The 51,809-nt window shown below is 69.6% G+C and carries 50 protein-coding genes and 1 pseudogene (1 of these 51 running past the window's edge); 26 read left to right on the forward strand and 25 right to left on the reverse strand.

Features of this window, described 5'->3' with window-relative positions; all coding sequences use genetic code 11:
- Positions 1 to 844 carry the 3' portion of a hypothetical protein gene (locus ABZV40_RS07140; RefSeq protein ID WP_355437038.1) on the forward strand. The gene continues 281 nt to the left of window position 1, outside the view, so 844 of the gene's 1,125 nt are visible here — the last part of the coding sequence; the start codon falls outside the window, past its left edge; its stop codon occupies positions 842 to 844.
- Between the two features lie 92 nt (positions 845 to 936).
- On the opposite strand, the gene ABZV40_RS07145 is transcribed toward ABZV40_RS07140, so the two are convergent.
- Entirely contained in the window at positions 937 to 3,054 is a 2,118-nt protein-coding gene (locus tag ABZV40_RS07145; protein ID WP_355437039.1) for an NB-ARC domain-containing protein, read from the reverse strand.
- An 84-nt stretch (positions 3,055 to 3,138) separates the two neighbouring features.
- On the opposite strand from ABZV40_RS07145, the gene ABZV40_RS07150 reads away from it, so the two are divergent.
- Together ABZV40_RS07150 and ABZV40_RS07155 are read left to right on the forward strand one after the other, a co-directional pair.
- A complete protein-coding gene (locus ABZV40_RS07150) occupies positions 3,139 to 3,618 on the forward strand; it encodes a MarR family transcriptional regulator (RefSeq protein WP_355437041.1) in 480 nt (159 codons plus the stop codon).
- Between the two features lie 49 nt (positions 3,619 to 3,667).
- Positions 3,668 to 4,267, forward strand: coding sequence for a DsbA family protein (locus ABZV40_RS07155; RefSeq protein WP_355437043.1), 600 nt, complete (start codon positions 3,668 to 3,670; stop codon positions 4,265 to 4,267).
- Position 4,268: 1 nt separating this feature from the next.
- Here ABZV40_RS07155 and ABZV40_RS07160 read toward each other — a convergent pair whose 3' ends face one another.
- A complete protein-coding gene (locus ABZV40_RS07160) occupies positions 4,269 to 5,171 on the reverse strand; it encodes a diguanylate cyclase (RefSeq protein ID WP_355437045.1) in 903 nt (300 codons plus the stop codon).
- A gap of 240 nt (positions 5,172 to 5,411) precedes the next feature.
- On the opposite strand from ABZV40_RS07160, the gene ABZV40_RS07165 reads away from it, so the two are divergent.
- The 4 genes from ABZV40_RS07165 to ABZV40_RS07180 all read left to right on the forward strand — a co-directional run bounded on the left by ABZV40_RS07165 (position 5,412) and on the right by ABZV40_RS07180 (position 9,319).
- Complete coding sequence (locus ABZV40_RS07165; RefSeq protein ID WP_355437047.1) at positions 5,412 to 6,119, forward strand: hypothetical protein; 708 nt, start codon at positions 5,412 to 5,414, stop codon at positions 6,117 to 6,119.
- A 64-nt stretch (positions 6,120 to 6,183) separates the two neighbouring features.
- Entirely contained in the window at positions 6,184 to 6,741 is a 558-nt protein-coding gene (locus ABZV40_RS07170; protein WP_355437049.1) for a hypothetical protein, read from the forward strand.
- Positions 6,728 to 7,945, forward strand: coding sequence for an MAB_1171c family putative transporter (locus tag ABZV40_RS07175; RefSeq protein ID WP_355437051.1), 1,218 nt, complete (start codon positions 6,728 to 6,730; stop codon positions 7,943 to 7,945). Before ABZV40_RS07170 ends, ABZV40_RS07175 begins: the two co-directional genes overlap by 14 nt.
- Positions 7,946 to 9,319, forward strand: a complete 1,374-nt coding sequence (locus ABZV40_RS07180) for an FAD-dependent monooxygenase (RefSeq protein WP_355437053.1) — start codon at positions 7,946 to 7,948, stop codon at positions 9,317 to 9,319.
- On the opposite strand, the gene ABZV40_RS07185 is transcribed toward ABZV40_RS07180, so the two are convergent.
- Positions 9,303 to 9,770, reverse strand: a complete 468-nt coding sequence (locus ABZV40_RS07185) for a VOC family protein (protein WP_355437055.1) — start codon at positions 9,768 to 9,770, stop codon at positions 9,303 to 9,305. The genes ABZV40_RS07180 and ABZV40_RS07185 overlap by 17 nt on opposite strands.
- Positions 9,771 to 9,872: 102 nt before the next feature.
- On the opposite strand from ABZV40_RS07185, the gene ABZV40_RS07190 reads away from it, so the two are divergent.
- A complete protein-coding gene (locus ABZV40_RS07190; protein ID WP_355437057.1) occupies positions 9,873 to 10,832 on the forward strand; it encodes a YafY family protein in 960 nt (319 codons plus the stop codon).
- On the opposite strand, the gene ABZV40_RS07195 is transcribed toward ABZV40_RS07190, so the two are convergent.
- Complete coding sequence (locus ABZV40_RS07195) at positions 10,807 to 11,286, reverse strand: DUF4262 domain-containing protein (protein ID WP_355437059.1); 480 nt, start codon at positions 11,284 to 11,286, stop codon at positions 10,807 to 10,809. The genes ABZV40_RS07190 and ABZV40_RS07195 overlap by 26 nt on opposite strands.
- A 194-nt stretch (positions 11,287 to 11,480) precedes the next feature.
- Between ABZV40_RS07195 and ABZV40_RS07200 the strand changes: the two genes are divergently transcribed.
- A complete protein-coding gene (locus tag ABZV40_RS07200; protein ID WP_355437061.1) occupies positions 11,481 to 14,435 on the forward strand; it encodes a TIR domain-containing protein in 2,955 nt (984 codons plus the stop codon).
- Between the two features lie 51 nt (positions 14,436 to 14,486).
- On the opposite strand, the gene ABZV40_RS07205 is transcribed toward ABZV40_RS07200, so the two are convergent.
- Positions 14,487 to 19,649, reverse strand: coding sequence for an SdrD B-like domain-containing protein (locus tag ABZV40_RS07205; RefSeq protein ID WP_355437063.1), 5,163 nt, complete (start codon positions 19,647 to 19,649; stop codon positions 14,487 to 14,489).
- Between the two features lie 439 nt (positions 19,650 to 20,088).
- On the opposite strand from ABZV40_RS07205, the gene ABZV40_RS07210 reads away from it, so the two are divergent.
- Genes ABZV40_RS07210 through ABZV40_RS07220 form a run of 3 tightly spaced genes read left to right on the forward strand, consistent with a single transcriptional unit; the run spans position 20,089 to position 22,463 of the window.
- Positions 20,089 to 20,574: a sigma-70 family RNA polymerase sigma factor gene (locus ABZV40_RS07210; RefSeq protein WP_355437065.1), complete on the forward strand. Its 486-nt coding sequence runs from the start codon at positions 20,089 to 20,091 to the stop codon at positions 20,572 to 20,574.
- Positions 20,567 to 21,601: a hypothetical protein gene (locus ABZV40_RS07215; RefSeq protein ID WP_355437068.1), complete on the forward strand. Its 1,035-nt coding sequence runs from the start codon at positions 20,567 to 20,569 to the stop codon at positions 21,599 to 21,601. Before ABZV40_RS07210 ends, ABZV40_RS07215 begins: the two co-directional genes overlap by 8 nt.
- Positions 21,602 to 21,659: 58 nt before the next feature.
- Entirely contained in the window at positions 21,660 to 22,463 is an 804-nt protein-coding gene (locus tag ABZV40_RS07220; RefSeq protein ID WP_355437071.1) for an SAM-dependent methyltransferase, read from the forward strand.
- Between the two features lie 5 nt (positions 22,464 to 22,468).
- On the opposite strand, the gene ABZV40_RS07225 is transcribed toward ABZV40_RS07220, so the two are convergent.
- Positions 22,469 to 23,308: an RICIN domain-containing protein gene (locus ABZV40_RS07225; protein ID WP_355437074.1), complete on the reverse strand. Its 840-nt coding sequence runs from the start codon at positions 23,306 to 23,308 to the stop codon at positions 22,469 to 22,471.
- Between the two features lie 293 nt (positions 23,309 to 23,601).
- Between ABZV40_RS07225 and ABZV40_RS07230 the strand changes: the two genes are divergently transcribed.
- From ABZV40_RS07230 to ABZV40_RS07250, 5 genes are all read left to right on the forward strand, one after another.
- Positions 23,602 to 24,108, forward strand: a complete 507-nt coding sequence (locus tag ABZV40_RS07230) for a SigE family RNA polymerase sigma factor (protein ID WP_355437076.1) — start codon at positions 23,602 to 23,604, stop codon at positions 24,106 to 24,108.
- Positions 24,105 to 25,034, forward strand: a complete 930-nt coding sequence (locus ABZV40_RS07235; RefSeq protein WP_355437078.1) for an LCP family protein — start codon at positions 24,105 to 24,107, stop codon at positions 25,032 to 25,034. Before ABZV40_RS07230 ends, ABZV40_RS07235 begins: the two co-directional genes overlap by 4 nt.
- A gap of 181 nt (positions 25,035 to 25,215) precedes the next feature.
- Positions 25,216 to 25,737 (forward strand): TetR family transcriptional regulator, encoded by a 522-nt coding sequence (locus ABZV40_RS07240; RefSeq protein WP_355437080.1) that lies wholly within the window; start codon positions 25,216 to 25,218, stop codon positions 25,735 to 25,737.
- Between the two features lie 9 nt (positions 25,738 to 25,746).
- Entirely contained in the window at positions 25,747 to 26,826 is a 1,080-nt protein-coding gene (locus ABZV40_RS07245; protein WP_355437081.1) for a nucleotide disphospho-sugar-binding domain-containing protein, read from the forward strand.
- 21 nt (positions 26,827 to 26,847) lie between these two features.
- The gene (locus ABZV40_RS07250; protein WP_355437082.1) at positions 26,848 to 27,993 is read left to right on the forward strand and encodes a glycosyltransferase; all 1,146 of its coding nucleotides are present in this window, start codon (positions 26,848 to 26,850) and stop codon (positions 27,991 to 27,993) included.
- An 18-nt stretch (positions 27,994 to 28,011) separates the two neighbouring features.
- Here ABZV40_RS07250 and ABZV40_RS07255 read toward each other — a convergent pair whose 3' ends face one another.
- From ABZV40_RS07255 to ABZV40_RS07280, 6 genes are all read right to left on the reverse strand, one after another.
- A complete protein-coding gene (locus ABZV40_RS07255) occupies positions 28,012 to 28,395 on the reverse strand; it encodes an STAS domain-containing protein (protein ID WP_355437084.1) in 384 nt (127 codons plus the stop codon).
- Between the two features lie 94 nt (positions 28,396 to 28,489).
- Complete coding sequence (locus ABZV40_RS07260; protein WP_355437086.1) at positions 28,490 to 28,858, reverse strand: response regulator transcription factor; 369 nt, start codon at positions 28,856 to 28,858, stop codon at positions 28,490 to 28,492.
- Positions 28,855 to 29,871 carry a PAS domain-containing sensor histidine kinase gene (locus ABZV40_RS07265; RefSeq protein WP_355437088.1) on the reverse strand — a complete coding sequence of 339 codons (1,017 nt, stop codon included), beginning with the start codon at positions 29,869 to 29,871 and terminating at the stop codon, positions 28,855 to 28,857. Before ABZV40_RS07265 ends, ABZV40_RS07260 begins: the two co-directional genes overlap by 4 nt.
- 16 nt (positions 29,872 to 29,887) lie before the next feature.
- On the reverse strand, positions 29,888 to 30,259 hold the full coding sequence (locus tag ABZV40_RS07270; protein WP_355437090.1) for an ATP-binding protein: 372 nt from the start codon (positions 30,257 to 30,259) through the stop codon (positions 29,888 to 29,890).
- 70 nt (positions 30,260 to 30,329) lie between these two features.
- Positions 30,330 to 30,950 carry a response regulator transcription factor gene (locus ABZV40_RS07275; protein WP_355437092.1) on the reverse strand — a complete coding sequence of 207 codons (621 nt, stop codon included), beginning with the start codon at positions 30,948 to 30,950 and terminating at the stop codon, positions 30,330 to 30,332.
- 5 nt (positions 30,951 to 30,955) lie between these two features.
- Positions 30,956 to 31,993 (reverse strand): FAD-dependent oxidoreductase, encoded by a 1,038-nt coding sequence (locus ABZV40_RS07280; RefSeq protein ID WP_355437094.1) that lies wholly within the window; start codon positions 31,991 to 31,993, stop codon positions 30,956 to 30,958.
- Between the two features lie 70 nt (positions 31,994 to 32,063).
- Between ABZV40_RS07280 and ABZV40_RS07285 the strand changes: the two genes are divergently transcribed.
- Positions 32,064 to 32,936: a LysR substrate-binding domain-containing protein gene (locus tag ABZV40_RS07285; protein ID WP_355437095.1), complete on the forward strand. Its 873-nt coding sequence runs from the start codon at positions 32,064 to 32,066 to the stop codon at positions 32,934 to 32,936.
- Positions 32,937 to 33,137: 201 nt separating this feature from the next.
- Complete coding sequence (gene tuf, locus ABZV40_RS07290; protein ID WP_355437097.1) at positions 33,138 to 34,322, forward strand: elongation factor Tu; 1,185 nt, start codon at positions 33,138 to 33,140, stop codon at positions 34,320 to 34,322.
- Between the two features lie 99 nt (positions 34,323 to 34,421).
- On the opposite strand, the pseudogene ABZV40_RS07295 reads toward tuf, so the two are convergent.
- From ABZV40_RS07295 to ABZV40_RS07320, 6 genes and pseudogenes are all read right to left on the reverse strand, one after another.
- Positions 34,422 to 35,087 (reverse strand): annotated as a pseudogene (locus tag ABZV40_RS07295) (DUF6766 family protein).
- A 28-nt stretch (positions 35,088 to 35,115) separates the two neighbouring features.
- Positions 35,116 to 36,066 (reverse strand): TIGR03557 family F420-dependent LLM class oxidoreductase, encoded by a 951-nt coding sequence (locus ABZV40_RS07300; protein WP_355437099.1) that lies wholly within the window; start codon positions 36,064 to 36,066, stop codon positions 35,116 to 35,118.
- Positions 36,063 to 37,820 (reverse strand): thiamine pyrophosphate-requiring protein, encoded by a 1,758-nt coding sequence (locus ABZV40_RS07305; RefSeq protein ID WP_355437101.1) that lies wholly within the window; start codon positions 37,818 to 37,820, stop codon positions 36,063 to 36,065. The genes ABZV40_RS07300 and ABZV40_RS07305 overlap by 4 nt, the downstream gene beginning before the upstream one ends.
- Positions 37,817 to 38,539 (reverse strand): metallophosphoesterase, encoded by a 723-nt coding sequence (locus tag ABZV40_RS07310; protein ID WP_355437102.1) that lies wholly within the window; start codon positions 38,537 to 38,539, stop codon positions 37,817 to 37,819. The genes ABZV40_RS07305 and ABZV40_RS07310 overlap by 4 nt, the downstream gene beginning before the upstream one ends.
- A complete protein-coding gene (locus ABZV40_RS07315; protein ID WP_355437104.1) occupies positions 38,536 to 38,784 on the reverse strand; it encodes a BON domain-containing protein in 249 nt (82 codons plus the stop codon). The genes ABZV40_RS07310 and ABZV40_RS07315 overlap by 4 nt, the downstream gene beginning before the upstream one ends.
- Positions 38,747 to 39,337 carry a hypothetical protein gene (locus ABZV40_RS07320; protein WP_355437106.1) on the reverse strand — a complete coding sequence of 197 codons (591 nt, stop codon included), beginning with the start codon at positions 39,335 to 39,337 and terminating at the stop codon, positions 38,747 to 38,749. Before ABZV40_RS07320 ends, ABZV40_RS07315 begins: the two co-directional genes overlap by 38 nt.
- Before the next feature lie 78 nt (positions 39,338 to 39,415).
- Between ABZV40_RS07320 and ABZV40_RS07325 the strand changes: the two genes are divergently transcribed.
- The 3 genes from ABZV40_RS07325 (at position 39,416) to ABZV40_RS07335 (ending at position 41,372) form a co-directional block, all read left to right on the forward strand.
- A complete protein-coding gene (locus tag ABZV40_RS07325) occupies positions 39,416 to 39,652 on the forward strand; it encodes a zinc-ribbon domain-containing protein (protein ID WP_355437108.1) in 237 nt (78 codons plus the stop codon).
- A 215-nt stretch (positions 39,653 to 39,867) separates the two neighbouring features.
- Positions 39,868 to 40,551, forward strand: coding sequence for an SRPBCC domain-containing protein (locus ABZV40_RS07330; RefSeq protein ID WP_355437110.1), 684 nt, complete (start codon positions 39,868 to 39,870; stop codon positions 40,549 to 40,551).
- On the forward strand, positions 40,548 to 41,372 hold the full coding sequence (locus ABZV40_RS07335) for an alpha/beta hydrolase (RefSeq protein ID WP_355437112.1): 825 nt from the start codon (positions 40,548 to 40,550) through the stop codon (positions 41,370 to 41,372). Before ABZV40_RS07330 ends, ABZV40_RS07335 begins: the two co-directional genes overlap by 4 nt.
- A gap of 61 nt (positions 41,373 to 41,433) precedes the next feature.
- On the opposite strand, the gene ABZV40_RS07340 is transcribed toward ABZV40_RS07335, so the two are convergent.
- The 4 genes from ABZV40_RS07340 to ABZV40_RS07355 all read right to left on the reverse strand — a co-directional run bounded on the left by ABZV40_RS07340 (position 41,434) and on the right by ABZV40_RS07355 (position 44,554).
- Positions 41,434 to 42,012 (reverse strand): Pr6Pr family membrane protein, encoded by a 579-nt coding sequence (locus ABZV40_RS07340; RefSeq protein WP_355437114.1) that lies wholly within the window; start codon positions 42,010 to 42,012, stop codon positions 41,434 to 41,436.
- A gap of 8 nt (positions 42,013 to 42,020) precedes the next feature.
- Positions 42,021 to 43,139 carry an FAD-dependent oxidoreductase gene (locus tag ABZV40_RS07345; RefSeq protein ID WP_355437116.1) on the reverse strand — a complete coding sequence of 373 codons (1,119 nt, stop codon included), beginning with the start codon at positions 43,137 to 43,139 and terminating at the stop codon, positions 42,021 to 42,023.
- A gap of 82 nt (positions 43,140 to 43,221) precedes the next feature.
- Positions 43,222 to 44,142 (reverse strand): RNA polymerase sigma-70 factor, encoded by a 921-nt coding sequence (locus ABZV40_RS07350; RefSeq protein ID WP_355437118.1) that lies wholly within the window; start codon positions 44,140 to 44,142, stop codon positions 43,222 to 43,224.
- A gap of 13 nt (positions 44,143 to 44,155) precedes the next feature.
- The gene (locus ABZV40_RS07355) at positions 44,156 to 44,554 is read right to left on the reverse strand and encodes a DUF2000 domain-containing protein (protein WP_355437120.1); all 399 of its coding nucleotides are present in this window, start codon (positions 44,552 to 44,554) and stop codon (positions 44,156 to 44,158) included.
- A gap of 50 nt (positions 44,555 to 44,604) precedes the next feature.
- Between ABZV40_RS07355 and ABZV40_RS07360 the strand changes: the two genes are divergently transcribed.
- Both ABZV40_RS07360 and ABZV40_RS07365 read left to right on the forward strand, forming a co-directional pair.
- Positions 44,605 to 45,366: an AraC family transcriptional regulator gene (locus tag ABZV40_RS07360; RefSeq protein WP_355437122.1), complete on the forward strand. Its 762-nt coding sequence runs from the start codon at positions 44,605 to 44,607 to the stop codon at positions 45,364 to 45,366.
- A 4-nt stretch (positions 45,367 to 45,370) separates the two neighbouring features.
- Positions 45,371 to 47,968, forward strand: coding sequence for a BTAD domain-containing putative transcriptional regulator (locus tag ABZV40_RS07365; RefSeq protein WP_355437124.1), 2,598 nt, complete (start codon positions 45,371 to 45,373; stop codon positions 47,966 to 47,968).
- On the opposite strand, the gene ABZV40_RS07370 is transcribed toward ABZV40_RS07365, so the two are convergent.
- Genes ABZV40_RS07370 through ABZV40_RS07380 form a run of 3 tightly spaced genes read right to left on the reverse strand, consistent with a single transcriptional unit; the run spans position 47,937 to position 50,313 of the window.
- Complete coding sequence (locus ABZV40_RS07370) at positions 47,937 to 48,959, reverse strand: FAD-dependent monooxygenase (protein ID WP_355437126.1); 1,023 nt, start codon at positions 48,957 to 48,959, stop codon at positions 47,937 to 47,939. The genes ABZV40_RS07365 and ABZV40_RS07370 overlap by 32 nt on opposite strands.
- Before the next feature lie 36 nt (positions 48,960 to 48,995).
- Entirely contained in the window at positions 48,996 to 49,592 is a 597-nt protein-coding gene (locus ABZV40_RS07375) for a DUF305 domain-containing protein (protein ID WP_355437128.1), read from the reverse strand.
- A 4-nt stretch (positions 49,593 to 49,596) separates the two neighbouring features.
- Positions 49,597 to 50,313: a lytic polysaccharide monooxygenase gene (locus tag ABZV40_RS07380; RefSeq protein WP_355437130.1), complete on the reverse strand. Its 717-nt coding sequence runs from the start codon at positions 50,311 to 50,313 to the stop codon at positions 49,597 to 49,599.
- 248 nt (positions 50,314 to 50,561) lie between these two features.
- Between ABZV40_RS07380 and ABZV40_RS07385 the strand changes: the two genes are divergently transcribed.
- Positions 50,562 to 51,047 (forward strand): hypothetical protein, encoded by a 486-nt coding sequence (locus ABZV40_RS07385; protein ID WP_355437131.1) that lies wholly within the window; start codon positions 50,562 to 50,564, stop codon positions 51,045 to 51,047.
- 75 nt (positions 51,048 to 51,122) lie between these two features.
- The gene (locus ABZV40_RS07390; RefSeq protein ID WP_355437133.1) at positions 51,123 to 51,665 is read left to right on the forward strand and encodes a DUF305 domain-containing protein; all 543 of its coding nucleotides are present in this window, start codon (positions 51,123 to 51,125) and stop codon (positions 51,663 to 51,665) included.
- Positions 51,666 to 51,809: the final 144 nt, after the last annotated feature.

Below are 51,809 nucleotides of genomic sequence, written 5' to 3' on the forward strand. Positions count from 1 at the left end.
GTACGTCGACCGGGCGCCGGGGCCCGTGCTGGTGTTGCCGCACGGGGCCAGTGCCATGAAGTCGCGCGAACGGGCTCGGGCGGCGGGGAAGGACGCGCGGCCGGTGCACGGGCTCGACCGGCAGCAGCTCATGCGCGGTGGGAAGGTGCCGGCGTCGGCGATCGTGCTGTCGCACGACCAGGAGCTCGACGCGCTGGCCGAGTCGTGTCCCGAGGCGTTGCCGGTGGCCGTCGTCGCGGGTGACATCTGCCTGGACCGGATGCGGGCGAGTCTGCCGTTCCGCGAGCACTACCGGCGGGCGCTCGGGGTGCGGCCCGGCGAGACGCTGGTGACCATCAGCTCGACGTGGACCGGGGAGTCGACCTTCTGGCAACGCCCCGAGCTCTACCGGGAGCTTCCGCGCACCGCCAAGGTGGCCGCGGTGCTGCACCCGAACATCTGGGCCACGCACAGCGCCTGGCAGGTGCGGTCGTGGCTCGCGGGTTGCGACGTGACCGTCATTCCGCCCGAAGAGGGTTGGCGCGCAACGATGATCGCGAGCGACGTCGTCATCGGGGACTTCGGGTCGACCACCCAGTACGCCGCCGCGGTCGGTGCGCGCATGCTGCTCGCCACCTGTCCCGAGGTGCGCGACGGCAGCCTCGCCGACGTCCTGCGCCGGGCCGTGCCGGCGTACGACGGCGATCTCGCGGCGGCGGTGCCGGTGCCGGGGTTCGCGGAGCTGGTCAGCTCGCGGCTCGACCGGTCGGGCGCGATCCTGCGGGCCGCCATGTACCGCCTGCTCGGCATCCCGGAGCCGGTCCACGCCGTGTCGGTGTCGCCGTGTTCGTTGCCGAGGGTGTGATCAGGGAGGACGGCGTGCTGCTCGTCCGGGCTGACCGCGCGGCACCGAGGTGGCGGGCGCTGGCGGACGTGCTGCTGGTGGCGCCCGAGCCGTCAACCGAGGTGGCGCTCGCGGTCGCCCGGCTGTTGTTGCGGCGGTACGTCGGGTGTTCGCTCGTCGTCGTTCCGGTCCAGCGCGACGAGCCGGGCCCGGACGCGGTCGGCGCTGGGGTCGAAGGATTCGCCGTAGCAGGCCAGCGCGGAGCGGTGGTGGTCGCGAGCCTGCGCGAGATCGCCCTGCCGTTCGGCGATCTCGCCCATCAGCTCGAACGCATCGGCGACGTGCAGGGGCGAGCCGGCGTCACGGACGTCCGCGAGCACACTGCGGGCGAGACGTGCGGCCTCGTCGAACCGTGAGGCGTTGAGTAGCGCACGGGACAAGAACATCCGTGCGCGCGCCTTGTCCACAACGTTGTCCAGCAACGCCTCGGACTCCTGAAGTTCAGCGATCGCCTCGTCCGTCCGCCCCATCTCGATGAGCAACTCGCCGATATGACGTCGGGTGAGGCCAATGCCGCGCACGCGCTCATGGCGGGTCTCCGCGTCGAGTCCCTCGCGGAAGTACCGGAGGGCGACGTCGAACTCACCCTTCAACCGGTGGATGTGGCCGAGCCGTTTCAGGGCGGTCGCACGGCTGCCGAGGTCGTGCTCGCCCGCGAGGTCGAGCACGAGGCGGGTCTGGGCGGTCGCCTCGTCCAGCCGGTCGAGGTTGCGGAACGCGACGGCGAGCTGGTTGCGCAGGCGGGCTTCAGCGGTTCGTTCACCGCACAGCTGCGCGGCACGCACGCCCAGTTCGTGGGTGTACAGCCAGTCCGAGTAGTGGTGTCGCCGTTGGAACAACGCGAACATGGCCTCGGCGAGCTGCCAGACCAGTTCCGGCCAGCCGTGGAAGTCCGCCGCGCGCAACGCCTGCACGAGGTTGTCGCGCTCGTGGTCGAGCCAGTCCAGCGCTTCGGCCCGCGAACCGAACGCCTCGGGATCCGCCGACTTGAAGCGCGGACCCACCCGCGGACGGCCGGGGATCGCAGCCGCGTCCGCAACGACTGCCTTGTCCAGGTAGAACTCCACGGCCCGATGGACCGCATCGACGTGTTCGGTGTCGTCCTGCCCACGGGCGTGAAGTCGGAGGAGGTCGTGGAACCGGAACCGGTCGTCGTCAACCTCGACGAGGAGGTTCTTCTCCACCAGGTCGTCGAGATCGTCCTCGACCTCACCGACGTCGTCCGCGACCATGGCCGCCGCGGCCGCCACCCCGAAGCTGATGCCCGGATGCCACGAGGCCAACCGGTAGAGCCGGGCCTGGCGCGGCGGAAGGTCCACATAGGACAGATCGAGGACCGCGCTCACCGAGATCGACCCGCCGAGGTCGAGGCCCGCCAGCCGCCGGTTCTCGGTTCTCAGCTCGTCGACCTCCCTCGCCAACGTGCGCCGCGGCCGCCGGGACAACCGTGCGCCGATCACCCCGAGCGCGATCGGCAGCCCGCCGCACAACCGCGCGAGCTCACGTGCCGCGTCGGCCTCGTCGGCGAGCCGGGGCTCCCCGACGACCTGTTCGAGCAGCTCCACGGACGCCCGCAGGTCCATCGGATCGACTTCGATGAACCGGGCGCCGTCCAGGCCGAGCGGACTGAGCCTCCACCGGCTCGTCACCACCACCACGCAGCCCGGTGACGCGGGTAGCAGCGGCCTGACCTGCGCGGCACTGGCGGCGTTGTCCAGCAGGACCGAGAACGACCGGTCGGCCGTGAGCGACCGGAAGAGCGCCTGCCGTTGCGGCAGGGTCGGCGGCACGGCCTCGACGCCGAGCGCGCCGAGGAACCACTCGAGCACCTCGCCGGGCTGCGCGGGATCCGCGTGGGCGCCGAGATCGACGTAGAGCTGGCCGTCGGGGAACCGGTCACGGGTGTCGTGCAACCACCGCAGCGCCAACGAGGTCTTGCCGACCCCGGCCGGCCCGCTGACCACGACGAGCAGCTGGTGATCTTCGTGCTCGTGCCACCGGTCGAGCTCGGTCAGCTCGTCGGCCCGGCTGACGAACACCCGCGGTGCGGGCGGCAGCTGGTGCGGCACGAGGTTTCCAGGTGGTCCGGAATGGATGTGCACCGAACCGATCGACCCCGCCTGCACCACGTTCCCGGCGGACCCGGACACGGTGTTCTCGACTCCGGCCACCCGGCATCACCCCCGCCATCCACGCTAGGACTTGGAGGAACGCCAAGGCAGCCGCCAAATCGGCGGAGGCCTACCCTGACGAAGGTGATCGAGACTCCGCAGGACGCCGCGGCCAACCCGCTGGTGCTCGCGTTCGGACGGTTGCAGGGCGCCGCGAACCGCCTGGAGTACCTCCTGGGGCGCGCGCTGGAACGCGAGTGCGGGATCACGCACCTGGAGTTCGAGGTGCTGCTGATCCTGGGACGGGCCGGCACGCCGGGGATGTCGATGCGGGCGATCAGCCAGGAGCAGGTGCTCACGACGGGCGGCGCGACGCGGGTGATCGACCGGTTGGAGCGCGAAGGGCTCGTGGCCCGCGCCGCGCATCCGACCGACCGGCGCGGCCGTCTCGTCACGCTCACCCCGGCCGGCGAGGAGAAGCTGGTCCAGGCGGCGAAGCTGCACGTGGAGAACATCAAGCGGCACTTCCTGGAGCCGTTGCCGCAGGACCACCGGGAGCGGTTCGCCGAGGACCTGCGGCTGCTCAGCCACGCGGCACGGGACGCACTGCCACCGCTGAAGTGAGTCAGCCCACAGCCGGAATACCTGATGAGTCAGGAAGTTTGTACCGGTCGTGAAGCTCGTCTACGTCTTCGACGCCTACTGCGGCTGGTCGCACGCGTTCTCCGGCACCTTGGAGGAGGTCGTCGCACGCCACCGGGACCTGCCCGTCGAGGTGGTCTCCGGCGGACTGTTCACCGGGCAGCGGCGGGTGCCGATCCGCGAGTTCGGGTTCATCAAGGGCGCCAACGCCCAGATCACCGAGCGGACCGGCGCCCGGTTCGGCGGCGCCTTCGACGCGCTGCTCGCGGACGGGTCGTTCGTCATGGACTCCGAGGCCGCCGCACGCGGGTTGATCGCGTTGCGCCAGGCCGCGCCGGAACGGGCCGCCGAGCTCGCCGTCGCGATGCAGCAGGCCTTCTTCCACGACGGGTTGAGCCTGTCCGACGCCAAGACCTACCGGACGATCGCCGACGCGTTCGGACTCGACTCCGATGCGGTCGTGGGCGCGTTCAAGACCTCCGCGGCCGACGCAGACTTCGCGCTGGCGGCACGGCTGGGCGTCAGCAGCTTCCCGACGTTGATCGCCATGCGCGGCAACGACGCGTTCGTGCTCGCACGTGGGCACGCCACTGCCGAGCAGATCGAGCAGCGGCTGGCCGCGCTGGGCTGACTCAGTGCGCGTGCCCCAGGTGGCGGTTCGCCCACGCCGCCACCACGGGCAGCACGTCGGCGAGCCACTCGCGCGCGGCGGCGGTGAGTTCGTAGCGTGACGCCCGGCGGTGCACGAAACCGTTGTGCTGCAAGCGCTCCAGGGTGGAGTGCACTTCGGGCCCCAGCATCGGGGCGAGCTCCTCCAGCGCTTTGGCCCCATCGGACAGCGCAACCAGGACGTGCGGGAGCTGGTCGCTGCTCATCAGGTCCTGCAGGACCAGGAGGTGGTGCAGCGCCGAGGTGTCGGGGTTGCGTTCGGACGCGGACGCGCTCGGGTCGTGCACCTGCACGCGGGCGCGACCCTGGCGCTTCGCCCGCTGCAACGCCGCGTCGGTGTCGCGGACGAGGTCGATGAGCGCGTCCTCGGCGCCCGGCACGTGCGACGCGACGCCGATGGACGCGGTCTGCCCGTACAACGTCATGCCGTAGCCGTCGTTGGTGGTGATCTCGGTCTGCAGCGCACGGATTCCGCGCAGCATCCGTTCGGCCACGACGGCCGCTTCACCGGCCGTGGTGCGCGGCAGCAGCACGAGGAACTCATCGCCGCCGTATCGGCACACGAGATCCGACGAGCGCGTGTGTGTCTTCAGCACGTCCGCGACATCGCTCAGCACGACATCACCCGCGGGGTGGCCGTACTCGTCGTTGATCTTCTTGAACCGGTCGAGGTCGATCATGAGCAGCGCGACCTGCTCCCACCGGCGCTGGGCGCGGCGGTACAGCGCGGGCGCCTGGTCGTCCCAGCCCCACCGTCCCAGCAGGCCGGTCAGTCGGTCGGTGGCCCACGCGCCCACCGGCTGCGCACAGGAACCACAACGCGAGGGAGCGCTCTCCTCGTGCAGGCGCAGAGAACCGTAGTTCACAGGTGACCCCATCCGCGCAGTCGTCATGAGTCCCCCCAGACATCAGATCTGACTGGCTTTAGCTGCCTCCTTCAACTGAAGTGACGTCGTTCGGATCAAACGCGACACATCAGTGCAAGCGGCGGAGTGTGATCATAGGGCTACGGACGGCTGGATTCAACCCCTGTGATGCCATATGCTCTTCGGGTTCCACAACAGTGGAATGATCGCTGGCCAGGGGTCGCTCAGCGGAGGTGTGGCGTGAGGCCGTTCGCCGAGGTGCTCAACGAGCTGTGCACCAACCCGCCCAACGGCGAAGGCAAGGTGACCAACGTAGCGCTCGCCGCCGCGGTGAAGTCACGGGGTGGGGACATCGGGCACGGCTACATCTCGCAGCTGCGGCTCGGGGTGAAGGACAACCCGACCTGCCAGGCCATCGTCGACCTCGCCGGCGCGCTCGGCGTGCACCCGGCGGTGTTCCTCGGCGGCCGCAAGGAGCTGCACCCGGGTGAACGGCCTGGCTGGCGGCCCACCGCGTTGAGCACGCTCTTCGAGGCCGTGCACCCGCCGGACCGCGGACCGTGGTCGCCGGAGGAGGTCGCGGCGGCGATCAGCTCGTCCGGCCAGTTCGGCAGCATCTCGGCGAGCTACATCCGCGAACTGCTCAGCAACACGAGCGACAACCCGCGGCTCAAGCACATCCTCGGCCTGGCCGACCACTTCGGCGCCGACCCCGCGTACTTCTTCGACGACGACCTCGCGGCGCGGGTCGACACGGAGCTGACCGACTTCCTGGCCCTGCGCGAGCTCGGCGTCGTCGAGTTCGTCACCCGTCTGGCCGAACGTACGGGTGAACTGTCCCCGCAGGCCAGGGCCGCTGCGGTAGAAGGGTTCCGGCAGGCGCTCGAAGTCGGCGAGGGCTGGTCGTTCCCGCTGAACAGCCGCCGTACATCTCCGGACCGGACTTGATGACGACAACGGCGTGAAGATCTCCGCTTGGACCGCTGCAGACGACATCGAGAGGAGGCGACGGGTGAACCGCAGGAAACTGCGCAAGCTGGTCGACGAGGTCGCCCGCGACCTCGACCTGCCGCCCGACGCCACGCACAGGGACGCGAGCCGCCGGGTCTGCGAGCTGATGAGCGAGCGGCTGGGACGCCCGGTCGACGTCCGCTTCGCCGCCATCACGAACGCGGTCTGCCTGAGCGGCGCGACCGCGTTGCTCGAGAACGGCACCTACCTCGTGATCTGCGCCGACTCGCAGTCCTGGTACCACCGCCTGCACGTGCTGCTGCACGAGTTCGCGCACGTGCTGCTGGAGCACCAGCCGGTGGCGCTGAGCCGCAGCGAGGGCATGCGCAAGCTGGCACCGCACCTGCTGCCGCGGATGGCGCAGATCATCGCGGGCCGCACGACCATGACCGAGGACGAGGAGCGCGAGGCCGAGAACCTCGCGGACCACCTGCTGGAACGCCTCACGGAACACCGGGTGTGGGCCGACACGGCCGCGACCGAGGAACCACCGCACGTGCGGCGGGTGGCCGAGTCCCTCGAAGGAAGATCTCGCTGGGTGCGTCGTGGCGATCTTTAACCTGATCTACCTCTCGTGCGGCGTCGTCGGACTGCTCCTGCTCGCGTACAAGATCCGCGCGCTGCGGTCGAGCTGGGGCAGTCCCCGTGTCGTGGCACTGATCACCACCTGCTTCTTCTCCGCGTTCGCCGTGCTCTTCGCGGCGCCCGCGAACATCACCTGGATCAACTGGGTGAGCGGCGTGCCGAACTTCGCCGCGTTGCTCGTCTACAGCCTGGTGGTGTGCTTCGCGGGGTCGGCGTTCGCGCTGGTGCTGTACTGGCGCTACCCGGCGGTCCAGGCGTGGCAACGGGTCCGGCTGATCGTCGTCAGCTACAGCACGGTCGTCGCGGCGATGATCGTGCTGTTCTTCAAGTCCGAGGTCGGCGAAGAGCGCCAGGTCGACTTCGACACGTTCTACGCCACGCAACCGACCATCGCGGTCTTCCTGTTCATCTACTTCGTGGCCACCGGAATCGGCTGCGGCGGCCAGGCCTACCACTGCTGGCAGGGCTCGCGGGACGAGGCGATCGCCGCCCGGCTCTGGCTCGCTCGCGGCCTGCGCTGGTACTGCGCGGCGGCGCTGTTCCCGATGGCGTTCGCGGTGATCAAGCTGTTCGTGCTGCTGATGGACTGGGCGGGCGAGCGCAGCTTCGACGTGCTGAGCCTGACCGCGCCGTTGATGGCGTCGCTGTCGATGATCCCGCTGGTGATCGCGATGGCGCTGCCGGTGTTCGGCCCGCGCCGCCCGTCGCCGTCGCTGTGGTTGCGGCGCTGGCGGACCTACTTCGCGTTGCGGCCGCTGCACCGGGCGCTGGTGCACGTGAACCCCGGCATCGTGCTGGTGGCGCCGGGCAAGTTCCTCAACCCGCACCACCGGGTGCGGCGGCAGATCATCGAGCTGAACGACTGGCGCTGGGCGCTCACGCCGTACTTCGACCTGACCGTCGGTGAAACGGCCACTTCTCTCGCGCGCCAGGCCGCGCTGCCCTCCGACGAGGTCGTCGCCGTCGTGGAGGCCGCGCAGCTGCGGGCAGCCGGTTCGTCCGGACGTTCTTCCAAGCCCGCGAAACGCCGTCCCGCCGCGGAGATCGTCGACGGCACCGACCTGGCCGCCGAGCACGACAGGTGGGTGCGCATCTCGCGCGCGTTCCAGCACTCGCCGATAGTCGACGCCGCGGTCGCCGACGCCACGCGCGTGCAAGCAGCAGGGGGAAAAGAGTAAATGGCACCCACACACGCCGTTGTCCTCGGCGGAGGGCTCGCGGGCATGCTCGCGGCGTCCGTCCTCGTCAGGCACTTCGACGAGGTCACCGTGGTGGAGCGGGACAAACTGCCGGACGGTCCAGGCACCCGCTCCGGCGTGCCGCAGGCCCGGCACGCGCATCTGCTGATGTCCGGTGGCGCGCGGGCGATCGAGTCGCTGCTGCCCGGCACGTTGGACGCGTTGTCAGCGGCCGGCGCCCACCGGATCGGCGTGCCGAACGACCTGGTGTCGTTGAGCGCGCAGGGATGGGTGCCGCGGTTCCCCGAGATGCAGTTCATCGTCTCGTGCAGCCGCGGCCTGCTGGACTGGGTCGTCCGCACGCAGGCGTTGCGGGACACCAAGATCTCGGTCCTGACCGGCACCGAACCGGTGTCGTTGCTCGGTGACCGGCACGCGGTGTCCGGGGTGCTGGTCGAGGACCGCGTCTCGCGCGAGCAGATCTCGCTGGAGGCCAACCTGGTCGTGGACGCCACCGGGCGGGGCTCGCGGCTGCCCGCGTGGCTGGAGTCGTTCGGGCTGCCGGCCGTGCACTCCGAGAGCGTGGACTCCGGCCTCGCCTACGCCACCCGGATCTTCCAGGCTCCGCCGTCGGCGACCTCCGGGTTCCCGATCGTCAACGTCCAGGCCAACCCCCGCGACCCGCATCCGGGCTGCACGGCGACGTTGCTGCCCATCGAGGACGGCCGCTGGCTCGTGACGCTGTCCGGAACGCGCGGCGGGGAACCCTCGACCGACGAGTCGGAGTTCGTGGCGTTCGCGCGTTCCGTGCGCAACCCCGTGGTGGGCGAACTGATCGCCGACGCCACCCCGTTGTCGCCGGTCTACGGCTCGCACAGCACGGCCAACCGCCGGATGTTCTACGAGCGCATGAAGTCCTGGCCGGTCGGGTTGCTGGCGCTGGGCGACGCCGTCGCCACCTACAACCCCGTCTACGGGCACGGCATGTCCGTCGCGGCGCAGAGCGCTCAGGCCCTGGACGCGGGCCTGAGCGCAGGACACTCGTCGCAACGCATCCAGCGCGGCATCGGCAAGGTGGTCGACGGCGCCTGGGCCATGGCCACCAACCAGGACATCCTCTACCCCGGCGCGGTCGGCAAACCGCTGCCGCTGGCCGGACGCGTGCTGCAGCGGTACGTCGACCGGCTGGTGCGCACCGCGACCACCGAGATGGCGGTGACGCGGGCGTTCCTGGAGGCGTTCACGCTGTCCGGGCCGATGGCGAAGCTGGTCAGCCCCAAGGTGGTCTGGGCGACCCTGCGCGGCCCCCGCTCAGCGCCCCCGGAGCCGACGCTGACGGCGGTCGAACGCTCGCGAGTCACGTCAGCGGACTGAAGCCCTGCACGTAGGCCATGGCCCTGATGAACGCCGGGTCCTGCATCCTGGCGTTCAACTCCTCCGGGGTCGGCTCCGCAACGCGCTGGTGCACCCACCACAGGTTGCCGAACGGGTCGGTGAACCTGCTGACCCGGTCGCCCCAGAACAGCTCGGTCGGCTCGGTGACCACCGTCGCCCCGCGCTCGGTCGCCCGCTTCAGCACCTCGGCGTCGTCCGCGACGTAGAGGCGCAGGAACGCCGGGGTGAGCGGCCAGTCCGGGCGGTCGAACAGCATCACCACCGAGTCGCCGATGCGGACCTCGGCGTGACCGATGTCCGGCGCCTCGCCCACGCGGCCGAGCTCGACGGCGTCGAACACCTCCGTGATGAAGTCGATCAGCTCGGCGGTGTGGCCTGCGGTGATCATCCACGGGGTGACGGTGTGGTAGCCCTCGGGCACGACGTTCATCGGGTCCTGTCCCTTCGTTGTTGTCGGGGACGACCGTATGACCGATATAGGACGGTATCTGTCCTATTTGGGCCGGGCGCTACACCGCCTAGGTTGAGCGGCGTGAGTGATGCGGCTCGGTTGTTGCGTCTGCTGTCGCTGCTGCAGACCCCGCGCGAATGGCCCGGCAGCGAGCTGGCCGAGCGGTTGGGGGTCACGTCGCGGACGGTGCGGCGGGACGTCGACCGGTTGCGCGACCTCGGGTATCCCGTCGAGGCCACGATGGGAGCGCTGGGCGGGTACCGGTTGGGCGCGGGCAAGGCGATGCCACCGTTGTTGCTCGACGACGAGGAGGCCGTGGCCATCGCGGTCGGGTTGCGGACGGCGGCGAGGCAGCCCGTGGCGGGCATCGCCGAGGCGTCGCTGCGGGCGTTGGCGAAGCTGCAGCAGGTTCTGCCGCCTCGGCTGGCGCGGCGGGTGTCGTCGCTGACGGCCGCCACCGCGGCTTCCGCGTCGCCGTTCGCCTCGCTGGTCGACCCGGCTCAGCTCACGATCATCGCCGGAGCGGTGCAGGCGAGGGAGCGGGTGCGGTTCGCTTACGCGGCGCAGGAAGGTGTGGCGTCGAAGCGGCACGTCGAACCTGTTCAGTTGGTAGCGCTGGGGCGGCGCTGGTACCTCCTCGCCTTCGACGTGGAACGGGACGACTGGCGCATCTTCCGGCTGGACCGCGTCTCCACCGCCGTCGCCACCGGGGCCCGGTTCGCGGCACGGGTGGCGCCGGGCGGGGACGCGACCGAGTACGTCACGCGGAAGATGTACGAGACGGCGCCGACCTACCGGGCGCGTGCGACGCTGCGGTTGCCCGTGGAGCTGGCGCGGGCACGGCTGGCGGACTTCGCCGGCGACCTCTCAGCTCTCGACGACGACTCGTGCACGTGGCACAGCGTCGAGGACACGGTCGACTACCTCGCGTTCCGCCTGACCTCGCTCGGGTGCGACTTCACCGTGCAGGGACCGCCGGAACTGGTCGAGCACCTGCGGGTGATGGGTGAGCGGATCACCCGCTCGGTGGACTCGCTCTGACGCCCAGCACCGGCTGACCGCCCAGCACGCCGGCGTACGACGGGTCCCACGGCCAGCGGCCCGACTCGTCGGCGTGCACGAGCTGCAGCGCGGCGATGCCCTCGCCGTACAGACGCGCGGACACCAGCAGGTGCGCCCACGGGCGGGCCACGCGGACAACCTCCAGCAGCGGGCCGCCCTCGAGCGCGAACCGTTGGCCCGGCGAGGGAACGCAGCTGTGCGACAGGTGTTCGGCGGTGTCGTCGAGCAGGCGCCCGGCCTCCAGGACGGGCATGCCCGTGACGACGAGCTCGGGCAGGCCGCGCACGGTCAGCCCGACGGTGTACGCCCACGGCGGGTGGGCCCGGTCTCGTTCCACCGCCTGGACGGCCCAGCCGCGGGCGTCGATGCAGCGGCGCAGGGTGGCCAGGTGTTCGTCCATGCGGCTGGCGGGGTGGTCGCAGTCCCAGCACATCGGGGTCTCCTCGGGCGAGTGGGCAACGGGTCTCGTCCAGTGTGCCGAGGAGCACCGACAAGATCGTTTGGGCAGTTCGTGGACAGAAGATGGACAAACGATCTGTCGGCTGTCTGGATCGTTAGTCTGCGACGCACGGAGGATCGTCCATGCGTCAACGACCGCTTCTCATCGCGCAGGCCTGCGGGGACTGAATGGAACTCGAACCCCTCGCCAACGCGATCAGAGCCGCCCAGGCCGCCGCCCGCCGCGGCGACGTGCACGGGGTCGACCACGCCTACGGGGAAGCGGCCAGGATCAGCCGCGTCATCGCCCACGACCACTGCGCCACCCTGCTGGGCCTCGGTGCGATCAGACGGGCGGCCCGGCGCTGCGACGAGTACCTCACCGAGGACGACACCGAACTGAGAGTGCTCAAAGCCCAGATCCGCAGTGCCACAACGGATCACGCCAGTGCCGAACGGGACGTGCGGGAGCTGCGCAGGCGGTACCTCAACGAGCTGCAGCAGGCGAGACTCGCGCGCGTCGCGGCACTGGCCGCCGTCCACCGGTTCGACCACCCCACCGCGGAAAGCGAGCTCGACGCCGCGGAACGCCACTTCCGCCGGGCGGGCCACATCGAGCAGCTGGAAGCCATCGGCAACGACCGGCTGCTCCTCGACGTGCGCCGCAACGCGCACGTGCCGAAGATCGACGACCAGACCCCGCGCACCCCGGCCGAGTTCCTCAGACGGGAAGCGGTGCTCCGGCGCGAGGTCAGGTACGAGGAAGCCCTGGCATTGATGATGAGGTGCGCCACCAGCTACGGGATCGAACCGGCGCTGCAGTTCGCCGTGCACCACGAGTTGACCGTGCTGCTCGTCCTGACCAGACAACCAGGTGCCGCACGCAGGCTCTTCCCGCTGCTGGTGGCCGCGGCCGGACCGGAGGTGCTCTCGACGCTCCCCGACGCCACGCAGACGCTCGCCCCGGAACGCCACCTCGACCACGTCCGACGTCTGATCGCGGCGGGCGAACCGGCGACGGCGGAAGGCCTGCTGGGCGAAGGGAACTCCGCGCTCTGGCACCTCACCAAGGCCGAGCTCGCCCACGCCGGGCAACGCCTCGACGAGGCCGCCAGGCACTTCCGCCAGGCAGCGGCACGAACACCGCACACCGAGCTGAAAGCGTTGGCACTGCGCAAACTCGGTGACACGCTCGCTGACGCCGGAGACGAGGAGCAGGCGGCCAGGTGCTGGACCGAATCCAGCCACACCGAAGAGGAAGCCACCCAGGACTCCCCCCGCCTCCAGCTGTTGCGAGCGGTCAGGGACGAACACGACAGCCGCGTCCTGGCCGCGGCCCGCCGAGTCCGGCGCGAGGGCAGGAAGGCGTTGCCAGGGCTGGTGGTGGCGCTCGAAGCCGCCAGGAGCACCACGATCCTGGCCGAGCCTCGCGCCCTGCCGGGGTTCACCGACCTCAGATCGGCCCAGCGCTGGCTGCGCGGCATCACCAGGCACCTGTCCCACGACCAGGCCGTGTGGATGATGCACGCGACGCCCGACCAGCTGCACCACGTGATCATCGGTCGCAGGATCACCCACCTCACCGCCGACGTGCACGTCAGCGAGCTCGCCGAGACGATTCACCGGATCAGGGCGTGGAAACCCCGCCACGCCCCGGCGGTTCTCGGCACCCTGCTCGCCGAGCTGGCAAACCTGATCGCGCTGAAGGACGTGCTCAACGCCCTGCCCGCCAACAGAATCGTCGTGGTGGCGGGAGATGTCCTCGCCGACATCCCGCTCGCGGGTCTCCCCGTCGACGGCCGCCACCTCGGCCTCACGCACGCCCTGTCCACCCTGCCGTGTCTCTCGGCCCTGCCGTCGCTGCACCAGCGCGCCCTCGACCAAAGAGGCGACGAGGCAACGACTTTCCACGACCCGGCGGAGCTCGAACGCACTCTGAAGGAACACCGCTTCCGCCGGGTCCGCATCGATTCCTCGGGCAGCGAAAGGGTTTCCGTGGAAACGTTGGGACGAATGGACTTCAGCGCGTGCGGCACGGTCGTGCTCGGCGCGGGCCACGACAGGGCCGGTTACGCGCGTTCGGTGATCACGGCGGGCGCGGGAGCCGTCGTGACGGCACGGTGGAAGCCCGAGGACGACGCTGCGCGGAAGGTGCTCGACGCGTTCGACCGCAACCTGGCCAAGCTGCCCCGCGACCGGGCGCTGCAGCACGCGTTGCGCGAGGTCGCCGACCGGCACCCGGCCGACTGGGCGTGCTGGTCGCTGCACGGTGACGCGGGCGTGCAGACCACGGCGGGTCCGCTGCGCAGAAGACTCAGGAAGAACGGAGAACCCGTGCCGCTCGAAACCCGCCCCAAGGTGTTCCTGTCGTTCGCCGGCAAGGACCGTCCGCACGCCGAGCAGCTGCGTGCCGAGCTGGAGGAACGCAACGTCAGCGCCTTCCTCGACGAGCAGGACGCGGTCGCGGTCGACGACGGGCTGGGCACGTCCGACTACCACGTCCTGCTGTGGTCGTCGAACACCCCGCGACGCGACCGGGCCACCGACGAGTGGGCGGCGGCGTTCAGCTTCGAGGTGACGCGCCGCCGCGCCTTCCTGTTCATCGTGCGGCTCGACGAGGAACCGCTGCCGCCGCTGCTCGCGCCCCGCAAGCACGTCGACCTGGTGGAGGCCGCCGACCGCCTGGTGGCGACCTGGCGCTCCGACCGCAAGTCCGAGCTTCCCGTGTTCCCGCAACCCGTACCGCCGGCGCCGGACGGCCCGACCGTCGCGATCTCGGTGCGCAGTCACGACCTCGGTGTCACGCACGTCGTCATGACACCGCTGCACCTGACCGGGGCCGAGCTGTACCGGACGGTGTCCCACGCCCTGCGGTTGCCGGCCGAGCAGGCGACGTTCGACGGCACGATCGGGATGCGGTTCTCCTACGAGCTCTTCCAGCACAACGAGCCGATCCCCGCCGACGAGTCCACTGTGGACCTGACGACGGATCTCGTCGACATCGCGGTCCGCGTCGAGTCGTTCGGCAAGCACGGCACCCGTGACAACCGGGAGTACCGCCCGGACGACGAGCTCGACGAGGGCCTGGACGTCGACCAGCAACGCATGCTGCTCGTCGCCGCCTTCCGGCATCTCCTGCCGTGACAACGGTCCTGCCCCCGGAGGCGAAGTCCGGGGGCAGGACCGTTGTTCAACTCAGACCCTGCGACGGCGGCCCTGCAGCAGCAGGAACGCACCTCCGGCGATCAGGGTCAGCGCCGCCAGGAGCAGGCTCCACACCGACGCGCCGGTCCACGCCAGCGGCGGTGCGGGCGGTGTGGGCAGCAGACCGGCGTCGAGGGTGAGGTCGACGCGTTTGTCCTTGCCCAGCTTGACGACGTGGGTGCATCCGGTCGCCGGGTCGACGTCGGAGTCCTTGCCGTCGTCGCCGACGTTGGGCGTGGTCAGCTTGCGACCGGCGACCAGGCCCGTCATCGGGTCGGCGTTGAAGCAGACCTTGTACTCACCGTCGGGCAGGTCGGTGAACAGGTACTTGCCGCCGGAGTCGGTCTTGGTCTGGGCCACCGGCTTGCCGGCGCCGTCCTGCAGGAAGACCGGGAGTCCCGGCACACCGGGTTCGCCGGCGTCCTGCACGCCGTTGGCGTTGTCGTCGGACCAGACGAAGTCACCGACGCGGTTGGTCGGCGGGACGAGACCGAGGTCGAGGGTCAGGTTCTCCCTCTTGCCCACGCCGACCGTCACCGGCGGCGTGCACCCGGTCGCCGGGTCGACGTCGGAGTCCTTCGCGTCGTCGCCGACGTTCGGCTTCGTCGCGACGTACCCGGCGTAGGCACCGGGCAGAGCACCCATGTCGAAGCACACCTTGTAGGTGCCGTCCGGGATGCCTGGGAACTCGTAGCGGCCGTCCGTGCCGGTCTTGACCGTGCCGACGACGGTGCCCTTGTCGTCGACCAGCTTGACCACGACGCCCGGCACACCCGGCTCACCCGGCTGCTGCACACCGTCGCGGTTGGTGTCGGACCACACCAGGTCACCGATGCGGTTGGGCGGTGCCACGAGACCGGCGTCCAGCGTCAGGTTCTCGCGCTTGCCCGGTCCGACCACGACGGGCAGCGTGCACCCGGTCGCCGGGTCGGCGTCGGAGTCCATCGCGTCGTCGCCCGCGTCGGTCTTGGTGAGGGTGTAGTCCGCCACCGCGGCCGGCAGGTTCTTGACGTCGAAGCACACCGTGTAGCTGCCGTCCGGCATGTCGCTGAACAGGTACTTGCCCTGCGCGTCGGTGGTCGTGGTCGCGCCGGTGGACAGCTTCACCGTCACACCGGCCACGGGCTGCTCACCCGCGTCCTGCAGACCGTTGCGGTTGGCGTCGACCCACACGTAGTCACCGATCCTGTTGACCGGCGCGTGGATGCCGGCGTCCAGGGTCAGGTCCTCGCGCTTGCCCAGGCCCAGCGTCACCTCAGGCGTGCAGCCGGTCGCGACGTCGGCGTCGGAGTCCTTCGCGTCGTCGGAACCCGCGTTCGGCGTGGTGAACTGGAAGTCCGCCATACCCGTGGGCATCGGGCCGAAGCACACCGTGTACTTGCCGTCCGGCAGGTTGTCGAAGACGTACTTGCCGTTCGCGTCCGTCTTCGTGGTCTGACCGGTCGACAACTTCACCGGCACGTCAGGCACACCGGGTTCGCCGTCGTCCTGGATGCCGTTCTTGTTGTCGTCACGCCACACCGTGTCACCGAGCTTGTTCGGCGGGGAGACCAGACCCATGTCCAGGGTCAGGTCCTCCCGCTTCCCGGTGCCCAGCGTGGTTTCCGCCGTGCAGCCGTCCGCGCCCGCGTCGGAGTCCTTCGCGTCGTCGGTGCCCGCGTTCTGCGTGGTGACCTTGTAGTCCTTCACCGAGGCGGGCAGGTTGGCGACGTCGAAGCACACCTTGTAGGTGCCGTCGGGCAGGTTGTCGAACAGGTACTTGCCCTGCGCGTCCGTGGTCGTCGTCGCGCCGTTGGACAGCGTGACCTTCACGCCCTGCACCGGAACGTCCGTGGCGTCCTGCAGACCGTCCTTGTTGACGTCGATCCACACGTAGTCACCGAGGCGGTTCACCGGCGAGATCAGACCCATGTCGAGAGTCAGGTCCTCCGGCTTGTCCACACCCAGCGTCGTGGTCGGCGTGCAACCCGTGGCCACGTCGGCGTCCGAGTCCTTCGCGTCGTCGCCACCCTGGTCCGGCTTCGTCACCTGGTAGTCCGCCACCGCGGCGGGCAGGTTCTTGATGTCGAAGCAGACGGTGTAGGTGCCGTCCGGCAGGTTCGGGAACTCGTACTTGCCGTTCTGGTCGGTGGTCGTCGTCTTGTCACCCACCTTGACCGTCACACCCGGCACACCGGGCTCGTTCGGGTCCTGGACGCCGTTCTTGTTGTCGTCACGCCACACCGTGTCACCGAGCTTGTTCGGCGGCCGGATGCCGAGGTCCAGCGTGAGGTCCTCGCGCTTGGCAGACCCCAACGACGTCGGCGGCGTGCAGCCGGTGGCGTCCGCGTCGGAGTCCTTCGTGTCGTCGCCACCCGCGTCCGGCCTCGTCACCAGGTAGTTCTGGTACGGGGCAGGCATGTTGGCGATGTCGAAGCACACCTTGTAGGTGCCGTCGGCCAGGTTGTCGAACAGGTACTTGCCGTCGGCACCGGTCGTCTTCGGCGTGCCCACGGGGTTTCCGGCACCGTCCTTCAGCGTCACGGTCACACCGGGAACGCCCGGCTCACCCGCGTCCTGCACGCCGTTGCGGTTGGTGTCCACCCACACGAAGTCGCCGACCTTGTTGTTCGGCGGCACCAGACCCGCGTCCAGCGTCAGGTCCTCGCGCTTGCCCACACCCAGCGTCGTCGTCGCGGTGCAGTCGTCGGCCGGATCCGCGTCCGAGTCCAACGCGTCGTCACCCGCGTCCTTGGTGGTGAACAGGTATCCGGCGTACTGGGCGGGCAACGTCGACAGGTCGAAGCACACCTTGTACGTGCCGTCGGGCAGGTTCTGGATCAGGTACTTGCCCTGCGCGTCGGTCTGCACCGGCGTGCCGACGATGGTGCCGTCGGCCTTCTTCGCCACCACCGTCACACCGGGAACACCCGGCTCACCCGCGTCCTGCAGACCATTGCGGTTGGTGTCGACCCACACGAAGTCGCCGAGGGAGTTGTTGACCTTCGCGTTGATACCCGCGTCGATCGAGTGGTCGGCGGTACCGGCCTTGCCCGTGGTCACCTGAGTCTTGCCCGCACTGTCCACGTTGGAGTCGATCAGCCGGTCCGCACCGGCCGCCTGAACCGTCCACTTGAGATCACTCGCCGCGGGCGCGCCCGGCAACGCCGCCGCGTTCACCCCGCTGTAGTCGAACGTCAGGTTGTAACAGGTCTCCGGCTTCAGACCGTCCGCCGCACCGAAGTAGTACTCACCCTTGGCGTTCGTCGTCTTCACCGGCAACGCCGCACCACCGGCACACGGCGTCGCCGTCACCTTCACCCCCGCCACCGCGGGCTCGTCACCGTCCTGCACACCGTCCGCATCCATGTCGAACCACACGCGGTTGCCCAGCTGCACCGGCGCCAGATCGCACAACGCCTCCAGATCACCGAGACCGTTCGCCTTGCCCCAGCCCTCGCTGAACTCGTCGATGATCTTGTAGGCGTTGGAGTACGTGGCGTCGGTCATCAAACCCGTGGTGCGGTCGAACCAGCCGACACCACCGGTGCGCACACCGGTCGGGTCCATCACGGTCGCCGGCATGCGGGTCTCGCCGTAGACCAGGCCCACCGCACCCTGCGCGGTCTCCTGGTGCGGCGCGTAGCCGCCACCGAACGCGAAGTACTCACCGGGGTAGTACTCCACGACGTCGGCCGCCTGCTCGGCACCACCGTTGGGGTTGACGTGGTTGTTCTTGCACCCGCCGGTGCCCTCCCACGCGTAGCCGGTGGCGGTCTTGCAGGCCCGGTTGAGGTCACCGCCGGAGAAGGTCTCCCACTCACCGCCGGTGCCGTCCGGAGCGGGGATCCAGAAGCCGCCCATGTCACCGAAGCGGTCGCGGAAGCCCAGCGCGAGGTCGCCGTTGTTCTCCACGCCGATGTCGATCAACAGCGGCATCGGGTAGGTGTTGTGCTGCAGGTCGTTGGCCGCGGTGTCGTTCCAGCTGTTCGTCCAGGGGTACCAGACGTTGCTCGCCGGGCGGCTGTTGAACGTCCTGCCGCGCTGGAAGTCGAGGACCTTCGTCAGCACCGGCGCGCTGAACGCACCACCGGAGAACGTCATGACGACGGCCTTCACGTCGGCGATCTTCTTCGTCGACGCGCCGGAGCAGACACCACCGACGTACACGAGGCCGTCGCGCACGCCGAGCGCACCGGGCCGCCAGTCGCCCGCGGACGGACACGTCGACGGGATCGCGTAAGACGCCTTCGGCGCGGCCGCGATCGGCTGCGTTGCGTCGTAGACGTAGAGCTTCTTGTCGAACATGTTGACGACGTAGAGCTCGCTGCCGTCCTCGGAGACGTCGATGTCACCGAGGCTCTGCGTACCGGGCACGGCGAAGAAGCCGCCGTCGAAGTCGGCCTGGTGGTTGTGCGTGGCCCCACCGGCGTTCGGCACGGTGGTGAACAACGTCGTCGCGCCGCCCCCGGCGGGCGTGACGTAGATGCCACCGGGACCACCCGGCCCGTAGTTGGTGAGCCGCTTCGCGAACGCGGCGGAGAACAACCGCTTGTCCTGCTTGCGGTAGGCGAGGCCGTACACCGTGCCGGTGGCGCCCTGGTTCGCGATCTGCGTCGGCGCGGTGTTCGTGCCACGCGAGGTGAACGGCATGGTCACCAACGAACGCGCGGAGTCGTTGACCATGCTCTTGCCGTCGCGGTCACGCGTCGCGCGCTCGCACGCCGTCGCGAGCGCGGGGCTCGACTGGCAGTAGTCGGACGGGTTCCACAGGCCGGTGGTGACCGTGACGTTCTTGCCGCCCGAGACGTCCACGAACATCGTGTTGCTCTCGAGCGTGCCGCCGGCCGGTGCGGGCTGGAGAACGCTGCCCGCGGGCGGGTTGACCTGCACGCGGTACTTGCCGCCGCTCACCGGCGCGAGGCCGACCGCGACGCTGCCGGACGCGTCGGTCGTCCCGGTCGCGGTCTTGCCCGCGGGGTCGGTGACGAGCACGGAAGCACCCTGGACGGGTACCTCGACGGCGGCGTCGTAGTTGCCGTTGCCGTTGACGTCACGAATGACCTTGACGGTCAACGAGCCGTCACCGGGACCGGCATGCGCTGTCGTCGGCATGACCACGGCGGACGAGGCGGCCACCAGCGCGGCGAGCGCGGCGGCGAGCGGTCGTTTCACGAATTCGCTCCTAGGCAGCAGGGACGGGAGACTGCGGGAAACTGGAAAATGCCACCGTTTCCGCAGGTCCGCCCGCCGTCCTCCACTTACGCGCCGTCGCTTGTCACACTTCCTGGTGAACTTTTCTCGCGAGATCGGTCGCTTGATTTCCGCTTTTTGTGACTTTCCGTAGAAAGCTGATCCCGTTCGGGTGGGCTGCGAGTCACAATCAGGGATTCAGGTTTAGCCGCGACCGTTGCAGCGTGCAACTGTCCACAAGGGAGGTTCGCTCTACCGGGTCATTCGTGTGTGTGGACGTCACAGCTTGACCCCACGGCATATGAGGCTAAACGGGTGAATGTGTGCATCGGACTCAGCCTTTCCTGGCTTCAACGCCTGTAACCGGTGAAGGTCGCCCACGGGCGCTGAAGGACCCGAGCGGACGCTGAAGGGAAGACCGTTGAGCACACCGGAGCCGGATCAGGGCTTCGCCGAGTTCTTCCGCACCTGCCTGCCGGTGGTGACCAGGACGTTGACGGCGTTGAGCGGCGACACCCGCGTCGTCGAGGACGTGGCGCAGGACGCGTTGCTCATCGCACGGCACCGATGGGGTGACGTGCGGTCCTACGACAAGCCCGAGGCGTGGGTGCTGAAGGTCGCGATCCGGCTGCTGCGCCGCTGGCAACGACAGCACCGGCAGGAGACGCCGCTGGTCGCGGTGCCCGCGGTCGACGTCGTGGACCGGGTGCACGAGGTGGAGGCGGTGCACTCCGCGTTGCGCCGGCTCTCCCCCAGGCACCGCGAGGTCGTCGCGTTGCACCACCTGCTCGGCTATCCGGTCAGCGAGATCGCCGCGGTGCTGGTGGTCAGCGAGTCGACCGTGCGGACGCACCTCACCCGCGGCAGGGCAGAGCTGCGGCGGATTCTCGGAGGCAGTGATGAGTGAGCTCCTGCGCGAGTTCGAGTTCGACGAGGAGGTCGAGCGGACCTACCGCGCCGGCGAGGCCGCGGAACGGGCGGGCCGCCTGCGCGAGGCCGCCGTGTGCTTCCGGGTCGCCGCCGACCAGCAGCTCGGTGACGCGGCCGTGCGTCTGGCGCGAGTGCTGTTCGCGCTCGGGGAGGCCACCGAGGCCGCCCACTGGCACCGGCTCGCGGTGGCCGACGGGTTCGCCGAGGAGCTGGTGGAGGCGGACGTCCAGGCACGCCAACGGTTTCTGGAGCACGCGGCCCGGATCACCGTCGGCGCGCCGACCTTCGACTGGCTGCCCGCTTCGCCGCCAGTGGAGCGAATGGACGTTCAACGGATACAGGCGCGCACACGGGCGTTGCGGTCGTTGGACCAGCGATACGGCGGTATGGCATGCCATACCGCGGTGGCGGAGCACGTCGCCGCAGTCGAACCGCAGATCATGCTCGGCGACGCGGAGACGTGGACGGCCGTCGCGGAGGCCCACGAGCTGGCGGGCTGGACGGCGTTCGACAGCGGCATGCCCGGCGTGGCGCTGCCGCACTTCGAACGTGCGCTGACGCTGGCGCGACAGGCGGAGAACGAGGAGCTGATCGCGTCGGTGCTGACCCGTGCGGGCAGGATGTTCCTGCACCACAACGCACCCGAGGACGCCCTCAAGGCGTTCCAGCTCGGTTTCGTGGCAGCGCACAACTCCTGGACCGACCACCGAACGCTGCCGGACCCGCAGACCGCCATCACGTCACTCACCACAACCGTTGAGACGTACCGCGCAGAACAGGTGCGAGCGCGCGCGATCGCCCTGACCGCGTTGGCCCGCAACCACCTCGCGGCCGGCGACGTGGACGCCGCGTCCGATTTCGGTGCGCACGCGGTGGCCGCGGCCGCGACCCTGCGTTCGGCACGAGTGGACGACCAGCTGCGGTGGCTGGCCGAGGAGGCCCGCGCCGCAGGCGCATCCGCGCTGGTGGAGCACATATCGACCCGTTTCGCGCGGTGTGTTTGACGTTTTCACCCGATCCGGGCCGATACACATGTGAGCGCAAACAGGTAGGTTCTGCGCCATGGCCGAGCCTTTCTCGTGGGTGCCCGCAGGGATCAACACGGACGTGCCGAGCGCGGCACGCGTCTACGACTTCCTGCTGGGAGGTGGCCACAACTTCGCGTCGGACCGCATGGTCGGCGAGAAGGTGCTGCAGGTCCTGCGCGACGGCCGCGCCATCGCGGCCTCGAACCGCTCGTTCATGCGCCGTGCCGTCCTGCTGATGATGGAGCAGGGCATCGACCAGTTCCTCGACCTCGGCTCGGGCATCCCGACGGTCGGCAACGTCCACGAGATCGTGCAACAGGAAAACCCGGACGCACGCGTCGTCTACGTGGACTACGACGAGGTCGCGGTCTCCCACAGCCAGCTCATCCTGGAGGGCAACGACAAGGCGGGCGTCGTGCAGGCCGACATGTGCCGCCCCGACGAGGTCCTGTCCGACCCGACGGTGAAGAACCTGATCGACTTCTCCCGCCCGGTCGGCCTGCTCATGGTCGCCGTGCTGCACTTCGTCTCCGACGAGAAGGGTCCGGCCGAGGTCGTCGCCCGCTACCGCGACGCCATGCCGTCCGGCAGCCTGATCGCACTCTCCCACCTGACCGCCGACTTCAAGCCGGAGGAGATGGGCGCCGTCGCCGGCGCCATGAAGCACAGCCGCGACCCGATGTACTTCCGTTCTCTGTCCGAGTTCGAGCCCATGTTCGCGGGCATGGAGATCCTCCAGCCGGGCGTCGTGCCGGCGCCGTCGTGGCACCCGGAACTCGGCCCGGCCGGAGAGGGCGGCCCGGAGGACGTCTACGTGGGAGTCGCCCGCAAGCCCTGACGCCGCTAGCGGAAGCGCCAGGCCTGGGCCGCGGCACCGTTGCGGGTCCAGATGGTCAGGCGTGTGCCGGGCGTCGTCGACGCGCCGGGATCGTCCAGGCACAGCCCCGGCTGCGGGTTCTGCACGGAACCATCGAACCGCACGCGCCACTGCTGCGCGCCGCTGCCGTTGCAGTCCCACAGCTGCACGGTGGTGCCGTTGGTGGTGCCGCCGGCGTTGTTGTCCAGGCACAGCGTGGAGGCGGCGGGGAGTTCCACGGAACCGGCGCCGGACGGGTGGCGCTCGTTCGTCAGCGACGGCGTGTTCAGGTGGTAGAAGTCGACGGCCAGGTAGTTCGGGGCGTGGGCGTCGACGTGGTCCTCCAGGAACACCGTGACGATCTCGGTCGGGTGCGACTTCAGGAAGTCGACGATGCGTTGGAGGTCGACGGCGAGAGCGACCGGCTTGCTGACGAACGTGCAGCTGTTGTGGCAGAGGATCGCGCCGTCGGACGTCTGGTGGATGTTCAGCATGAAGCCGCGGACGCCGTCGCCCAGCTGCTGCACGACGCCGCGCGACTGGTTCGGCGCGACGTTGCCGAACGTGAAGCCGCCGTCGACGTCGTTGGCGTAGGCGTTGTGGGCGGTCAGGAACGTGACCTCGTCCAGGCGCGGGTCGCTCTGCGCCGGGACGCGCACGGGGTTGACCGGCGTGAGGAACCACGTGTCGCCGCCGGTGCCGACGCGAACCTGGTCGGTGCCGGACGCGACCAGGTAGCGCGCGGAACCGGGGTCCTTCAACCGGTAGCGGTCCTGGTCGTCGAGGGTGGCGACCCACTGGGCGTCCGCGCCGGCACAGCTGACCATCTGGGCAGCGTCACCGGACCGGCCGAGACACAGGCCGCCCTCGGCGAGCGTGCTGCCGTTCCGTTGGGTGCCGCTTGCGCGTCAACGGGGACGAGCAGCGACAACAGCGCGAGTGCAGGGATGATGCGCATGACGTGAAGGCTCAGGGATCGACTTGAACCCGCCAACGGATCGGGCCGAAACTCGTCCCAAGATGGACAACTGTGGTCCAGGCCACAAAACCCGATGCAGCAACCGACGGCCGCAAGGGGGTTTCCCGAACCGCAAACTCACCGGACAACGAAGGGGGCGGCGTGGGGTTCGACCAGTTCGTCGCTGAGCGGCTGGACCGGCTGCTGAGGTACGCCACCGCGATCACCTGCGACAAACACGTGGCGCAGGACATCGTCCAGAACGTGCTCATCCGCGTGCAGAAGAAGTGGGATCGCATCGGAGCGATGGACGCTCCGTACCTCTACGTGAAGCGCATGGTGACCAACGACTACCTGTCGTGGCGCCACCGCAGGTCCGCGCGAGAGGTCGCGGTAGAACGCAGCGAGCTCGCCAAGCACGTGCCGTCAACGGCCGATCCAGCCGACGCATACGCCGAACGCGAGGCCATGCGCGCACGAATCGCAGTACTGCCACGCAAGCAACGTGCCGCGTTGGTCATGCGCTTCTACGAGGACTGCTCGGACGCGGAGATCGCCCAGGTGCTCGGCTGCACCGAATCCACCGTGCGCAGCCAACTCTCTCGCGCCCTGCAAACGCTGCGCGCCCACGAAGTAGCCCGGTCCACCACCCTGGGGGTGCACTCATGAACGACCTGATCCGCTCGGCCATCGCCGCGGAGGCCGAGGAGGCCGTCGACTCCCGCACGGTCCTGGCCGAACTGCACAAGCGCAAGCGCAAACCACTGGCCTTGATCATCGGCGTCGCGACCCTGACCGTCGCCGCAGCGGCGACAAGCGTCATCGTCCAGACCGCAGTCCACAAAACCGATGCCACCCCAGCCACCGCACCGTCAGCCGCGTCCGCGGTGAACGTGCTGTTGATCGGCACCGACGACGCCAACCGCACCGACGCCCTGGTGTTCGCCCGCTTCAACGCCGACGGCTCAGCCTCCGTGATCTCCCTGCCGCGCGACATCTACGTGGGGGCGGCCCAAGACCGCATCAACAGCCTCTACCAGTCGGGTCCCCGAGCCCTGACCGACGAGGTCCAACGCCTCACCGGCGTCCCGGTGGACCACTACGCGGCCATCAAGATGTCCGAGTTCGGCCGCATCTCCACCGCCGTGGGCGGCGTCGAGATCTGCCTGACCGCCCCGGCCAAGGATCCGCGCAGCGGCGTGGACCTGCCCGCCGGTCGCCAGTCCGTCTCAGGCGATCAAGCCCTGGCCTTCCTGCGGCAACGCTTCGGCCTGGCCCACGGCGACCTCGACCGCATCCACCGCCACCAGGCCTTCCTCACCGGCCTGGCCTCGAAGATCACCAAGGACAACGCGGCCGCACTGGCCCGCGCGGTCAACGGCGTGGTCGAGACCGACCAGGGCTGGGACCTGCTGGACTTCGCGACCCGCTTCCAGGGCCCGGTGAAGATCCGGACCACGACCCTGCCCGTGGGCGAGCAGGTGAACCGGGGCGGCATGGTCGGCTACGCCCCGGACCCGGACCAGACCAAGAAGTTCGTGGAGGGCTACTTCGGCGGCGACCAGAGCCCGGCCCAGGACGGGTGCGTGAACTGAGACGAAGCCGCGGTCGGGATCATGCCCCGACGTTCACGCGAATGGAGCATCAAGTCGCCTCATCGCGAAGCCGATGAACATCAGGTCGCCACGGTCGATTCTGGTTCGGCATGGCCAAGTACTTCCGGTCAAGGGGTCGCGCTCTTCTGGGGTGCGGCCCCTTCGCCATAACCTGCACAGCATGCCCAGGCGCGATCGGGAGCAGACCCGCCGCCGGTTGCTGGACGCCGCGTTCGTCGAGTTCGCGGCCTACGGAATCGCCGGCGCGCGGATGGAGCGCATCGCCCGCATCGCCGGTTGCAGCACCGGGCTCGTCTACACCTACTACGGCGGCAAGCAAGAGCTGTTCGACGCCGTGCAGGCCGAGGTTGTGGACGCGGCCTTCGTGGCGTTCGACGCCGCGGACCTGCCCGGCTACGCGGCCCGGTGCTACGACCGGCAGCACGACCATCCGGAGCTGGCCCGGCTCGCGGCCTGGCGCCGGCTGGAACGGCCGGGTCAGGTGACCAGGTCGGCCGAGATCGAGGCGATCCGGCAGGCACAGGCCCGGGGGCTGGTGTCCACGCGCTTCTCCGCCGAACAGGTGCTGGTGCTGGTGCTGGCGATCGCGTCGATGTGGTCGAACGCTCCGGCCGACGGTTCGGACCACGCGGCGCGGAGGCGGGCCGTCGAGGACGCCGTGTGGCGCCTGGTCGAGCCGTAGCCTGGTCATATGCGTGTTCTCGTGGTTGCCGCGCCCTTGCTCGGTCACGTCTTTCCGTTGATGCCGTTGGCGTTGGCCTTGCGCGACGCGGGGCATGACGTCGTGGTGGCGACCGGCGGTGAGGCGCTGCGGGTCCGCGACTCCGGTCTGCCCGTCGAGGACGTCGTCCCGGCCGGCGTCCGGTTCGGACCGATCGCGCTGCGCATCATGCTCACGCATCCGTTGGTGGCCAAGAGGGAAATGCAGGGCAGCGGCAGGCTGGACTTCGTGTCGCGGTTGTTCTGCGCGGTCGGCGACGCCATGACCGCGCCGCTGCAAACGCTTGCCGCGAGGTGGCGGCCTGACGTCGTCGTGCACGAACCCCTGGCCGCCGCGGGATCGGCGCTCGGCGTGCCGTCGATCGTCCACGACGTGTCGCTGTTCGACGGGCTGAAGCTGACCAGCGCGGTCGGCGCGCGGATGAAGGCCGAGGTGCGTTCTCCCGCAACGGTTCTGCGCACCGCGCCGCGATCGCTCGCGGAGTTCCCCGGTGGTCAGCCGATGCGGTTCGTCGCCTACAGCGGTGACGGTGAGGTCCCTCGGTGGCTCGCCGAACCCGCGGGCAGGCCGCGCATCCTGGTCAGCCGCAGCACCGCACCCGGTCCCGGCGCGGGCCGGATGATGGCGGCCGTCACGAAGGCCGCGGTCCACGTGGACGCCGAGTTCGTGCTGATGCGGCCGGAACGCGCGGAAGGCCTGCCGGACAACGTCAGGACGGTCGGGTGGGTACCGATCCCGCGCGTGCTGCCGTTCTGCGACGGGATCGTGCACCACGGCGGCGCGGGAACGCTGCTGGGTGCTCTCGCGGCCGGTGTGCCGCAGCTGGTCGAGCCGGGACCGGGCGACCGCACGGTGCACGCGCACGCGATCACCGGGCGCGGCGCGGGGCTGAAGGCGAGCCCACGAGAGGTCACGCCGGAGCTGCTCACCCGGCTCATCGAGGACCCGAAGCTGCAGCGCGGTGCCGGTGAGGTGCGCGGCGAGATCGCCGCGATGCCGGCCCCGTCCGAGGTGGCGGCGTTCTGGGAAGAACTCACACCACCGAAATGAGCAGACCCTATTGTGGATCTCGTGCGCATTCTCTTCTCGAGCTTAGGCTCGCACGGACACACGTATCCGTTGCTCCCGCTCGCGATCGCCTGCCGCGAGCAGGGACACGAAGTTCTCTACGCCGTCGACTCGGGATTCCACCCGACCGTGGAAAAACTGGGTTTCACGGTCGTCGACGCAGGGCTGAGCATTTCTGACGCGTTCCGTCAGGCCAACGAGCTGTTCGGCACCCCGGAATTCGACCGGGAGATGCTGCGGCCGACCGCGATGGCGGGCTTCGGTTCCGTGCTGCCGCGGGCCTTCGTGACCGACCTGGAACCGGTGCTGGAGCGGGACAAGCCCGACCTGGTCGTCTTCGAGATCATGAACCCCGGTGCCGGCCTCGCCGCCCTGCGCGCCGGGATTCCGGCGGTCTGTCACGGTTTGGGCAAAGTGGACGGAGACCTCGTCCCGGAAGCGATGAGCGGCCGGGTGCTGGAGTACGCGGCCGAACTCGGCGTCGAACTGCCCGATGGGCACCATTTGGGACTCGGAGCGCCTTATCTCGACGTCTTCCCGCCGTCACTGCAGGATTTGACGTTTCTCGCGGACGTGGAGCGGATTCCGATGCGGCCGGTCCCGTTCGCGGAACCCGGCGAATTGCCCGGTTGGGTGATCGAGCACGAACGGCCGCTGTTGTACCTGACGTTCGGCACCGCGTTCGCCGGTCCGGACCTGCTGCGGACCGCGGTCACCGGACTGTCCGGGTTGGACGCCGAGGTGCTGGTCGCGACCGGACCGCAGGTCGACCCGTCCGCGCTGGACGACGTGCCGGACCACGTGCACGTGCTGCCGTGGGTGCCTCAGGCGGATCTGCTCGCGCACGCGGATCTCGTGCTGCACCACGGCGGCGCCGGCACCACGGTGGCCTCGATGTCCGCCGGCGTGCCGCAGCTCGTGGTGCCCCAGGGCGCCGACCAGTTCCGCAACGCCGAGATCGTCGCGAACGCCGGGCTCGGCGCCCAGCTCGTCGGTGAGCAGTTCACGTCCGACGCCGTGCACGAGACCGTGCGGAAGCTGCTGCAGGACGGCGACCTCCGGCAGGCGGTCGACGCCGTCGCCACCGAGATCGCCGGAATGCCGCACCCGGACGAGATCGTGCCGAAGCTCGTCGAACTCGCCGGCTGAACGCGCGGGAACCGGTGCCTACTCGCTGGGCACCGGTTTCAGGGCGGACAACGCCTCCTGCACCGAGTCGTGCAACGCCAGCACGTCCGCGACTCCGGTGACCTGCAACGGTCTCTTCACCGCGCGATGCGGAGCGACCACGTGGAGGTCCGTGCAGTGGTCGTCGGCGATCTCGTGCGCCGTGATCAACGTCGAGATGCCGGTCGAGCCGAAGAAGCTGACCTCGGTGAGGTCCGCGACGACCGCGGGACCGCCGGAGGACAGGCCGAGCCGCAACGCGTCCAGCACGACGTCGGCGGTGTCGACGTCGATCTCGCCTTCGACCGCGACGACGACCACACCCGCGACGTTCTCCGCACGTACCGTGAGCAGTGGCGATTCCTCGAACTGATCTCCGTTCACCAGCACTCCCCGGTGGCCGAAGCACGTAGATACCCACCCGAGCACGCTGCTGGACCCGGCTTCAGACACCGACGTTACGGCTGTTGCCCCCACATCACAACCTGCCCAGCCTCCGGACGGCGGCCACCAGCTCGGTGTTGCGAACGCCTTTGGCCACGTAGTCGGTGACGCCCGCACGACGCATCTCGTCCACGGTGCCCGCGTCGGTGTAGGCGGAGAACGCGAGGATGCGCGCCTCCGGCGCGTGTTGCAGGATCTCCGCCGCCGCGTGCGCGCCACCACCCCCGGGCATCCGCACGTCGAGCACGATCACGGCCGGGGTGTGGCGTTCGGCGAGCTCGACGGCCTCACGGGCGTCCGAGGCGACCGCGACGACCTCCATGTCCGGCTCGTCGTCGAGCACGTCGCGCAGGACGTCCCTGATCAGGGGATCGTCGTCGGCGATCAGCACGCGCAGGATCACGGCCGCACGTCCGGCAGCCAGAACTCGACCACCGTGCCACCTCCCGCTACCGCCGTCACAGTGCACCAACCGCCCGCGGCCTCCGCGCGCTCCCTCATCTCTATCAGACCGAAGTGACTGGAGCTCTGGTCGAGGTCGGGCAGGCCGACGCCGTCGTCGGTCACCCGCACCAGGAACCCACGATCCACTGTGGACAGTTCGACGACGATGGACGAGGCACGCGCGTGCTTTCGGACGTTGGTCAGCGCCTCCTGGCAGATGCGGAAGATCGTGATGGCCGCGTCGTCGCCGGGCACGCGTTCGAGCGTGCTGCGGATGTCGCCCACCATGGCGGTGTCGGCGAGGTACCCGGCCAGCGCGTCGCGCAGCCCCTGCCGCTCGATGCCGGGCGGGCGGACGCGGAACACCAGGTTGCGCAGCCTGCTGATGGCGGACCGGACCGCGCTGTCGAGCTGTGCCAAGGTGCCGCGTTGCTCCTCCGGCAGCTTGCGGGCGAGCAACTGCAGCCGCATGTCGACGGCGACCATGGCCTGGATCGTGTCGTCGTGGATGTCCCACGCGATGCGCTGCCGTTCCTGCTCCTGTGCCTCGACGAGGTGGGCGAGCAGCCGGCGCCGGTCGGTGAGCTGCTGCTCGGCGCGCCGCCGTTCGGTCATGTCTCGGGTGACCTTGCCGAACCCGCGCAGCTCGCCGGTGTCGTCGTAGAGCGCGGTGATGATCACGCTCGACCAGAACCGGGTGCCGTCCTTGCGCACCCGCCAGCCCTCGTCCTCCAGTGTGCCTTCGGCCTTCGCGACCCGGAGCTCCCAGTCGGGCTTGCCGGACTGGACGTCCTCCGGCGGGTAGAACGTCGAGAAGTGCCGTCCGATGATCTCCTCGGCGGCATAGCCGTTGATGCGCTCGGCACCGGCGTTCCAGCTCACGACGTGCCCGCCGGGGTCGAGCATGAAGATCCCGTAGTCACGAACGCCCTGCACGAGCAGCCGGAAGAGCTCGGACTCGTCGCGCTGCACGGCGTCATCATGGCCGCTACGCCGTCAGCTCACACCAGACGACCTTCTGACCTGCACGTTCTGTGACACCCCAGCTCTCGCCGAGCGTTGCGACGAGCTGAAGCCCCCAGCCGTTCGACCGCAGCCGGGGACGGGTGGTGTCGTCGTCGACGACCTCGACCAGCACCCGGTCCCTGCCGCCCACGATGCGCACGACCGGGCAGCCTTCGCCGTGGCAGACGGCGTTGGTGGTGAGCTCGTTGACGACCAGCACGACGTCGTCGTGGTTGCCGCGGAACCCGCAGGTGAGGACGGTCCGGCGGGCGAACGAACGAGCGAGTGCCACACCACCGCGCCGATCGTCCTCCGGGAGGGAGAACACGGCTTCGGTGAGCGAACTCGTGGTCACCAAAGCACAGTGCACCAACGAGGACCGGCTCTGCAGACGCAGTCGAACCAGCTCGTCTGGTGCAGCTGCATCAGTCGAGCAGGCCCTCGCGGCGGGCGATCGACACCGCCTCCAGCTTCGACCGGGCGCCGAGCTTGTCGAGGACGCGCTGCACGTGGTTGCGCGCGGTGTTGCGGGCCACGCCGAGCCGCGTCGAGATCTGGTCGGTGCCGGCGCCGTCCGCGAGCAGCAGCAACGTCTCGTGCTCGCGTGCGGTGAGTGTCGCCCCGGCGGCCTTGACCCGGCCGGTCAGCCGGTCCAGCACGCCCGCGAGCAGCTTCGGGTCGAACACCACCTCGCCGCCGGCGACCCTGCGGACCGCGTCGACCAGCTCGTCCAGCCGTGCCGACTTGAGCATCAACCCGGCTCCGCCCGCCTCGGCGACGCGGGCGGCGACCGACGCGGTGGCCTCCCCGGTCAGCACCAGCACCTTGGCGCCGCCCTTCACGAGCTCGGGGATGAGCGCGGTGCCGTCGCCGTCGGGGAGCCTGCGGTCGAGGAGGACGACGTCGGGTTCGCCGCGACGGGTCTCCGCGAGCGTCGCCGCGACGGTGGTCGTGCGGGCGATCACCTCGATCCCGGCCCGTTCGAGCGCGAGCCCGATCGCCTCGGCGACCATGTCGTGGTCCTCCACGAGAACCACTCGGGTCATACCGCTCAGCCTACGGCGTACCGGAAGTTCCGCGCGGTGCCGACCACGAACGGCCGCACCTCGGCGAACACCTCCGCGTGCAGCGCCTCGACCCCCAGCCGCGGCGAGATCAGCTTGAGCACGTGGGTGGCCTCACCGCCGAGCGCCCCGCCCAGCACCATGATGCCGAGGAAGATCGGCACCTCCGCGCCCGCCACCTTCTCGCGGACCCGGTGCAACGCGTCCAGCGGCAGGTCGTTGAGCAGGACGTTGTCGCCCTGGTAGGCGTGCGGCGGCAGCGGGGCGCCGACGGCTTCCGCGTACGGCTTCGTGCCGAAGTCCTCGATCAGCGCCGGGGCCACGCGGAGGTGGTCGATCTCGAACGGTTTCGTGCTCGCGAAGGTGAGGCGGACGACGTCGCGGCCCCGCAGCGGTGCGGGGAAGACCGGGAGGTCCGGGAACGAGATGGTGGTCAGCGACGGCGTGACGTGACCGGGCACGTCCCACTTGTGGAAGGCCTCGAAGACCGCCTCCGCGTGGCTCGCGTCGAAGTACATCTCGCCCGCGTGGACCTGGTCGATGTCGAGGAGCTCGAACTCCAGCGCGGTGACGACGTCGCCGACCTTCTCCGTGGCGAGGACGCGGTCGCTCGCGAAGCCGAACTCGCGGGCGAGCACGCTGTAGCCGCCGCCGAGGGTGTAGCCGACGACGCCGACGTCGCTCGCGTCGCCGCTGAGCGGGGCGAGACCGTGGGGTGCGGCCTGCTCGATCACCTGCTGCCAGACCGCGCCTGCCTCGACCCTCGCGATCTTCCTCTTGGGGTCGACCTCGACGGAGTTCATGCGCTTGGTGGAGATGAGGACGCCGGTGGTCGTCGTGGTGAGGCCGTGGCCGGTGGTCTGCACGGCGTACTCCAGGCCGTGGGACTCGGCGTACCGGACCGCTTCCTCGACGTCCCTGGCGTTCTCGACCGCGAAGATCACCTGCGGTTCGTGCTTCAGGCCGGTCTGGAAGCCGCTGCGTTCGTCGTCGTAGCCGGTGTCGCCGGGGTAGTAGATCTGCATGTCTCCAGCATGGTCTGCCTGCTGTTATATGTCCAAGATCTAGTTGTGCTCGTGTCTATAATCGTTGGTTATGGAGCTTCGGCAGCTGGAGTACTTCGTCGCGGTCGTGGAGGAGGCCTCGTTCACGCGGGCCGCGGAACGGGTGCACGTCGCGCAGCCGGGGGTGAGCGCGCAGATCCGGCGGCTCGAACGGGAGCTCGGGCACGACCTGCTGGACCGGTCGGGGCGCACCGTGACGCTGACCGACGTCGGGGCGGCGGTGCTGCCGTTGGCGCGGGCGGCGTTGCGGTCGGTGGAGTCCGCGCGGCGGACCGTCGAGGAGATGGCCGGGCTGGTGCGCGGCGTCGTCCGGGTCGGGATGGTCGTGTCGTGCGGGATCATGGACCTGCCCGAGCTGCTGTCGTCGTTCCACGAGCTGCACCCCGGCGTGGAGATCACGTTGGCGGAGGCCAACTCCGACGCGCTGATCGCGTCCCTTTCGGACGGTCAGCTGGACTTCGCGCTCGTCGGGTACGCGGGGCGGGCGCCGGACGGGCTGTCGGTGCGCGTGCTGGCCGACGAACCGCTCGTGGCGGCGGTGTCGGCGGCGGATCCCTGGTACGGCAGGGAGTCCGTGCCGCTGGACGAGCTGCTGGAGCGCGGGTTGATCTGCCTGCCACCGGGAACCGGGTTGCGCGGGGCGCTGGACGCGGCCTGCGGCGGTCGGCAGCCGCGGATCGCGCTGGAGGCCTCCGCGCCACCGATGGTGATCACGCTGGCGCAGCGCGGGCTCGGTCCGGCGATCCTGGCGGAGTCGATGGCGGCGGACCTGCACGCCGTGCGGATCACCGATCCGACGCCGTGGAGCCGGCTCTCGTTCGCGTGGCGCACCGAGGGACCGCACAGCCCGGCTGCCCGTGCGCTGATCCGGCTCGTGGAAAACCGCGTGACAACGGATCTTTAGCCCTGTCATGATCGGCGCATGTTCCTGACGGCTGAGCACAACACGTTCGCAGGTGTTCCTGCGGGCGCGCTCGCCGTTGCCTCGGCACAGCCGGCCGGCGCCCGAAGCTGACCCTTCTCCAGTCCGCTCCTTCAGGACCACTGGAGGAGGGTCGTAGCGGTCCACGGTTCTGATATCCACCGGCTACGAGGACAAAGGGAAATGAAGCAGGAGTTCGTGCGGGCCAAGCCGCACCTCAACATCGGCACCATGGGGCACGTCGACCACGGCAAGACCACGCTGACGGCCGCCATCACCAAGGTTCTGTCCGAAATGGACCCGTCGGGCACCACCTTCACCGCGTTCGACCGCATCGACCGCGCGCCGGAGGAGCTCGCCCGCGGCATCACGATCAACATCGCGCACGTCGAGTACGAGACGCCCACGCGTCACTACGCGCACGTCGACATGCCCGGCCACGCCGACTACGTGAAGAACATGATCACGGGTGCGGCGCAGCTGGACGGCGCGATCCTCGTGGTGTCCGCGGAGGACGGCACGATGCCGCAGACGCGTGAGCACGTGGTGCTGGCGCGGCGGGTGGGCGTGCCGTACGTGGTGGTGGCGCTCAACAAGGCCGATGCGGTGCAGGACCCGGAGCTGCTCGACCTGGTGGAGCTGGAGATCCGCGACCTGCTGTCCAGGTACGGCTTCGACGGCGACGCCACGCCGGTGGTCCGCGTGTCCGGTCTGCGCGCGCTCCAGGGCGACCCGGAGTGGACGCAGTCGGTCGTGCGGCTGCTGGAGTCCGTGGACGAGCACGTGCCGGTGCCGCAACGCGACCTGGCCGGGCCGTTCCTGATGCCGATCGAGAACGTCATGACCATCACCGGTCGCGGCACCGTCGTGACCGGGGCGGTGGAGCGCGGTGTGCTCGGCGTCGGCGACGCGGTCGAGGTGGTCGGTCTCGGTGCGGCCGTGTCGAGTGTCGCCACGGGGATCGAGACGTTCGGCAAGCCGATGCGGCAGGCCCAGGCGGGAGACAACGCCGCGGTGCTGCTGCGCGGGGTGAAGCGCGGCGAGGTCCGGCGCGGCCAGGTGCTGGCCCTTCCGGGCAGCGTGGCGCCGCACACCAGGTTCCGCGCGTCGGTGTACCTGCTGTCGGCCGCGGAGGGCGGCCGCCACACCGGGATCGCGTCGAACTACCGGCCGCAGTTCCACTTCCGCACCGGCGACGTCGTCGGCGTGGTGGAACTTCTGGACGGTGCGCTGGCCCTGCCGGGTGACACCGTCGAGGTCGCGGTGGAGCTGGGCAAGCCGGTGGCGATGGACACCGGGCTGGGGTTCGCGATTCGCGAGGGCGGCAGGACCGTGGGCGCCGGCACGGTCGGCGAGATCCTCGCCTAGGGCGGCGGTGACGGCCCGAGAAGGTGGTCGCGCTGCCTGAACGGCGTCTGCAAGTACCACCGGCGTGGCTGCCGGTGGTACTTGCAGACGCCCCAGAACTCAGCCGGACTCGTCGCTCACCGAGTGCGCGGCGCCGACGGGCTTGGACTCGGGTGACCCGCGTTGCCGCAGGTAGACGCTGAGAATCGCCATCGAAGCGATCGCCAGGAACTCCGACTGCCAGTTCTGCAGCGACCGGTTTCAGAAGTCCGAGCTGAAGAAGTACCCGAAGAGTCCCGTTTTCTGGGCGAGCGGGTCGGAGTTGTTGGCGTACCAGCCCGCGACCCACTGGGTCGACCACGAGAAGAGGAACAGCACGAGCATCGCGAGGCCGAGCGACTTCGAGAACACCGCGGTGCGCCAGCCTCCCGTGCGCGCCCACTTCGGTGACGACTCGTCCGCGTACCGGCCGATCTGCTGTTCCTCGTCGCTCTCGTAGCCGGACTTGCCCGCCGGTTTGGACTCCGGCGAGCCTTTCTGAATCAGCCAGACGGTGGCGGTGACGTACAGGAAGAACTGCAGGTACTCGGACTGCCAGTTCTCCGCGACGTCGACGAGGAAGTCCGCGGAGAACAGGTACTGCCCGAGGGACAGCAGCGGCTGTCCCAGCGCAGCCTGACGCTCGTTGTAGTCGGCGTGGCCGGCGAAGAACTGGCCGACCAGCGCCGCGAGGAACAGTCCTCCGAACCCGAGCGTCAGGCTGTTCTCGCGCAGGAACCTCCTCATAGGACCCGGATGCCCTGCGCGAAGGACGCTAAACCTCCAGCAGCGGAACCACTTCCTTGGCCCAGAACTCGAAGAACTCCCGCTGGTTCGGTCCGATCTGCTGCACGTACAGCTCGTCGAACCCGGCGTCGGCGAACTCCTTCACCTTGGCCGCGTAGCGCTCGGGATCAGGGCCGCACGGGATCGCCGACCCGATCATCTCCGGTGTCACGAGCTCCGAGGCCTGCTCGAAGTGCTTCGGCGTGGGCAGCACCTGGGCCAGTTCGCCGGGCAGCGCGTCGTTGGGCCACAACCGGTGCGCCGTCTTCACGGCGTCCTCTTCGGACTCCGCGTAGCAGACCTTGAGCCCGCTCTGCGCCGGACCGCGACCGCCCTCGGCGCGGTACTGCCGCACCAGGTCGCCGGACGGGCCGACGCACATGTAGCCGTCACCGCAGCGGGCCGCGACCTTGACCGCCTTGGGACCGAACGCGGAGACGTAGATCGGCACCGGACGTTCCGGGACGGTGTAGATGCGGGCGTTCTCGACGGTGTAGTGCTTGCCGTGGTGGGTGACCTCGTCGCCCTGGTGCAGCGTGCGGATGAGGCCGATCGCCTCCTCCAGCATCTCCAGCCGCACGTCGGCGGACGGCCAGTGATCGCCCAGCACGTGTTCGTTCAGCGCCTCGCCGCTACCCACGCCCAGCACGAACCGGCCCTCGCACTGGACCGCCGCCGTGGCCGCGGCCTGGGCGATGACCGCCGGGTGGATGCGGACGATCGGGCACGTCACGGCCGTCGTGACGGGCAGCGGCACGGTCTCCGACAGCGCGCCGATCGTGCCCCACACGAACGGCGACTGGCCCTGCTGGTCGTTCCACGGGTGGTAGTGGTCGGAGATCCACAGCGCTTGGAAGCCGTGTTCGTCGGCCAGGCGCGCGTGCCGGACCAGGTCGCGCGGGCCGTGTTCTTCTGAGGACAGGAAGTAGCCGAGTTTCACGGGAGGAACTCCTGGATCTTGGTCTGCAGGCCGCGGCGCAGCACGTCCCACGCGTCGGGGTCACCGCGCAGCACCGCTTCGGTCATGTCCTTGATCTGGTCGAACGTCGCGTGCGGCGGGATCGGCGGCACGTTCGGGTCGCAGCGCACGTCGAGCACGACGGTGCCGTCCGACGCCAGCGCGGTGTCCCAGGCGGGGCCGAGCTGGTCCGGGGAGTCGACCTCGATGCCCTGCAGGCCGATCGAGCGCGCGTAGGCCGCGTACGACACGTCCGGAAGCGTTTGCGACTCCTCGAACTTGGGCGCACCGCCCATCGCGCGCAGCTCCCACGTGACCTGGTTGAGGTCGTTGTTGTGGAACACGCACACCACACATCGGACGCCATAACGCTTGAGCGTCAACAACTCCGCCATGCCGTTCATCTGCATCGCGCCGTCACCGACCAGCGCGATCAACGGCCGTTGCGGTTGGGCGAAAGCGGCGCCCAGCGCGTACGGGACCGCACAGCCCATCGTCGCGAGCGTTCCGGACAGCGACGAGCGCACGTTGCCGTGGATCTTCAGCAGCCGGGCGTACCAGTTCGTGGCGGAACCGGAGTCCGCGGTGACGATCGCGTTGGCGGGCAGGCGTTCCGACAGCTCCGAGACGATCCGCATCGGGTTGACCGGGTCGGCGGGCACCTCCGCCTGCCGCTGCACGACCTCCCACCAGCGTTCGACGTTCTGCTCGATCGTGTGCCGCCACGAGCGGTCGGTCTTGCGTTCCAGCAACGGGATCAGCGACCGCAGCGTCTCCCGCGCGTCGCCGACGAGGTTGACCTCGGTCGGGTACCGCATGCCGATCGCGCGGCCGTCGACGTCGATCTGCACGCCGCGCGCCTTGCCGTACTGCGGCAGGAACTGCGAGTACGGGAAGTTGGAGCCGACGATCAGCAACCGGTCGCAGTCGCGCATCAGCTCGTACGACGGCCGGGTGCCCAGCAGTCCGATCGACCCCGTCACGAACGGCAGGTCGTCGGGCAGCACGTCCTTGCCCAGCAACGCCTTCGCGACACCGGCACCCAGGAGGTCAGCGACCTCGCGCACCTCCGCCGCCGCGCCGCGCGCGCCCTGGCCGATGAGGATCGCGACCTTCTCACCGCTGTTGAGCACCTCGGCCGCGCGCCGCACCTCGTCGTTGGCCGGCACGACACAGGACGACGGCCGGGACGGCGGGCTCGACGGGATGTACTTGAACTCGTGCTTGGGCGGCTCGTAGTCCTGCTCCTGCACGTCGTTCGGGATGATCACGACGGCCGGTGCGCGGTCGGCCTGGGCCGTGCGCATCGCCCGGTCCAGCGCGTTCGGCAGCTGCTCCGGCACGGTGACGTCGATCAGGTACGAGGCCACGTCGCGGAACAGCGAGTGCAGGTCGACTTCCTGCTGGTAGCTGCCGCCCTGCGCGCTGCGCGCGGTCTGGCCGACGATCGCGACGACCGGGACGTGGTCGAGTTTCGCGTCGTACAGTCCGTTGAGCAGGTGGATGGCGCCGGGGCCGGAGGTCGCGAGGCACACGCCGACGTCGTCGCTGAACTTCGCGTAGCCGACCGCGGCGAACGCGGCCATCTCCTCGTGCCGGGTCTGGATGAACGCCGGGTCGTTGTCCGCCTTGCCGAACGCGGCCACGATCCCGTTGATGCCATCGCCGGGATACGCGAACACCTGCTGCACACCCCAGTCGCGCAGGCGTTGGACGATGAAGTCGCCGACGGTCATGAGGAGGTCCCTTCCAGCACGTAAACTGCGTAGGCGGAGCGGATGATCGGCTGCGCGACGTTGCGGACCCGCACCCCGCCCGGTGTCATGCCCTGCTCGGTACCGAAGTGCGCGTGGCCGTGCACGGCGAGATGCGTGCCGGTGGCGTCGATCGCCTCGCCGAGCAGGTACGAGCCGAGGAACGGGTAGATCTCCGGCGGCTCGCCGCGCAACGTGTCCGGCACCGGCGCGTAGTGGGTGAGCGCGACCTTGATGTCGGTGTCCAGTTCGGACAGTGCGCCCTTCAGTGTTTCCGCGATGTCGCAGGTGTGCTGGATGAACGCCTTCATCTCGCGCTCGCCGAACGCGCTCCCGCACTTGCCGGCGAACCCGCCGCCGAACCCCTTGACCCCGGCGATCCCGATCGAGCACCCGTTCGCCCGGTGGGTGAACGTCGTGCCCTCCAGCACGTTGATGCCCTTGTCCTCCAAGGTCTTCGCGACCTCGAGCGGCTTGTCGTCGTGGTGGTCGTGGTTGCCCAGCACGGCGACCACGGGCACCGGCAGGTCCGCGAACTCGTCGGCGACGACGGCGGCCTCCTCGACCGTGCCGTGCCGGGTCAGATCACCGGCCAGCAGCAGGATGTCCGCGTGCTCACCGACCTTCTCCAGCGCCGGACGGAGGTGGCCGCGCATGTCCTCGCCGAGGTGGACGTCCCCGACGGCGGCGACGCGGATCATCGCAGGTCCTCCTCACCGTGCGGCTCGCCCGCCGGCGTCACGCGGACGTCGTTGAGGATCTTCAGCTCGGGCGCCGCCTCGTGCAGTACCTCTTCCACCAGCGCACGCCGTTCCTCGCACGCCACGTCACCGGAGAGCATCACGTGACCGCCGCGCACGGTGATCCGCACGCCGAGCTCGGCCGTTCTGGGGTCCTCCGCCACCGCCCTACGCAGGTTTGCCGCGAGGTACTGCTCGGATTCCATTGCCCCTCCCGATGATCTCCAGACGTTCGATGAGCACCAGGAACGCTTCGGCGTACGGCGAGTGCTTGGTCTCCTCGCGCACCTGTTCCCAGTCGATCTGCTCTCTGAGCGCCCGCGCGAACGGCAGCAGCTCGCTGAAGTCGCAGCGGTGCCCGTCCAGCACCAGCAGCTTGCTGATCAGCACGAACGTCGCCGGCATCACCGGCAGCATCACCGACCCGACCGGCATCTCCTCCGCCATGGCCAGCGTCTCGTCGGTGACCGGGCGTTCGTTGGGGCGGAACAGCAGATCCACCAGCGAGTCGCCGTCGTAGACCTTCAGCAGCCAGTCCTCCGGCGGCTCCGCGGCACGCATCCCGCGCCGCACCAGCACCCGCACGGCCTCCGGCGCGTCCTGCTCGCGGACCAGGAGGTCGACGTCGTGTTCACTCGCCGGTCCGCCGCGCGCATAGCCCGCACACCCGCCCGTCAACGCGAAGGGGATCTCCGCGCTGCGCAGGGCGTTGGCGACTTTGGTCAGCGTCCGCAGCAGCTCGTCCTGCACGTCGCTCATGCCGTGCCGGTTACCCACCCGAGCGCAACGAGAACCACCGGCAGTGCGTCAATGAGTCAACAGACCCCGGGAGTGCACATGCTGATCCTCTTCGGCTGGCGGACGACGATCGAACAGCTGCGCATGCTGTCGCTGGTGTGCGGGCACTGCCACAACCAGGCGGCGCACCACCTGTTCCGCCGCCGCACCAAGCCCACGATCTTCTTCATCCCGCTGTTCACGATCAGCAGCCGGTACGGGCTGCAGTGCACGTTCTGCGGGGTCTCCTACGACATCAGCAAGGCGGACGCGCTTCAGCTCGGCGCACACGTCTGACAGCCGGGCGCGTGCTCGTCGGTCGTGACACGCCCGCAGTCGGGGCAGACCAGTTCGAGCAGGCAGGCCGGCTCAGCCTCAGGCCTGTCAGGCCTCTCGTCACCGTCAGCCATGCTCCGAGCCTACGCGTCATCGTCCGACAATTTTTTCTGTCTTGACGAATGAAGTTGTCGGAGTGAGGATGAGAGCATCCACACGAGCCAGGAGGAGAGCTGATGGGCCACGCGTTCGAGAGCACCGACGAGATCGAGGTGCCGGCGTCCGTCGACGAGGTCTGGACGGCCATCGCCACCGGGCCGGGCATCGACTCGTGGTTCATGGGCCGCAACGAGGTCGCGGACGGCAAGGTCAAGACGGCCTTCGGCGGGTACGAGCCGACGAGCGAGATCACCGCCTCGGAGCCGGGCCGCCGCTTCGCCCACGACAGCGGCAAGGCACCCGACGGCCGGTTCATCGCCTACGAGTTCCTCGTCGAGGGCCGCGAGCACGGCAGCACCGTGCTGCGGATGGTCACGAGCGGCTTCCTGCCCGGCGACGACTGGGCCGACGAGTTCGAGGCGATGCAGCTCGGCGGCGCGCTGTTCGTCAGCACGCTCAGGGAGTACCTGACGCACTTCGCCGGCCGCACGGCCCGGCCGATCACGGTCTTCGGGCCGATGGTCAGCGACTGGGACGAGGCGTGGAAGAAGCTCGACGAGGCGATCGCGGTCAAGCTCCCGGACGCCGTCGAGTTCCACCGCAACGCCCACACCCTCGCCCTGCGCACCGACCGGGGCACGTACCGCTTCATGCGCGGGTTCTTCGGGCCGTTCATCGCCGCGCACAACGTTTTCGAGGGCGACGAGTCCGAACAGGACTGGCAGGCGTTCCTCGACACCACCCTGGGAGAGCAGGAATGACGCGCTTCACGACCTCCGCCGACGGCACCGAGCTCGCGTACTCGATCACCGGTTCCGGGCCCGCGCTGATCCTCGTGGACGGCGCGATGTGCCACCGCATGTTCGGCCCGTCCACCGAGCTGGCGTCCGTGCTGGACAAGAACTTCACCGTCTACACCTACGACCGGCGCGGGCGCGGCGAGACCGGTGACGGCGCGACGCCGTGGTCGGTCGAGCGCGAGATCGAGGACATCGCCGCGCTGATCCGGGAAGCCGGCGGCAGCGCGTTCGTGTTCGGCCAGTCCTCCGGCGCGGTGCTGGCGCTCGACGCGGCGACGAAGCTGCCGTCCATCACCCGGCTCGCCGTCTACGAGCTGCCGATGGTCGTGGACGACACGTACCCCCCGCGGCCCGCCGACGTCGTGGCCACGATGGACGGTCTCATCGCACGTGGTGAGCGTTCCGCCGCGGTGTCGACGTTCATGAAGATGGTCGGCGTTCCCGGCATCGGCCTCGCCATCATGAAGCTGACCCCGGTGTGGAAGAAGCTCAAGGCCGTCGCCCACACGCTGCCGTGGGACCTGCGCATCCTCGGTGACGACGGCCGCGGTGAGCCGTTGCCGGCGGACCGCTGGACCGTCGAGGTGCCGACGCTCGTCATGAACGGCGGCAAGAGCCCCGAGTACCTCCGCAACACGATGAAGAACGCCGCGGAGGTGCTCGGGGACGTGGAGCACCAGGAGCTGCCGGGTCAGACGCACATGCTCAAGGCCTCGGCGGCGGCACCGGTGCTGGTGGAGTTCTTCTCGCGGGCCCAGCGCGCCGCCGGTCCCATCGCGTAGCCGGCCACGACGAAGAGCCCGCCGACCAGCAGCCCCCGCCGAGCACCGCGGTGGATTGACCCTAGTGGCGGGGCAAGACAGCGCTACTTCTTTGGGCCGATTTCGTGCCGGTCCACGACACGGCGTAAGCCAGCGCGGCAATGATCACCGCGACGAACACGCAGGTCAGGAGCACGTCGCCGTACCCGTGCGGGCGCGGGTCGAGGAACGGGTACGGGTACCAGTCCGCGACCGGGCCCCGGACCAGCGTGTACGTCAGGTAGACGAGCGGGAAGGACAGCCAGGTCCACGCCCTCTTCGTCTTCTCGGGCGCGATGAGCCATTCCACGACCACGAGGATCGGCGCGACGACGTGCAGCACCCAGTTCGCGTAGGCGGGTGTCTGCACGTCGATGCCCCGCAGCAGCAGTGCGTAGACGATCCCCGTCGTGGTCATGTAGAGCACGGCCGCGCCCCTGATCTGCCCGGACACCGGACTGAACACGCCCAGCAGCGCCACCACCGCCGCGAAGACGTTCGACAGCACGGTGAAGTAGCTGAAGTGGTTGACGAAGCGGAACCGCTCCCCCAACGCCACCACCAGGTACACCTCTGCCGAAAGCACCAGCAGGAACACCGCCATCCGGAGCAGCTTGATCACGCCCAGCATTAGAGCGCGGTTGCGAGCACCTCGCTCGTCGCGGAGACGTGCCGGCGCCGAGACGGCAGCATCAGCGTCGGGTGCTCAACGCTCCAGGCCGCGCCCCTGCAGATGAGCTCCTTGACGCGGGCCGCCGTCTTCCCGGTGAGGGCGGACGGTTTGGGCTGGTCGTCGGCGGTCACCCACTGCACGATCGCGTCGCCGCGGCCGAGGCTCATGCACTGCGCGGTGTAGCCGATCTTGTTCTGCGGGACCTCGCGGCCGGTCAGGCGCGCGGCGATGGCATCGGCCGCCAGATGGGCCGCCGGAACGCCCGAGGCGCAGGACATCCGCAACGCCTTCCCGCTCGCGCCGGGCGCGAACGCCGCGTCACCGACGGCGTACACGTCCGGGTGAGAGACCGACCGCATCGTGTCGTCGACGACGATCTGGCCCGTCTCCGCGACCTGCAAGGTGGTGGCGGCCGTGATGGGGTGGACGGCGAATCCGGTGGTCCACACGGTCACGTCGGCGTCGATCATGCGGCCGTCGGTGTGCTCGTGCACCGCGATGCCGAGCCGGTCGAACACCTGACGCAGGTGCTGCCGCGCCTTCTCGCTCAGCCAGTCGCCGAGCCCACCGCGCGCCGCGAGCGAGACGCGCAGGTCCGGCCGGGCGTCGGCGATCTCGGTGGCCGCCTCGATGCCGGTGAGGCCGCCACCGACGACGAGCACGGTCGCGCCCGCACCGAGAGCCGCGAGCCGTGCACGCAACCGTTGCGCGGACTGCTTTCCGGCGAGGTCGTAGGCGTGCTCGGGAACCTCGCGGGCGGCACTGCCGAGCGCGTACACGAGGGTGTCGTAGGGGATCTCGCCGCTGTCGGTGGTGACGACCCCGCGTTCGGCGTCGACCGCGGTCACACGCGCCAGCCGCACCCGCACGCCGGTGCCCGCGAAGACGTCGCTCAACCGGCGGACCTTCAGGTCCTGACCTGCCGCCAGCTGGTGCAGGCGGACGCGTTCGACGAACTCCGGGTCGGCGTTGACGAGCGTGATCTCGGTGCCGGACGGGTGCAGCCGCCGGGCGAGGCGGCCGGCGGCGTTGGCTCCGGCGTATCCGGCTCCGAGAACGACGATGCGGTGCTTCATGGTTTCGCTCCTGTCTGGTTCGTGATCGCTTCCTGAACCGGACAGCGCCGCGAAACCTGACAGGAGTGGCCTGTGAGCTGGGTCACCAGCTCGCGACGAGGGGCTCCCCGTGATCGGACGCGGCCCACTCGCGCGTGGCCCGGTCGAGCTTGGCGGGGTTGGCCTGCGTGTGGACAGCCGTGATGCCCTCGGTGGTCACCTCAAGAGAGACGACGATGACGACCCTGTCACCGTTCACCATCACCAGCGCGGGCACGCCGTTGACGACCGCGGCGAACAACGAGGGGCTGCCGCCGACCAGCGCCCGCTTGGCCTCGCCGGGGGTGAACAGCGTGCGCAGGAACCGCGCGACCCTGAGCGCACCGGTGATCGGCTTCGGCAGGCTCACGAACACACCGCCGGCGTCGCCGGCGCTGATCGCGTCGTCGGCGAGCAGCTTCACCAACGAGTCGGTGTTGCCGCTCAGCGCCGCCGCGAGGAACTCCTCGACGATCTTGCGCGCGCCGGCCGCGTCCACCTCCACGCGGGTCCTGCCGGTGGCGAGGTGCTGCTTGGCGCGCCGGTAGATCTGCTGCACGTTCGCCTCGCTGAGGTCGAGGACCTCGGCGATCTCGCCGTGCGCGTACCCGAACGCCTCGCGCAGCACGTAGACGACCCGTTCGTTGGGCGAGAGCCGTTCCATCAGGGTCAGCATCGCGATCGAGACGGACTCGCGCTGCTCGACGGTCTCGGCCGGCCCGAGCATCCGGTCGCCGGCGAGGACCGGTTCCGGCAGCCACTGCCCGACGTAGGTCTCGCGCCTGGCCCGCGCCGAGGTGAGCCGGTTGAGGCAGATGTTGGTGAGCACCTTCGTCAGCCACGCCTCGGGCGTCTCGACGAGCGCGTGATCGGCGGCCTGCCAGCGCAGGTAGGTGTCCTGCACCGCGTCCTCCGCGTCGGCCGCCGACCCCAGCAGCCGGTAGGCGATCGCCTCCAGCCGCGGCCTGGACTCCTCGAACAGCATGGTCCGCAGTAGATCACGGATGCATGCGCGCGCCCTTGAAGATTTTGTCGACGGCGTTCTTCTGGCCGTGCACGGCGATTCCGACCAGATCGAGGTCCTGTGTGTGGACCTTGCGCACAGTCGCGCGGTTGTCGTCGTCGTTGCCGGTCGCGAACAGGTCGGCGGTGAAGATGGCCATGGGCTGGTTGCGGTTGAGTGCGCGCTCGTGGGCCTTCTTGAGCAGGTCCTGGTCGCCCTGCAGGACCACCACGGGCTGGCCGAACATCGGGAGGTAGTGCACGTCGTCGGCGTCCACGTACGGCTCGCCGCGGAGCTCGTCGGGCAGGCCGCTGACGAGGAAGGCGGTGACGTTCAGCGCCTGCCAGCCGGCCAGGTCGTCCCGCAACAGCACAGCGATCTTGGTGTCGAACATGGGTCTCACGATCGCGGCCATCCGGTGGTGGCGTCTTGTACGTTTCTGACATGCACGTCGCGGCTTGGAAGCCGGACGTGGAAGGCATCCGAGAGGTCTTCCACGCCACGTTCACCACGCACGCCTACCCGACGCACACGCACGACGCGTGGACGTTGATGCTGATAGACACGGGTGCGGTGCGGTACGAACTGGACCGTCACGAGCACGGCGCGCTCGTCAACGGCGTCACGCTGTTGCCGCCGCACGTGCCGCACGACGGGCGATCGGCCTACCCGACCGGCTTCCGCAAGCGCGTGCTGTACCTGGACGGTCCGGTGCTGCCGGACCAGCTGATCGGCAAGGCCGTCGGCACCCCGATGCTCGTCGATCCGCTGTTGCGGCGGAGGTTGCACCAGTTGCACCTGTCGCTGGAGGACCCGTTCGAGGCGTCGAGCAGGCTGGCGTTGATCACCGAGCGGATCACGCACGACTTCGCGGGCACCTCCGCGGTCGTGCACGCGGACCCGACGCTCGCCGACCGGTTGCGGCAGCTGCTCGACGCGTCACTGCCCGACGGGATGACGCTGAACGCGGCTGCTCAGGAGTTGCAGGCGAGTCCGACGCACCTTGTGCGGGCGTTCAGCAAGCGGTTCGGGCTGCCGCCGCACCAGTACCTGACCGGGCGCCGGGTGGATCTCGCGCGCCGCCACCTCGTGGACGGGCGGCCGGCGGCGGAGGCGGCGGTGCTGGCCGGGTTCCACGACCAGTCGCACCTCACGCGCCATTTTCGCCGGGTCCTGGGTACGAGTCCCGGCCGGTTCGTACGCTGACACCGTGCACGTCGGCATTCTCGGCCCCGTTGAGGCGCATTCCCCGGACGGCAAGGTCTCGGTGGGTGGCCCGCGGCCGCGCACCCTGCTGGCGTTGCTGGCGCTGCGGGTGGGCGACATCGTCCCGCTCGACCGGTTGATCGACGAGCTCTACGGCTCCGAACCGCCGTCGGACGCCGCGAACGCGTTGCAGGGACAGGTTTCCCGGCTGCGCAGGGCTCTCGGGGACGCGTCGCTGATCGAGTTCCACCCCGCCGGCTACCGGTTGGTTCTAGCTGCTGGGCAGGTCGACGCGCATCGGTTCGCGGAGCTGGCCGCGGAGGGTCAGCAGGCGCTGGAACACGGTGATCCGCAGGGTGCGGAATCCCTTTTGTCCGAGGCACTTCAGCTGTGGCGCGGTCCCGCGCTCGCCGACGTCGACGCGCCGGATCACGCGACGCGACTGGAGCAGCAGCGGTCGGCCGCCACGAACGCGCTGATCGCCGCGCGCATCCGGCTCGGCAAGGCCGACGTGCCGGAGATCTCCGACCTCGTCGCGCGGCACCCGTTGGACGAACGCCTGCGCGGCTACCTGATGCAGGCGCTGAACCAGCAGGGGCGGCAGGCCGAGGCGTTGCAGGCCTTCGAGGACGCCCGCTCGTTGCTCGCCGAGGAGCTCGGCACCGATCCGTCACCCGAACTGCGCGCGATCCACCTGCAGATCCTGCGCGGGCAGACCCATCGCGAACTGCCCGCGCAGCTCACGAGTTTCGTCGGCAGGCAGGAGGAACTGCGGCGGCTCGCCTCGCTGACGTCGCGGTTGGTCACCCTGACCGGGCCGGGCGGCGCGGGCAAGACCCGGCTCGCGCTGCAGAGCGCCGGCCCCGGGGCGATCTTCGTCGACCTGGCGCCGGTGAAGGACGTGCCGGCGGCGACGCTGCAGGCGTTGGGGCTCAAGGAAACCGTGCTGGCGCCGGAAGACCGGCTCACGCTGGCGTTGCGCGAGCGCGACGCGTTGCTGATCCTCGACAACTGCGAACACGTGATCGTCCAGGCGGCCCGGCTGGCGCAGCACCTGCTCAGCACGTGTCCCTCGTTGCGCATCCTGGCGACGAGCCGCGAGGCCCTGGGGATCACCGGTGAGACGCTGTGCCCGGTGCCGCCGTTGAAGCCCGAGCAGAGCGTGGCGTTGTTCGTGGACCGCGCCCGGCTGGTGAACCCCGCGTTCGCGCAGGACCAGCACACCGTCGACATCTGCCGCGAGCTGGACGGCCTGCCGCTCGCCGTCGAGCTCGCGGCGGCACGCACGCGGACGTTGACGACCCAGGAGATCGCAGCCCGCCTGGGCGACCGCTTTCGCCTGCTCACCAAAGGAAACCGCGCCGCGGCACCACGCCACCAGACCCTGCGCGCCGTCGTGGAGTGGAGCTGGGACCTGCTCGACGCGGACGAACGGGATCTGGCCGCGGCGCTGGCGACGTTCAGCGGCGGGGCGACGCTGGAGGCCGTCGAACAGGTCTGCGGGCACGACCTCGAAGTGCTGGAAGCGTTGGTGGACAAGTCGTTGGTGGAGGCCGTCGACGGCCGCTACCGCATGCTGGAGACGATCCGCGAGTTCTGCTCGCAGCACAAGCGGGTCGACGCCGAGCACGCCGCGTACTTCCTCGCGCTCGCCCGGCGCGCGGATCCCGAACTGCGCCGGCGCGACCAGGTGCGGTGGTTCGCACGGCTGACCGCCGAGCACGCGAACTTCCTGCAGGCGCTGGAGTGGGCGACCGAGCACGACCCGGACCTGGCGTTGCAGCTCGTCTCGGCGCTGTCCTGGTACTGGTACGTGAAGGGCAGCCGCACGGAAGTCGAAGGCGCGGCGCGGAAACTCCTCGCCCGCGTGCCGGAACAGTCCACAGAGGAATACGCGATCCTGCTCGCCCTGGCCGCCCCGGAACGCGTGCAGAACCTGTTGGAGCACCTGAGCGGCCCGATCAGGCAACCGTTCGTGCTCGTCGCGTGGGCGATGCTGGTCGGCCCGCCGGACCCGGACGCGCCGCGCACAGAGCTGCAGGACGAGGTCGAGCGCAGCCAGGACCCGTGGATCCAGGGCCTGATCGGGTTCAGCAACTCCTACACCGGCTGGGCCGCCAGGGGCGACCGGGCGGAGGCGATCGCGCAGGCCCGCGAGGCGTTGCGGCAGTTCCAGGACCTGGGCGAACGCTGGGGCGCGGCCCAGGTCATGGACGTGCTGGCCAACCTCACCGAGGACCCGCACGAGGCCCTCGCCCTGACCGACGAGGCACTGCGCGCCGTCGGCGAGCTGGGCGCCGAGGAGGAGCTCGCCGAGCTGCGCGGGCGGCGCGCGGACCGGTTGCTCGACCTCGACCAGGACGAGGCCGAGCGCGACTACCTGCAGGCGCTGGAGATGGCGACGCAGGCCGGTCTGTCCGCGACTCGGGCGCTCGCGAAGGCGGGCCTGGCCAAGATCGCCCAGCGCCGGGATGACCTCGTGCGCGCCGAGCAGCTGCTGCGGGAGGCACAACAGGAGCTCGGGTTCGGGTGGATGCACAACGCGGCCAAGCTGCACGTGGAGGAACTGCTCAGCGAACTGGTGCGTAGTCGGGAAGCTTGATCGCGGTGGCCGCCCTCAGGTCCATCCGCGCGACCATCGGCATCTTCGGCAGCAGTCCGAACATCCTGTCCCGCACCCACATCCCCAGCCGCGTGGCGGGTGCGAGGAACGGGCCGGGATTGCCCTGGCACCCCCGCGCGTACGGTCCGATCAGGGCTTCGTACCTGGCGAACGCGCCCTCTCCCGCCGCCATCTCCCCCGCCAGCACGTAGGCCGAGACGACCGCGAGCCCGGTTCCCATGCCGCCCAGCGTGGAGCCGTACCCGGCGTCACCGATCAGCGTGACCCGCCCGGAGCTCACCGTCGGCATCCGCACCTGGCTGATCGAGTCGAAGTAGACGCCGGGCGCGATCACCTCGAACGGCATCAGCTCCGGCGGCACCGACGACCTGTACATGAGCCACCCCGGCGCGGTCACCGCACCCAGGGAGCAGGTCAGGTCGCGGTCGTCGCCGTCGGCGTCCCAGATCGCGAAGTAGTAGCCCTGGAACCTGGGCCGGTAGTCCGGGAAGACCAGCCGCCGCACGCCGGACCTCATGCCGTCCGCGCCGATCACGAAGTCGAACCTGCGCGACGGCCCGCGCGCGAAGGTCACGTCGACGCCGGCGCCGTCGTCGTGCAGCGAGGTGATCCAGTCGCCGAACACGTACTCGGCGTCCGAGGCGCTCGCCTCGTGCAGCAGCCGGGACAGGTCGCCGCGGCGGATCTCCACCTCCCCTCCGGTGAACGACGCGGGCAGCCGCGCCCGTTCACGTCCGTCGGGGTCGCGGAACACCATGTCACGCGGTGAGGTCCGCGCTGCCCGCACGGCGTCGAGCACGCCCATCCGTTGCAGCACGGACAGATGCGCCTCGCCGCGGAAGTCCACGGCCTGACCGCCGGGGCGCAACGACGGTGCCCGCTCCACGACCGTGGGCGAGAAGCCGAAGCGTGCCAGCCAGTGGGCGAGCGCGGGCCCGGCGATGCCCGCTCCCGAGATCAAAACGTCCATGGCGGGAAAGGGAACGCCGGGCCGCTGACCGAACGCCTACGGTTCGCTGATGGCCTTCAGCATCTGCGCGATCTGGCCCTGTCTTGAGGTGGCCACGCGCTCCGCGTAGGCGACGGTCTCCGGGTTCGAACCGTTCTTCTTCTCCGTCAGCGCCATCTCGACCGCGGCACCCTGATGTCCGGCCATCAGGTTGAGGAAGGTGAGGTCGAAGTCCGCGCCACTTTTGTCCTTGGTGCCGTCGATGACCTTGTCGTCGAGCAGCGGCTGACCTCCGTGCGCGGCGTGCAGGTTCGCGCCGCCGCCCTCCGGTTTGCCCCAGAGCTTCAGCCACGACTTCAGCGTGGTGAGCTCCTCGCGTTGCGTGGTGTTGATCGCTCCCGCGAGGTCCTTCACCTCCTGCTTGCCGGCCTTCGCCATCGCCAGCTGGGAGAGGCTGATGCCGAGCTGCAGGTGGTCGACCATCATCTGCACGAACGTCACGTCCGCGTCGTTGAACCTCGCGCTGGCGGCGGGTACGGGTGGTGCGGCGGAGGTGGCGCCGTGCCCGTGGCCGGACTGGCCCTCCGGCACGATCGCCTCTCCGCCGCACCCCGCCAGCGCCAGGACCGCGACCGCGATCACCAGGCGCTTCATCGGATCAGATCTTCTCCCACAGCGACGCCGCGTTCGGCGGTTCCCAGCCGGTCAGCGACGTGTGCGCCTGGCGGCACCGGTAGCTCGATCCGCCGTAGGTCACCGTCGCACCCACCGCGTAGTAGGTGTTGGGCGCCCACGTGCCACCGACCGGTGGTGCCGTCGTGGTGGTAGTGGTCGGCGGCGGGGTCGGGTTGCCGCCGGTGCCACCGATGTTGATGTCGATGCAGTTGTAGAACGCGTTCGCCGTGTCGGCGATGTTCCAGATCGCGCGGAGCTTCTGTCGGCCGGAGAACCCGTTCAGGTCGATGGTGTGCCGCACCGGGTCGACCGGCGCCGCGTTGCCGCCGTCGACGAAGCCGACGCGCGTGCCACCGATGTAGTACTCGTAGTCACGCGTGCGGTGGCGGGCGGTGAACGTCCAGGTCAGCGTCAGGCTGGTGCCGGTGTTGGTCACCTGCCAGGGCAGGCCGTCGTTGTCCAGCACGGTCTTGAAGTCCTGGCGGTCGCCGGCGCAGGTCGTCTGCCCCTTCAGGCCTTCGGCGCTCTGCGGTTCCCACTGGGGACCACCGCAGTTCTGCACCGCTCCGGAAGCGCATTGCGCCTGCCTGCTGGGCGGCGACGACACGTAGCCATGCGCGCTGGCCGAGCCGACCGGTGTGATGAACACGATTGCGGGGACAGCGGCCATGACCAGCGCCGCTTTTCGGGTGAGTTTCATCGTCCGAACTCCTTGGATCGTTCCCAGGCGGGGTGGGCCCCGTGGCAGGGGTGGGAACCGGGAGCGCTGCAGGTCGCTCGCCGATCCAGTTTCGGTGTGGTCTAGACCATAAACCTGCGCTCGGAAAGCGGTCAAGCAATCACCGGCCGTGGACCTCAACCCGGTGTCCGTCAACAGGTCCACGCACGCAACTGGTCTTGTCACCGCCATTCGGAGTGGTATTCACCCCGGCGGGGTAACCGGACCGCATGCGCGACTTCACCCAGCCCGCCAGGGCGACCGGCCCCGGCGTCGTGTCCGACGGCCGGCTCGGCACGTCCACGGTGCTCGTGATCGATCCAGCCGGCGAGGCCTCGCACGACGAGATCCCCGCGACCTGGCGGCCACTGGCGGACCGCATGCGAATCGTGTGGCTCCGCGTACCGGCCGCCCCCACCTGGAAGTCCACAGTGGACAAAGTGCTGACCAGGCACCGCGACGACACCTCGACCGTGCTCGACGTGGTCACCAGCGGCCCTGTCGCAGCCGACGTGGTCGACCTGGTCCGCAGCCACTCGGACCTGGTCCGCTCGGTCCTGCTGGTCGACCCCGAGGTCGAGGTCGACGAACCCTTCGCCCGCGTGGTGGTCCGCAGCCACGACACCCCGGACGACCGCATCCCGGCCCCGCTTCCCCTGGGCCACCCCGACGTGGTGTCCGGTGTGGTCAGCGCCCTCGACGACCTGAACGCTTAGGTTGCGGAAGTTTCGCTGAACCGGACAGAACGGCCACCCGTATGCCCACACAGGGAACCGAACCGGGAGGCCTTCATGCGTGCGCGTCTGCTCATCCTCGTGCTGGGACTGCTGGCACTGACGGGCTGTTCGACGTCCGGGGGCGGCGACTCCGGTCAACCGGCGGCCAATGACGACGATGCGAAGTTCTCGCTGATGATGATCCCCCACCACCGGCAGACCATCGAGATCTCCAAGATGGCCCTGGAGAAGTCCAAGGACGAGTTCGTCGTCAACGTGGCAGACAAGATCTCCACCGCCGAAGCGGGCGAGATCGAGCAGATGGCCACCTACCTGCGTTCCTGGAACATCCAGGTCCCCGGCGACGACGCCGCCGCCACCCACAAGATGGCGGGCATGATGACCCAGAAGGACTTCGACTCCTTGAAGGCCGCCCAGGGCAAGCAGTTCGACGACCTCTTCCTCGCCGCCCTCTCCCGCCATCTGCGCAGCGGCGTCGACATGGCGAAGGACGCCCAGACCAAGGGCGTGCACGTGGGCTCGAAGGCGCTGGCCGGCAAGATCGTCGTCTCCCAGTCCGAGGTCATCGACCAGATCGCGGCCAAGAAGAAAGCCTGACGCCGCACGCTTCCCGCCGCAGGCCGCTCGTCGCGGTCGATGAAGGGCTCCTTCATCCAACACAGCAGGAAAGGAGATGGCCGCGCACGTACAACCGCCGGGGGGGGCCCCGCCCCCAGCCCCCCCAAGGGGGGGGTGTTGAAA

Origin of the sequence: Lentzea sp. NPDC004782 (assembly GCF_040609115.1) — a bacterium.
GTDB lineage: Bacteria > Actinomycetota > Actinomycetes > Mycobacteriales > Pseudonocardiaceae > Lentzea.

Excerpts from the sequence above, each read along its gene's own strand:
- ABZV40_RS07180 (WP_355437053.1), top strand. The coding sequence starts at position 7,946 with ATGGCACCCACACACGCCGTTGTCCTCGGCGGAGGGCTCGCGGGCATG.
- ABZV40_RS07185 (WP_355437055.1), bottom strand. The coding sequence starts at position 9,770 with ATGAACGTCGTGCCCGAGGGCTACCACACCGTCACCCCGTGGATGATC.
- ABZV40_RS07195 (WP_355437059.1), bottom strand. The coding sequence starts at position 11,286 with ATGTGCTGGGACTGCGACCACCCCGCCAGCCGCATGGACGAACACCTG.
- ABZV40_RS07200 (WP_355437061.1), top strand. The coding sequence starts at position 11,481 with ATGGAACTCGAACCCCTCGCCAACGCGATCAGAGCCGCCCAGGCCGCC.
- ABZV40_RS07215 (WP_355437068.1), top strand. The coding sequence starts at position 20,567 with ATGAGTGAGCTCCTGCGCGAGTTCGAGTTCGACGAGGAGGTCGAGCGG.
- ABZV40_RS07220 (WP_355437071.1), top strand. The coding sequence starts at position 21,660 with ATGGCCGAGCCTTTCTCGTGGGTGCCCGCAGGGATCAACACGGACGTG.
- ABZV40_RS07225 (WP_355437074.1), bottom strand. The coding sequence starts at position 23,308 with ATGGTCAGCTGTGCCGGCGCGGACGCCCAGTGGGTCGCCACCCTCGAC.
- ABZV40_RS07235 (WP_355437078.1), top strand. The coding sequence starts at position 24,105 with ATGAACGACCTGATCCGCTCGGCCATCGCCGCGGAGGCCGAGGAGGCC.
- ABZV40_RS07240 (WP_355437080.1), top strand. The coding sequence starts at position 25,216 with ATGCCCAGGCGCGATCGGGAGCAGACCCGCCGCCGGTTGCTGGACGCC.
- ABZV40_RS07245 (WP_355437081.1), top strand. The coding sequence starts at position 25,747 with ATGCGTGTTCTCGTGGTTGCCGCGCCCTTGCTCGGTCACGTCTTTCCG.
- ABZV40_RS07275 (WP_355437092.1), bottom strand. The coding sequence starts at position 30,950 with ATGACCCGAGTGGTTCTCGTGGAGGACCACGACATGGTCGCCGAGGCG.
- ABZV40_RS07280 (WP_355437094.1), bottom strand. The coding sequence starts at position 31,993 with ATGCAGATCTACTACCCCGGCGACACCGGCTACGACGACGAACGCAGC.
- ABZV40_RS07285 (WP_355437095.1), top strand. The coding sequence starts at position 32,064 with ATGGAGCTTCGGCAGCTGGAGTACTTCGTCGCGGTCGTGGAGGAGGCC.
- tuf (WP_355437097.1), top strand. The coding sequence starts at position 33,138 with ATGAAGCAGGAGTTCGTGCGGGCCAAGCCGCACCTCAACATCGGCACC.
- ABZV40_RS07305 (WP_355437101.1), bottom strand. The coding sequence starts at position 37,820 with ATGACCGTCGGCGACTTCATCGTCCAACGCCTGCGCGACTGGGGTGTG.
- ABZV40_RS07310 (WP_355437102.1), bottom strand. The coding sequence starts at position 38,539 with ATGATCCGCGTCGCCGCCGTCGGGGACGTCCACCTCGGCGAGGACATG.
- ABZV40_RS07315 (WP_355437104.1), bottom strand. The coding sequence starts at position 38,784 with ATGGAATCCGAGCAGTACCTCGCGGCAAACCTGCGTAGGGCGGTGGCG.
- ABZV40_RS07320 (WP_355437106.1), bottom strand. The coding sequence starts at position 39,337 with ATGAGCGACGTGCAGGACGAGCTGCTGCGGACGCTGACCAAAGTCGCC.
- ABZV40_RS07325 (WP_355437108.1), top strand. The coding sequence starts at position 39,416 with ATGCTGATCCTCTTCGGCTGGCGGACGACGATCGAACAGCTGCGCATG.
- ABZV40_RS07330 (WP_355437110.1), top strand. The coding sequence starts at position 39,868 with ATGGGCCACGCGTTCGAGAGCACCGACGAGATCGAGGTGCCGGCGTCC.
- ABZV40_RS07335 (WP_355437112.1), top strand. The coding sequence starts at position 40,548 with ATGACGCGCTTCACGACCTCCGCCGACGGCACCGAGCTCGCGTACTCG.
- ABZV40_RS07345 (WP_355437116.1), bottom strand. The coding sequence starts at position 43,139 with ATGAAGCACCGCATCGTCGTTCTCGGAGCCGGATACGCCGGAGCCAAC.
- ABZV40_RS07350 (WP_355437118.1), bottom strand. The coding sequence starts at position 44,142 with ATGCTGTTCGAGGAGTCCAGGCCGCGGCTGGAGGCGATCGCCTACCGG.
- ABZV40_RS07355 (WP_355437120.1), bottom strand. The coding sequence starts at position 44,554 with ATGTTCGACACCAAGATCGCTGTGCTGTTGCGGGACGACCTGGCCGGC.
- ABZV40_RS07360 (WP_355437122.1), top strand. The coding sequence starts at position 44,605 with ATGCACGTCGCGGCTTGGAAGCCGGACGTGGAAGGCATCCGAGAGGTC.
- ABZV40_RS07370 (WP_355437126.1), bottom strand. The coding sequence starts at position 48,959 with ATGGACGTTTTGATCTCGGGAGCGGGCATCGCCGGGCCCGCGCTCGCC.
- ABZV40_RS07375 (WP_355437128.1), bottom strand. The coding sequence starts at position 49,592 with ATGAAGCGCCTGGTGATCGCGGTCGCGGTCCTGGCGCTGGCGGGGTGC.
- ABZV40_RS07380 (WP_355437130.1), bottom strand. The coding sequence starts at position 50,313 with ATGAAACTCACCCGAAAAGCGGCGCTGGTCATGGCCGCTGTCCCCGCA.
- ABZV40_RS07385 (WP_355437131.1), top strand. The coding sequence starts at position 50,562 with ATGCGCGACTTCACCCAGCCCGCCAGGGCGACCGGCCCCGGCGTCGTG.
- ABZV40_RS07390 (WP_355437133.1), top strand. The coding sequence starts at position 51,123 with ATGCGTGCGCGTCTGCTCATCCTCGTGCTGGGACTGCTGGCACTGACG.